This window comes from Nonomuraea basaltis (assembly GCF_005893125.1).
In the GTDB taxonomy this organism is placed as follows: domain Bacteria; phylum Actinomycetota; class Actinomycetes; order Streptosporangiales; family Streptosporangiaceae; genus Nonomuraea; species Nonomuraea basaltis.
The window spans coordinates 1-55,612 of the sequence record NZ_VCJS01000069.1; the positions used below are offsets into that span (position 1 = coordinate 1).

General features: G+C 69.5%; 54 protein-coding genes and 1 pseudogene (1 of these 55 cut by a window edge). 28 read left to right on the forward strand and 27 right to left on the reverse strand.

The window, feature by feature from the left end; genetic code table 11:
• Nucleotides 1-133: 133 nt before the first annotated feature.
• From EJK15_RS29620 to argG, 3 genes are all read left to right on the forward strand, one after another.
• Entirely contained in the window at nt 134-2,218 is a 2,085-nt protein-coding gene (locus tag EJK15_RS29620) for a beta-galactosidase (RefSeq protein ID WP_206061167.1), read from the forward strand.
• Nucleotides 2,215-3,366, forward strand: coding sequence for an NAD(P)H-dependent flavin oxidoreductase (locus EJK15_RS29625; RefSeq protein WP_240777292.1), 1,152 nt, complete (start codon nt 2,215-2,217; stop codon nt 3,364-3,366). Before EJK15_RS29620 ends, EJK15_RS29625 begins: the two co-directional genes overlap by 4 nt.
• Before the next feature lie 214 nt (nt 3,367-3,580).
• Nucleotides 3,581-5,065 carry an argininosuccinate synthase gene (gene argG, locus EJK15_RS29630; RefSeq protein ID WP_138713762.1) on the forward strand — a complete coding sequence of 495 codons (1,485 nt, stop codon included), beginning with the start codon at nt 3,581-3,583 and terminating at the stop codon, nt 5,063-5,065.
• A gap of 686 nt (nt 5,066-5,751) precedes the next feature.
• Here the strand turns inward: argG and EJK15_RS29635 are convergent.
• The 3 genes from EJK15_RS29635 to EJK15_RS29645 form a co-directional block, all read right to left on the reverse strand.
• Nucleotides 5,752-6,888, reverse strand: a complete 1,137-nt coding sequence (locus EJK15_RS29635) for an MFS transporter (protein WP_171074604.1) — start codon at nt 6,886-6,888, stop codon at nt 5,752-5,754.
• Between the two features lie 808 nt (nt 6,889-7,696).
• Nucleotides 7,697-8,455 (reverse strand): SDR family oxidoreductase, encoded by a 759-nt coding sequence (locus EJK15_RS29640; RefSeq protein ID WP_138713764.1) that lies wholly within the window; start codon nt 8,453-8,455, stop codon nt 7,697-7,699.
• A gap of 14 nt (nt 8,456-8,469) precedes the next feature.
• Complete coding sequence (locus EJK15_RS29645; RefSeq protein ID WP_138713765.1) at nt 8,470-8,967, reverse strand: carboxymuconolactone decarboxylase family protein; 498 nt, start codon at nt 8,965-8,967, stop codon at nt 8,470-8,472.
• A 213-nt stretch (nt 8,968-9,180) separates the two neighbouring features.
• Here EJK15_RS29645 and EJK15_RS29650 point away from each other — a divergent pair, with 213 nt between their 5' ends.
• Nucleotides 9,181-10,119: an RNA polymerase sigma-70 factor gene (locus EJK15_RS29650; RefSeq protein ID WP_138713766.1), complete on the forward strand. Its 939-nt coding sequence runs from the start codon at nt 9,181-9,183 to the stop codon at nt 10,117-10,119.
• A gap of 182 nt (nt 10,120-10,301) precedes the next feature.
• Here the strand turns inward: EJK15_RS29650 and EJK15_RS29655 are convergent, their stop codons facing one another.
• The gene (locus tag EJK15_RS29655) at nt 10,302-10,913 is read right to left on the reverse strand and encodes a TetR/AcrR family transcriptional regulator (protein WP_206061168.1); all 612 of its coding nucleotides are present in this window, start codon (nt 10,911-10,913) and stop codon (nt 10,302-10,304) included.
• Nucleotides 10,914-11,014: 101 nt separating this feature from the next.
• On the opposite strand from EJK15_RS29655, the gene EJK15_RS29660 reads away from it, so the two are divergent.
• Nucleotides 11,015-12,001: an oxidoreductase gene (locus EJK15_RS29660; RefSeq protein WP_138713767.1), complete on the forward strand. Its 987-nt coding sequence runs from the start codon at nt 11,015-11,017 to the stop codon at nt 11,999-12,001.
• 106 nt (nt 12,002-12,107) lie between these two features.
• On the opposite strand, the gene EJK15_RS29665 is transcribed toward EJK15_RS29660, so the two are convergent.
• Nucleotides 12,108-12,800: a GntR family transcriptional regulator gene (locus tag EJK15_RS29665; protein WP_138713768.1), complete on the reverse strand. Its 693-nt coding sequence runs from the start codon at nt 12,798-12,800 to the stop codon at nt 12,108-12,110.
• A gap of 94 nt (nt 12,801-12,894) precedes the next feature.
• On the opposite strand from EJK15_RS29665, the gene EJK15_RS29670 reads away from it, so the two are divergent.
• On the forward strand, nt 12,895-13,326 hold the full coding sequence (locus EJK15_RS29670; protein ID WP_138713769.1) for a VOC family protein: 432 nt from the start codon (nt 12,895-12,897) through the stop codon (nt 13,324-13,326).
• A 206-nt stretch (nt 13,327-13,532) separates the two neighbouring features.
• On the opposite strand, the gene EJK15_RS29675 is transcribed toward EJK15_RS29670, so the two are convergent.
• Nucleotides 13,533-14,081, reverse strand: a complete 549-nt coding sequence (locus tag EJK15_RS29675) for a GNAT family N-acetyltransferase (protein WP_138713770.1) — start codon at nt 14,079-14,081, stop codon at nt 13,533-13,535.
• 264 nt (nt 14,082-14,345) lie between these two features.
• Between EJK15_RS29675 and EJK15_RS73015 the strand changes: the two are divergent.
• Together EJK15_RS73015 and EJK15_RS29680 are read left to right on the forward strand one after the other, a co-directional pair.
• Nucleotides 14,346-14,519, forward strand: a pseudogene (locus EJK15_RS73015) (argininosuccinate synthase); the annotation flags it as partial.
• A 2-nt stretch (nt 14,520-14,521) separates the two neighbouring features.
• The gene (locus EJK15_RS29680) at nt 14,522-14,839 is read left to right on the forward strand and encodes a hypothetical protein (protein ID WP_138713771.1); all 318 of its coding nucleotides are present in this window, start codon (nt 14,522-14,524) and stop codon (nt 14,837-14,839) included.
• Here the strand turns inward: EJK15_RS29680 and EJK15_RS29685 are convergent.
• From EJK15_RS29685 to EJK15_RS29715, 7 genes are all read right to left on the reverse strand, one after another.
• Entirely contained in the window at nt 14,823-15,224 is a 402-nt protein-coding gene (locus EJK15_RS29685) for a hypothetical protein (RefSeq protein WP_138713772.1), read from the reverse strand. The genes EJK15_RS29680 and EJK15_RS29685 overlap by 17 nt on opposite strands.
• A gap of 171 nt (nt 15,225-15,395) precedes the next feature.
• Nucleotides 15,396-16,310, reverse strand: coding sequence for an RNA polymerase subunit sigma-70 (locus EJK15_RS29690; protein ID WP_138713773.1), 915 nt, complete (start codon nt 16,308-16,310; stop codon nt 15,396-15,398).
• Between the two features lie 489 nt (nt 16,311-16,799).
• Nucleotides 16,800-17,213: an SgcJ/EcaC family oxidoreductase gene (locus EJK15_RS29695; RefSeq protein WP_138713774.1), complete on the reverse strand. Its 414-nt coding sequence runs from the start codon at nt 17,211-17,213 to the stop codon at nt 16,800-16,802.
• A 270-nt stretch (nt 17,214-17,483) separates the two neighbouring features.
• Nucleotides 17,484-18,023 (reverse strand): DUF1062 domain-containing protein, encoded by a 540-nt coding sequence (locus EJK15_RS29700; protein ID WP_240777293.1) that lies wholly within the window; start codon nt 18,021-18,023, stop codon nt 17,484-17,486.
• 174 nt (nt 18,024-18,197) lie between these two features.
• Nucleotides 18,198-18,572 carry a VOC family protein gene (locus EJK15_RS29705; RefSeq protein WP_138713776.1) on the reverse strand — a complete coding sequence of 125 codons (375 nt, stop codon included), beginning with the start codon at nt 18,570-18,572 and terminating at the stop codon, nt 18,198-18,200.
• 154 nt (nt 18,573-18,726) lie between these two features.
• Nucleotides 18,727-18,948 (reverse strand): helix-turn-helix domain-containing protein, encoded by a 222-nt coding sequence (locus tag EJK15_RS29710; RefSeq protein WP_138713777.1) that lies wholly within the window; start codon nt 18,946-18,948, stop codon nt 18,727-18,729.
• Nucleotides 18,948-19,448 carry a DUF2975 domain-containing protein gene (locus EJK15_RS29715; RefSeq protein WP_206061169.1) on the reverse strand — a complete coding sequence of 167 codons (501 nt, stop codon included), beginning with the start codon at nt 19,446-19,448 and terminating at the stop codon, nt 18,948-18,950. The genes EJK15_RS29710 and EJK15_RS29715 overlap by 1 nt, the downstream gene beginning before the upstream one ends.
• A 292-nt stretch (nt 19,449-19,740) precedes the next feature.
• Here EJK15_RS29715 and EJK15_RS29720 point away from each other — a divergent pair, with 292 nt between their 5' ends.
• The gene (locus EJK15_RS29720) at nt 19,741-21,096 is read left to right on the forward strand and encodes an FAD-binding oxidoreductase (RefSeq protein WP_138713778.1); all 1,356 of its coding nucleotides are present in this window, start codon (nt 19,741-19,743) and stop codon (nt 21,094-21,096) included.
• A gap of 44 nt (nt 21,097-21,140) precedes the next feature.
• On the opposite strand, the gene pdxR is transcribed toward EJK15_RS29720, so the two are convergent.
• Nucleotides 21,141-22,595 (reverse strand): MocR-like pyridoxine biosynthesis transcription factor PdxR, encoded by a 1,455-nt coding sequence (gene pdxR / locus EJK15_RS29725; RefSeq protein ID WP_206061170.1) that lies wholly within the window; start codon nt 22,593-22,595, stop codon nt 21,141-21,143.
• Nucleotides 22,596-23,048: 453 nt separating this feature from the next.
• On the opposite strand from pdxR, the gene EJK15_RS29730 reads away from it, so the two are divergent.
• The 3 genes from EJK15_RS29730 (at nt 23,049) to EJK15_RS29740 (ending at nt 26,870) form a co-directional block, all read left to right on the forward strand.
• Nucleotides 23,049-23,897 (forward strand): phosphotransferase, encoded by an 849-nt coding sequence (locus tag EJK15_RS29730; RefSeq protein ID WP_138713780.1) that lies wholly within the window; start codon nt 23,049-23,051, stop codon nt 23,895-23,897.
• Between the two features lie 278 nt (nt 23,898-24,175).
• The gene (locus EJK15_RS29735) at nt 24,176-24,967 is read left to right on the forward strand and encodes an SDR family oxidoreductase (RefSeq protein WP_138713781.1); all 792 of its coding nucleotides are present in this window, start codon (nt 24,176-24,178) and stop codon (nt 24,965-24,967) included.
• Nucleotides 24,968-25,238: 271 nt separating this feature from the next.
• Nucleotides 25,239-26,870: an FAD-dependent oxidoreductase gene (locus tag EJK15_RS29740; protein ID WP_138713782.1), complete on the forward strand. Its 1,632-nt coding sequence runs from the start codon at nt 25,239-25,241 to the stop codon at nt 26,868-26,870.
• A 20-nt stretch (nt 26,871-26,890) separates the two neighbouring features.
• Here the strand turns inward: EJK15_RS29740 and EJK15_RS29745 are convergent, their stop codons facing one another.
• Nucleotides 26,891-27,580, reverse strand: a complete 690-nt coding sequence (locus EJK15_RS29745) for a phosphotransferase (protein ID WP_206061171.1) — start codon at nt 27,578-27,580, stop codon at nt 26,891-26,893.
• 374 nt (nt 27,581-27,954) lie between these two features.
• Entirely contained in the window at nt 27,955-28,350 is a 396-nt protein-coding gene (locus EJK15_RS29750; protein ID WP_138713784.1) for a nuclear transport factor 2 family protein, read from the reverse strand.
• An 87-nt stretch (nt 28,351-28,437) separates the two neighbouring features.
• Here EJK15_RS29750 and EJK15_RS29755 point away from each other — a divergent pair, with 87 nt between their 5' ends.
• Both EJK15_RS29755 and EJK15_RS29760 read left to right on the forward strand, forming a co-directional pair.
• Nucleotides 28,438-29,274 (forward strand): helix-turn-helix domain-containing protein, encoded by an 837-nt coding sequence (locus EJK15_RS29755; RefSeq protein WP_138713785.1) that lies wholly within the window; start codon nt 28,438-28,440, stop codon nt 29,272-29,274.
• A 146-nt stretch (nt 29,275-29,420) separates the two neighbouring features.
• Nucleotides 29,421-30,056 (forward strand): MerR family transcriptional regulator, encoded by a 636-nt coding sequence (locus EJK15_RS29760; RefSeq protein ID WP_138713786.1) that lies wholly within the window; start codon nt 29,421-29,423, stop codon nt 30,054-30,056.
• 126 nt (nt 30,057-30,182) lie between these two features.
• Here the strand turns inward: EJK15_RS29760 and EJK15_RS29765 are convergent, their stop codons facing one another.
• Nucleotides 30,183-31,511, reverse strand: coding sequence for an ammonium transporter (locus EJK15_RS29765; RefSeq protein WP_138713787.1), 1,329 nt, complete (start codon nt 31,509-31,511; stop codon nt 30,183-30,185).
• A gap of 218 nt (nt 31,512-31,729) precedes the next feature.
• Between EJK15_RS29765 and glnT the strand changes: the two genes are divergently transcribed.
• From glnT to EJK15_RS29790, 5 genes are read left to right on the forward strand one after another with little or no spacing between them, the layout of a single operon-like run.
• Entirely contained in the window at nt 31,730-33,130 is a 1,401-nt protein-coding gene (gene glnT / locus EJK15_RS29770) for a type III glutamate--ammonia ligase (protein ID WP_240777294.1), read from the forward strand.
• Between the two features lie 24 nt (nt 33,131-33,154).
• Nucleotides 33,155-34,042, forward strand: coding sequence for a class II glutamine amidotransferase domain-containing protein (locus EJK15_RS29775; RefSeq protein WP_138713788.1), 888 nt, complete (start codon nt 33,155-33,157; stop codon nt 34,040-34,042).
• Nucleotides 34,030-34,719 (forward strand): GltB/FmdC/FwdC-like GXGXG domain-containing protein, encoded by a 690-nt coding sequence (locus EJK15_RS29780; RefSeq protein WP_138713789.1) that lies wholly within the window; start codon nt 34,030-34,032, stop codon nt 34,717-34,719. Before EJK15_RS29775 ends, EJK15_RS29780 begins: the two co-directional genes overlap by 13 nt.
• A 41-nt stretch (nt 34,720-34,760) precedes the next feature.
• A complete protein-coding gene (locus EJK15_RS29785) occupies nt 34,761-36,086 on the forward strand; it encodes an FMN-binding glutamate synthase family protein (protein WP_138713790.1) in 1,326 nt (441 codons plus the stop codon).
• Nucleotides 36,083-37,216 (forward strand): FAD-dependent oxidoreductase, encoded by a 1,134-nt coding sequence (locus tag EJK15_RS29790; RefSeq protein WP_240777295.1) that lies wholly within the window; start codon nt 36,083-36,085, stop codon nt 37,214-37,216. The genes EJK15_RS29785 and EJK15_RS29790 overlap by 4 nt, the downstream gene beginning before the upstream one ends.
• Here the strand turns inward: EJK15_RS29790 and EJK15_RS29795 are convergent.
• On the reverse strand, nt 37,213-37,791 hold the full coding sequence (locus tag EJK15_RS29795) for a helix-turn-helix domain-containing protein (protein WP_138713791.1): 579 nt from the start codon (nt 37,789-37,791) through the stop codon (nt 37,213-37,215). The genes EJK15_RS29790 and EJK15_RS29795 overlap by 4 nt on opposite strands.
• Nucleotides 37,792-38,060: 269 nt before the next feature.
• Between EJK15_RS29795 and EJK15_RS29800 the strand changes: the two genes are divergently transcribed.
• Genes EJK15_RS29800 through EJK15_RS29810 form a run of 3 tightly spaced genes read left to right on the forward strand, consistent with a single transcriptional unit; the run spans nt 38,061 to nt 40,560 of the window.
• A complete protein-coding gene (locus EJK15_RS29800) occupies nt 38,061-38,621 on the forward strand; it encodes a dimethylamine monooxygenase subunit DmmA family protein (protein WP_138713792.1) in 561 nt (186 codons plus the stop codon).
• Complete coding sequence (locus EJK15_RS29805) at nt 38,618-39,559, forward strand: PDR/VanB family oxidoreductase (protein WP_171074605.1); 942 nt, start codon at nt 38,618-38,620, stop codon at nt 39,557-39,559. Before EJK15_RS29800 ends, EJK15_RS29805 begins: the two co-directional genes overlap by 4 nt.
• Nucleotides 39,556-40,560 carry a heme-dependent oxidative N-demethylase family protein gene (locus EJK15_RS29810; RefSeq protein ID WP_206061176.1) on the forward strand — a complete coding sequence of 335 codons (1,005 nt, stop codon included), beginning with the start codon at nt 39,556-39,558 and terminating at the stop codon, nt 40,558-40,560. The genes EJK15_RS29805 and EJK15_RS29810 overlap by 4 nt, the downstream gene beginning before the upstream one ends.
• Nucleotides 40,561-40,641: 81 nt before the next feature.
• On the opposite strand, the gene EJK15_RS29815 is transcribed toward EJK15_RS29810, so the two are convergent.
• Nucleotides 40,642-41,271 carry a TetR/AcrR family transcriptional regulator gene (locus EJK15_RS29815; protein WP_138713794.1) on the reverse strand — a complete coding sequence of 210 codons (630 nt, stop codon included), beginning with the start codon at nt 41,269-41,271 and terminating at the stop codon, nt 40,642-40,644.
• Nucleotides 41,272-41,428: 157 nt separating this feature from the next.
• On the opposite strand from EJK15_RS29815, the gene EJK15_RS29820 reads away from it, so the two are divergent.
• From EJK15_RS29820 to EJK15_RS29830, 3 genes are all read left to right on the forward strand, one after another.
• Complete coding sequence (locus EJK15_RS29820; RefSeq protein WP_171074606.1) at nt 41,429-42,070, forward strand: hemerythrin domain-containing protein; 642 nt, start codon at nt 41,429-41,431, stop codon at nt 42,068-42,070.
• A gap of 94 nt (nt 42,071-42,164) precedes the next feature.
• Nucleotides 42,165-43,241, forward strand: coding sequence for a DUF2855 family protein (locus EJK15_RS29825; RefSeq protein ID WP_138713796.1), 1,077 nt, complete (start codon nt 42,165-42,167; stop codon nt 43,239-43,241).
• A gap of 293 nt (nt 43,242-43,534) precedes the next feature.
• The gene (locus tag EJK15_RS29830; protein WP_138713797.1) at nt 43,535-44,497 is read left to right on the forward strand and encodes a DUF1838 family protein; all 963 of its coding nucleotides are present in this window, start codon (nt 43,535-43,537) and stop codon (nt 44,495-44,497) included.
• Between the two features lie 284 nt (nt 44,498-44,781).
• Here EJK15_RS29830 and EJK15_RS29835 read toward each other — a convergent pair whose 3' ends face one another.
• The 6 genes from EJK15_RS29835 to EJK15_RS29860 all read right to left on the reverse strand — a co-directional run bounded on the left by EJK15_RS29835 (nt 44,782) and on the right by EJK15_RS29860 (nt 50,246).
• A complete protein-coding gene (locus tag EJK15_RS29835) occupies nt 44,782-45,381 on the reverse strand; it encodes a GTP-binding protein (protein ID WP_138713798.1) in 600 nt (199 codons plus the stop codon).
• Nucleotides 45,362-45,760 carry a DUF742 domain-containing protein gene (locus tag EJK15_RS29840; protein WP_138713799.1) on the reverse strand — a complete coding sequence of 133 codons (399 nt, stop codon included), beginning with the start codon at nt 45,758-45,760 and terminating at the stop codon, nt 45,362-45,364. The genes EJK15_RS29835 and EJK15_RS29840 overlap by 20 nt, the downstream gene beginning before the upstream one ends.
• Nucleotides 45,757-46,188, reverse strand: coding sequence for a roadblock/LC7 domain-containing protein (locus EJK15_RS29845; RefSeq protein ID WP_138713813.1), 432 nt, complete (start codon nt 46,186-46,188; stop codon nt 45,757-45,759). The genes EJK15_RS29840 and EJK15_RS29845 overlap by 4 nt, the downstream gene beginning before the upstream one ends.
• Complete coding sequence (locus tag EJK15_RS29850; RefSeq protein WP_240777297.1) at nt 46,188-48,530, reverse strand: sensor histidine kinase; 2,343 nt, start codon at nt 48,528-48,530, stop codon at nt 46,188-46,190. The genes EJK15_RS29845 and EJK15_RS29850 overlap by 1 nt, the downstream gene beginning before the upstream one ends.
• Nucleotides 48,531-48,851: 321 nt before the next feature.
• Nucleotides 48,852-50,024: a serine hydrolase domain-containing protein gene (locus tag EJK15_RS29855; RefSeq protein WP_206061172.1), complete on the reverse strand. Its 1,173-nt coding sequence runs from the start codon at nt 50,022-50,024 to the stop codon at nt 48,852-48,854.
• A 33-nt stretch (nt 50,025-50,057) separates the two neighbouring features.
• Nucleotides 50,058-50,246 carry a hypothetical protein gene (locus tag EJK15_RS29860; protein ID WP_138713801.1) on the reverse strand — a complete coding sequence of 63 codons (189 nt, stop codon included), beginning with the start codon at nt 50,244-50,246 and terminating at the stop codon, nt 50,058-50,060.
• Between the two features lie 141 nt (nt 50,247-50,387).
• On the opposite strand from EJK15_RS29860, the gene EJK15_RS29865 reads away from it, so the two are divergent.
• Together EJK15_RS29865 and EJK15_RS29870 are read left to right on the forward strand one after the other, a co-directional pair.
• Nucleotides 50,388-51,047 carry a response regulator transcription factor gene (locus EJK15_RS29865; RefSeq protein ID WP_138713802.1) on the forward strand — a complete coding sequence of 220 codons (660 nt, stop codon included), beginning with the start codon at nt 50,388-50,390 and terminating at the stop codon, nt 51,045-51,047.
• Nucleotides 51,044-52,177, forward strand: a complete 1,134-nt coding sequence (locus EJK15_RS29870) for a sensor histidine kinase (RefSeq protein WP_138713803.1) — start codon at nt 51,044-51,046, stop codon at nt 52,175-52,177. Before EJK15_RS29865 ends, EJK15_RS29870 begins: the two co-directional genes overlap by 4 nt.
• Nucleotides 52,178-52,485: 308 nt before the next feature.
• On the opposite strand, the gene EJK15_RS29875 is transcribed toward EJK15_RS29870, so the two are convergent.
• Together EJK15_RS29875 and EJK15_RS29880 are read right to left on the reverse strand one after the other, a co-directional pair.
• Nucleotides 52,486-53,031: a dihydrofolate reductase family protein gene (locus tag EJK15_RS29875; RefSeq protein ID WP_138713804.1), complete on the reverse strand. Its 546-nt coding sequence runs from the start codon at nt 53,029-53,031 to the stop codon at nt 52,486-52,488.
• Nucleotides 53,028-53,618 (reverse strand): NADPH-dependent FMN reductase, encoded by a 591-nt coding sequence (locus EJK15_RS29880; protein ID WP_138713805.1) that lies wholly within the window; start codon nt 53,616-53,618, stop codon nt 53,028-53,030. The genes EJK15_RS29875 and EJK15_RS29880 overlap by 4 nt, the downstream gene beginning before the upstream one ends.
• Nucleotides 53,619-53,690: 72 nt before the next feature.
• Between EJK15_RS29880 and EJK15_RS29885 the strand changes: the two genes are divergently transcribed.
• Nucleotides 53,691-55,612, forward strand: partial view of an AfsR/SARP family transcriptional regulator gene (locus tag EJK15_RS29885; RefSeq protein WP_138713806.1) — the 5' portion only. It continues 1,165 nt past the right edge of the window; 1,922 of the gene's 3,087 nt are visible here — the first part of the coding sequence; the start codon lies at nt 53,691-53,693; its stop codon lies off the right edge, out of view.

Genomic DNA, 55,612 nt, shown 5'->3' on the forward strand with positions numbered 1-55,612 from the left:
CGACCAACCGGCAGGGGCACGGTCTTTCATCAGGACTCCACGTCCAGGAACCCCGAGTGCTCACCTGCCGGCAGCCACTATCCACCACGGAGTCTGCCGGATGGCTTGCTCCCAGAACTCATTAGGAACACACGTGCCGCGAGTGCTCTTCGGCGCCGCCTACTATCCCGAATACCATCCGAGCGACCTGCTGAAGACAGACCTGGACCTGATGGCCGAGGCGCGCTTCTCGGTGATCAGGGTCGGCGAGTCGGTGTGGTCCACCTGGGAGCCGGAGAACGGCCGGTTCGACCTGGACTGGCTCCAGCCGGCCCTGGACGGCGCGCACGAGCGCGGCATCGGGGTCATCCTGGGCACGCCGACGTACGCGGTGCCGCCGTGGCTGGCCCGGCAGTACCCGGAGATCGCCGGCGAGGGGGCCACCGGCGAGCGCATCCCCTGGGGCGCCCGCCAGGAGATGGACTTCACCCATCCGGCCTACCTCTTCCACTCCGAGCGGATCATCCGCAAGGTCGTCGAGCGGTACGCCGATCACCCGTCGGTCATCGGCTTCCAGGTCGACAACGAGCCGGGCCTTCACCTGCTGCACAACCACGGCGTCTTCCAGCGGTTCGTGGACTACCTGCGGAACAAGTACGGCGACGTGGAGACACTCAACCGGGAGTGGGGCCTGGTCTACTGGTCGCACCGGCTGTCGACCTGGGCTGACCTGTGGACGCCCGACGGCAACGCGCAACCCCAGTACGCGCAGGCGTGGCGGCGCTTCCAGGCTGACCAGGTCACCGAGTTCATCGCCTGGCAGGCCGGCATCGTGCGCGAATACGCCCGGCCGGAGCAGTTCGTCACCACCTGCATTTCCTACGAGCGGCCCGGGGTCGCCGACGACGACATGACCCGGCGGCTCGACGTCGCCGCGGGCAACCCCTACTACATGATGCAGGACGGGCTCGCCCTGCCCACCCCGCAGGACGCACCCCAGAGCTGGATGACCAGGGACACCTGGGCGCTCTATTACACCGCCGACCGGATGTTCTCCTCGCGGCAGGCGCCGTTCCTCGTCACCGAGACGAACGCGCAGGCCATCGGGCAGCCGTGGGTGAACCAGCCTGCTTACGACGGGCAGTGGCGGCAGGCCGCGTGGGCGCTGGTGTCCCGGGGCGCGTCGATGATCGAGTACTGGCAGTGGCGGACGCTGGTCTTCGGCACCGAGATGTACTGGGGCGGCGTGCTGCCGCACAGCGGGCGTCCCGGGCGCACGTACCGGGAGATCGCCCGGATCGGCGCCGAACTGGAGACCGCCGGCGAGCTGGTCGCCGACCTCACCCCCGACGCCGACGTCGCGATGCTCTACTCCGCGCCGAGCAAGTGGGCGCTGGCCGCCCAGCCCGCCCTGGCATCGCCGGACGGCGGGCCCGACCAGCGGTCCTACCAAGGCATCTTCGACCCGTTCTACCGTGCCGCGTTCGACGCGGGCCGTCAGGTGCGGGTGCTGCACGCCGGGCAGGCCGTGGCCGAGGAGCCGGATGCGCTGGCGGCGCGGCACCCGGTGCTGGTGGCCGCCGGGCTGTACGTGGCCGACGACGCCACCCTGGAGTGGCTGGCCGCGTACGCGGCGGCCGGCGGCCACCTGGTCCTGGGGCCGCGCACCTGCTATGCCGATGCGGAGGCGCGTGCCCGCAGGCAGGTCCAGCCGGCCGGGCTCGCCGAGGCCGCCGGGGCCTGGTACGACGAGTTCAGCAACCTGTCCGCCGACCTGCCCCTGCGGGCGTCTGAAGAGTCGCCGCTGGCGCTGCCTCCGGGCGCGGCGGGCACCCGGTGGGCGGACGGTCTGCAGGCGGAGGACGCGGAAGTACTGGCCGGCTACGAGCACCCGCACTTCGGCCGGTTCGCGGCGATCACGACCCGGGCGCACGGCCGGGGCCGGATCACGCACGTCGGCACCGTCCCGAACCCGACGCTGGGCGAGGCCCTGTTCCGGTGGCTCGTGCCGGACGCCGGGCCGTGGGCGGGCATGCCGGCCGGCGTCACCTCGACCGGCGCCACCGCGGCGGACGGGCGGCGGGTGCGGTTCCTGAACAACTGGACGTGGGAGCCGGCGGTGGTGCCGATGCCGGTCGCGGTGCGGGACGTGCTCGACGGCGCCGACCACGCGGCGGGGGCGGAGCTGCGGCTCGGCCCCTGGGACGTGCGCGTGCTGCTGGAGACACATCAGGGGTGACACGCGGGCCGGGCGGGGACCAGGGCGAGTTCCTGCTGGCCAACGACCTGCCGGAGTCCGGCTCTTCGTCCCCCACCAGCGCCCGTAGCTCGATCGCGCGCCGTGGCACGATGTTCCTGCCACTCTCTGGGAGTCGCAGGTATGAACACCCCGGCGACGCCCACCCGCTGCAGCGAAGGAGACGAGACGAGATGCCGCGCACCTGGCTGACCGACCGGTTCGAGCTCGACGTGCCGCTGGTCGGCGCCCCGATGGCGGGGGTGAGCGACGGCCGGCTGGCCGCGGCGGTCTCCGCGGCGGGCGGGCTCGGCATGTTCGGCGTGCCGCCCACCGCCTCGCCCTCCTGGATCGCCGAGCAGGCCGCTGTCGCCGCCGGGAGCGGCCGTCCGTACGGGATCGGGCTGATGGCCTGGGCGCTTCCGGACAATCCCGCCCATGTGGACGCGGTGCTCGCCGCCCGCCCCAGCCTGGTCTCCGTCAGCTACGGAGACTACGCCGGATACGTCAAGCCGCTGCGGGAGGCTGGCATCACCGTGGCTACCCAGGCCGGCACCACGGAGGAGGCGCTGGCGGCCGAGCGGGCCGGTGTGGACGTGGTCGTGGCCCGCGGCGGCGAGGGAGGCGGCCACGGCCGCGACGACGTGGCCACGCTCCCGTTGCTGCAGAGCGTGCTGGACGCCGTCGGCATCCCGGTGCTCGCCGCCGGCGGCATCGCCACCGCCCGCGGGCTGGCCGCCGTACTGGCCGCGGGCGCCGAGGGAGCGTGGGCCGGGACGGCGTTCCTGGGGTGCGCCGAGGCGACCGTCTCGGAGCCGGCCCGGCAGCGGATCCTGTCCACCGGCGAGACCGGCACCGCCTACGGCCGCGTCTTCGACGTCGCCCAGCGGCTCGCCTGGCCGCCCGAGTACGGCGGCCGCGCCCTGCGCAACGCCTTCTTCGACCGCTGGCACGGCAGGGAAACGGAGCTGGCCTCGGACGAGGCGGCATCCGCCGAGCTGGCGGCCGCCTTCCGCGAGCGTGACTTCGACACCGCCTGCATCTACGCCGGCCAGGCCGTGGGCCTGGTGCGCCGGCAGCGCACGGCCGCCGACGTGGTCGCCGGCTTCACCGACGCCGACCGGCTCCTCAGCCGCTTCAGCGCCACATAGACCCCGGCACCGGCCGTCTTGGGGCGGTCGCAGTGGGCCGGCCGGGGGTGCGGCGGCTCCCTGATCACGAGGGCGAGCGCGGCCAGGCACAGCAGTCCGGCCACGAGCGCCGCACTGCGTACGCCTATGCAGGTCAGCAGGGCGCTGCCCGAGAACGCGCCCGCGGCACGGATGCTTTGCATGGTCATGCATTGATGTGTATATACTTCTACTTGTGTCCAAGGTCCTCAACTCCCTGCCCGTCGGCGAACGCGTCGGGATCGCCTTCTCCGGCGGCCTCGATACCTCGGTAGCGGTCGCGTGGATGCGCGAGAAGGGTGCCATGCCGTGCACCTACACCGCTGACATCGGCCAGTACGACGAGCCCGACATCGCCTCGGTGCCCGGCCGCGCCACCGCGTACGGCGCGGAGATCGCCCGGCTGGTCGACTGCCGGGCGGCCCTCGTGGAGGAGGGGCTCGCAGCCCTGGCCTGCGGGGCGTTCCACATCCGCTCCGGTGGCCGCACCTACTTCAACACCACCCCGCTCGGCCGGGCCGTCACCGGCACCCTGCTGGTGCGCGCGATGCTCGAGGACGGTGTGCAGATCTGGGGCGACGGCTCCACCTTCAAGGGCAACGACATCGAGCGGTTCTACCGTTACGGCCTGCTCGCCAACCCCCACCTGCGGATCTACAAGCCGTGGCTGGACGCCGACTTCGTCAGCGAGCTCGGCGGTCGCAGGGAGATGTCCGAGTGGCTGCTCGCCCGCGGCCTGCCCTATCGGGACAGCACGGAGAAGGCCTACTCCACCGACGCGAACATCTGGGGCGCGACCCACGAGGCCAAGGCGCTCGAGCACCTCGACGCGGGCATCGAGATCGTCGAGCCGATCATGGGCGCGCGGTTCTGGAACCCCGCCGTCGAGATAGCCGCCGAGGACGTCACGATCGGCTTCGAGCAGGGACGACCGGTGACGATCAACGGCAAGGAGTTCGCCTCCGCCGTCGACCTCGTCCTGGAGGCCAACGCCATCGGCGGCCGGCACGGCATGGGCATGTCCGACCAGATCGAGAACCGGATCATCGAGGCCAAGAGCCGGGGCATCTACGAGGCACCGGGAATGGCGTTGCTGCACGCCTCGTACGAGCGGCTGGTCAACGCGATCCACAACGAGGACACCCTCGCCAGCTACCACAGCCAGGGACGGCGACTGGGCAGGCTGCTGTACGAAGGCCGCTGGCTGGACCCGCAGGCGCTGATGCTGCGCGAGTCGCTGCAGCGCTGGGTCGGGACGGCGGTCACCGGCGAGGTGACCCTGCGACTGCGGCGCGGTGAAGACTACTCCGTCCTGGACACCTCCGGACCGGCGTTCAGCTACCACCCGGACAAGCTCTCCATGGAACGGACCGAGGACGCCGCCTTCGGGCCGGTCGACCGCATCGGCCAGCTGACGATGCGCAACCTCGACATCGCCGACTCTCGCACCAAGCTCGAGCAGTACGCCGCATTCGGCTTGGTCGGCAGTCCGCACCCGACGTTGATCGCCGCCGCACAGGCGGCCTCGACCGGGCTGATCGGCGCGATGCCCGAGGGCGGGGCCGAAGCGATCGCCTCCAGTGGACCGGGAGGTCGGTCGGGGTCGGTCGGTTGGGGAACCACCGTCCCCGTCGACGACGAGCTGCTCGATCACGCTGCCATGGAGTCCGGCACCGACTGAGTCGGCTCATCTCCCAGTGTCTGGGAGCTTGTCGCCGATGAGGGCGAGATTCTGGCGGCCGCCACCGACAGCTCCAGCGGGTAGGACCACGTCTTGCCGCCCTTTGTGTCACTGTGATGATCCGGTACCCCTTGTCCCAACCGAGCTGGTCCACGTCGGCGTCCCCGGAAGGCGGGGCGACCTGGTCGCCGATCCGCAGCGGGCCTATCGTCTTGGCCGTTCGCTGCGAAAGGGCATCTTTCGGGCCGGTCTTGAGCTCGGGGACGTCCTTGTAGATGGTCGAGCGGCTCACGCCGAGCAGCCGGCGATGGAGGATGCGGAGTTCTCCGGGCGGGTGAGCAGGTCGCGGCCGTGCCGGATCTAACGGTGACCGCGTAGGACTCCGGGCGGGCCCGCCGGGCGAGCCCTGGCAGCCGCCCGGTCGCGGCACACCGCCCATCGACGTCCTGGCAGAAGTCTCCTACGAGAGCGACCTCTTCGGCGACGTGGCCGTGGAGCCACGAGGTTCGGGTGTGGCTGCCGTACGGCTGGCCGACGGGGCCGACAGCTGGGTGTACCAGCGTTTTTGGGCCGACGACTTCGTGGACTGGATCAGAGTTGACGATCGGCACATCGCCGTCGTCTGGCGCGATGGCCGGGTTACCCTGGCACGCCCTGTTATGGTCGGCGAATCCGAGCTGGCGTCCCTATCGGCGTGCTGAGCGCTCTGGACGGCGACGCCCACGCAGCAGCTGGCCGCCGAGTAGGACCGCGCAGGACCCGACGGTCAGCAGCCCGCCGGCGAGGAAGGTGCTCCGTACATCGGCGAGCGGCAGGACCAGTCCTCCAAGCGCGGCACCCGCCGCGATGCCGGCATTGTAAGCACCGGAGTTCGCCGCGAAGGCAATGTCTGTGCGGCCCGGCGCGCAGTGCAACATCGCGTTTTGCGTGGTCATAAACACCGGGCCGAGTGCGCCGCCCATCAGCGTAAGGAACATCACCGCCGCCACCGGATGAGCGCCGAACGCGTACAGGCCGAGCATGCCCACTGCCTGCGTGGCCACGGCGGTGGCCAGCGCGGACTGCGGAAAGCGGTCCAGGAACGCCCCGGTGATGCTCACCCCGGCCAGACACGCGACACCGAAAACCATGAACAGGACGCTGACCGCGCGGGGGGAGAACCCGCTCACGTCGCCCAGGAACGTCACGATGTAGGTGTATCCCGTGAACGCCCCGGCGGCGGACAAGGTCCCGGCCGCCAGCACCGTCCCGAAGCGCCGCACGTCGGGATCGGTCGCGTAGGCGGCGGGCTCTTCTTCCGGACGCGAAGTCGGCAGCAGAACGGCGATTGTCGCCAGAGAGACAAGCCCCAGAACCGCCAGCATGGCGATGGGCACCTGCCAGGTACTCTGCTGGCCCAGCCAGGTCCCAGCGGGAACACCAAACACGAGAGCGAACGAACCAGCCACGGACAGCGCCCCGACCACACGCCCCCGAACCTCGGGCGCGAACAGGCCCACCGCGACCGGTCCCATTACGGCCCAGAACAGCGCCTGGGCGAGCGCGGTCAGCAGTCGCGCCACGAGGAGCAGCCAGTAAGAGGGGGCCAGCGCGGCAACGAGACTGGACACCACGAGCGCGGCCAGCAGTCCCGTGAGCACATAACGTCGGGGCACGGCCCGCACGACGTGGGCAATCGGCACGGATGCGATGGCCACCGTAACGCCGTAGCCGGTGACCAGGAGACCCACCGCTGACAGGGACACCCGTAGGTCTTCGGACATGAGCCTCAGGAGGCCGACCGGCAGGTTCTCCGCGGTGTTGAAGGTGAGGGCGGCCAGCATCAGAGCCCCGAGCACCGCCAGCCTGTGCCATGGAGCCGGACGTTGCGTGATCGTACGGTCTCTTCCTGTCCTCGCCCGTTGCACCTGCTCAGTGGCACCATTCATGCAGATACCCCACCAAGCTCAGCAGTCCCAGTGCAACCGAATTCATCCACGGAATACTCGCTTCGCGCCTTCAGCCTCGACGGGTGGCCCGCCGGGCACAGCCCTTCATGCGAGGAGGGGGCCTGTGCGGCGGCGCAGCAGGGCCGTTTCAGGCCGCCGTATCCTCCTCGAGATCGAGATGGACCTCCATGCCCTCCAGCGGCGCGTCCAGGTCGTAGACGTAGTCGCCGAAGCGGCGCACGTTGTCTTCCTGATAGGGAGACATGCTGTTGGCCGAGGGCTGGGAAGCTGCGCGATTGTGTCGGTGTAGCGGGCTGAAACAGCCGCGTACTGGGACCAGCTGGCGTCGGCGAAAACATAGCGCCTCGGTAGAGCGGGCAACGCGGCGCAGCTCGATCCAGCCGACCGCGCCCGGCAGGTGAGCCCGCCTCGTTGATGAGCAGGCCGGGCTCTGAGTTCAGCCGGCGGTGCGGGCCGGGCGGGTCGACCATACCTGTGCCACCAGGACGGTGCCCGCGCCGAACAGCACCACGCCAAGGGGCACGTGGATGGCGACGTCGCCGCTGGCGATGCGGTGATGAGTCCAGGCGTCAAACTGAGCCCCGAACGCCGCTGGCGAGCGAGGTTCGGAGGAAGCCTTGCTCTCGGAGTTCCGGGCCGTGGAGCTCCGAGAACAAGGTCAGGCCGCGGTCATAGGGCCGGCTCAGGGTTGGGTGTCGAGCCACTCCTGGAAGGTGGGTCCTGCGAGTTTGGCGTGCGGGCTGGGCAGGAACCCGCCCTCGGCGGCAATCTCGGCATCGGGCATGCCCGAGCCGTCAGCGCCGACGACCTTGATGCCTCGGCGGGCGCCGAGGAGTGCGGCCGCCTCCGCCAAGGTCTCCTTTCGGGGTCCGGCGATCTCGGGGATCGGCGTTCCTGGAGTGGGCTCGCCGGGGTCGAGGGCCAGGTCGACCAGTTCCTCGGCCACGGTGCGGCAGGCCACGAGCTGGGTGGGCAGGGCCGGGATGTAGGCGACGTCGCCCTGCTGCCAGTCCAGAAGCTGACCGACGAACTCGTGGAACTGCGCGGCCCGCAGAATGCGGACAGGGAGCGGGCCGGGCAGGAGGAGTTCCTCGTGCACCTTCTTGGCGGCGAGGAAACCGGCGGTGGCCTTGTCGACGCCGATGATGGACGCCATGGTGATCCGGGCGACCTCGGCCTTCTGACCGTACTCGTGCAGATTGCGGGCCGACGTGCGGAAGAACTCCGTCGCCGCCTCCTGCTCGGAGGCGTGCCACGAGGCGACGTCGATGATGACATCCACCTCGGTGAGCGCCTCGGCCAGGCCCTCACCGGTGATGATGTCCACGCCGGTGGCTCGGGACATCGGCACGACCTGGCGCCCCCGTTCGGTGAGGACGTCGACGACGTGGCGTCCCAGCCGCCCGGTCGCTCCTGCCACCGCGAACTTGGTGATGCTCATGGTTTATCCCTTTCTTACTCGCTGTAGTTCTGGCCGGGGGGCATGCCCGGGATCGGCTTGGCGATGAGCGCGGCGGGGGTGAAGAAGCCGATGTGGGCGATCGCCATGATGAGCGTCCAGAGCGCCTTGTCGTCGTAGTGCGCGGACGCCTTGGCGTACAGCTCGTCGGGGACTCGCTCCCCGGACGGGTTCGGGGACAGGACTGCCTCCACCAGCTCCAGCGCGACCCGTTCGGCGTCGGTGAAGTAGGTGGCGTCCCGCCAGGTCGCCACGGCGGTGATGCGCTCCTCTGATTCCCCTGCCTGGCGGAGGTTGCCGGTTTCCCTGATGGTGACGTACGTGCTGCCGAGCATCTGCCCGGCGCGCAGCTGCAGCAGGTGGACGGTGACCTGCGGAATCGAACCGTTCTTGATGACCTTGTGCAAACCTCCGGCGACTTCTGCCATCTCGGGGACGAACGGGAGGGGGTTGGGCATGCGCGACCGGAGGTCGGTCGTCGTGGGTGCAGACATGGCGAGGGCTTCCCTTCTCAAACTCAACTCGTGGTGTCGCATGCCGTACGGATCGTTCGCACGGCGTCCTGACGAACACGAGACGCCGGCCACCCGCCCCCCGTAACAGCGCTGTCACGTGACGTGGATCATCGATCGCAGGTGTTACAAAACGGTCGGGAGCGGCGTCTTGTGCGTGTGGCAGAGCTGAGTGCGGACAGGCAGGGGCCAGGCATGAGTGAACGCAGCGAGCGAACGACGGACACACCCGGGCCGCTCGATCGTGCCGATCGCGTGGACTCCGCTACCGAGGCGTTCGTTGCCCATCGCAACCTGCTGTTCACCGTCGCCTACGAGATGCTCGGTTCGGCCGCCGACGCCGAAGACGTCCTGCAGGAGACCTGGCTGCGATGGGTGGGCGTCGACCTTGACAGCGTGCGGGAGGAGCGTGCCTACCTGGTGCGGATCGTCACCCGGCAGGCGCTGGACCGGCTGCGTGCGCTCGGTCGGCGTAAGGAGTCCTACGTCGGACCGTGGCTGCCCGAGCCGTTGCTGACCGCGCCTGATGTGGCCGAGGACGTGGAGTTGGCCGACAGTGTCTCGATGGCGATGCTGCTGGTGCTGGAGACGCTCCAGCCGATTGAGCGGGCGGTGTTCGTGCTGCGCGAGGTCTTCGATCTGGATTACGACGAGATCGCCGAGGCCGTCGACAAGAGCCCGGCCGCGGTCCGTCAGATCGCCTATCGGGCTCGGGCACACGTCGCCGCGCGCCGGCCACGCGGCACCGGCTCCCCGGCCGAGCACCGAGCCGCCCTCCAGGCTTTCCAGCGAGCGGTCGAAACCGGCGAGCTGCAGAGCCTGCTCGACATACTCGCGCCGGACGTCGTCGCCCTGAGCGACGGCGGCGGTGTCAAGCATGCCCTGCTGCGGCCCGTTGTGGGGGCTGACAACGTTGCTCGCTTGCTGGCCGTCAGCTGGTGGAAGCGCGACGCGGAAAGGTCGGTCGAGCTGGTGCAGATCAATGGCGGCCCGGGGCTGCTCGTCCGAGTCAACGGCGAGATCGACGGCGTGGTGGCGGTGCGAGTGGAGAACGGCTACGTCACCGGCGCCTACCACGTGCGCAATCCCGAGAAGCTGTCGCGTATTGAACAGCAGACCGCCGTGAGCCGCTGAGAACCGGTCAGTAGACCTGTCACCCGAGGAATCCTGGACGCGCAGATCTTCGCGCACGGTCGCGGCCGGTGTGGTCGCGGCCGCACGCATGACGTCTCGGGCGTCCTTTGCCCGGGCACCTGCGCCACAAGCCGAACACGAAATGCCGCTGGAAGGCGAAGAACACGATTACGCCGAGACCCTCACCCAGTAGCCGGTCGCAGAGCGCCGGCGCGCGCGGCGGCGAGCGCGACCCGTGCCGCCTGGTCGGCGGTCGCGTCGTCGATCGGATCGGCGGTGATGAGCAGGCGCAGGTAGATCGGCGCCGCCAGGGTCGTGAGGACTCCGGCGGGATCGGTGCCTGAGGGCAGCTCGCCCCGTTCGATGGCGCGCGTCACCACGGGTTCGGCCCTCGCGAGCCGGTCCTGGAAGACGTGACGCCTGGCCGCGGCGATCTCCGGGAGGTGCGCCGCGCCGGTGACCATGGCGGCCAGGATGGCCTGTCCGGTCTGGCTGGTGAACGACTGTACGAGAGCACGCGCCAGCGCCCGCAGGTCGGCCTCGATCGCTCCGGTGTCGGGAATGGGGATGTCCATCGCCATGTGCTCGGCGAGGGCGTCGGTGAGCAGGCTCTCGCGATCCTTCCACCGGCGATACACCGTCGTCTTGTGGACTCCGGCGCGCTGGGCGACGCTCTCGACGCTCAGCGCGGCGTAGCCCTTGTCCACGAGCTCGGCGAGCGTGGCTGCGTGGACCGCGGCGCGCACCTTGGGGCCGCGGCCGACCGGCCGGGCGGCGGAACGATCCGACTCCATTGCAACTCCAAGTTGCGATATTTGCGGGTAGTTGACAGGATGAGCCTATCGCAACTTAATGTTGCGATATTTCCCCGTCGCCGACCCTTGAGGTGGCAATCATGCGGAACTCTCCTCGTTGGACCCTCCGTTCCATCCCCGACCAGTCCGGGCGGGTCGTGGTGGTGACCGGAGCCAACAGCGGGATCGGCTACGTCACGGCCCGCGAACTGGCCCGCCATGGCGCGCATGTCGTGCTGGCCTGCCGTGATCCCGAGCGCGGTCAAGCCGCGCTCGCTCGCATGCGAGGCGAGGTGCCCGACGCTCGCCTGGAGTTGCGCCGGGTGGACCTGTCCAGCCTGGCCTCCATCCGGAAGTTCGCATCAGGGTGGGATCATGACCGGCTCGACCTGTTGGTCAATAACGCGGGCGTCGCGATGGTGCCGTTCGCCCTGACCGCCGACGGGTTCGAGTCGCAGTTCGGCATCAACCACCTGGGAACCTTCGCCTTGACCGGCCTGCTTCTGCCTCATCTGCTCGCCGCGCCCGATCCGCGCGTGGTCACCGTCAGCAGCGAGGGGCAGCGCTTCGCCCGCTTCGACCTGGACAACCTCAACGCCGAACGCGGCTACCGTACGGCGTTCGCCTATGTGCAGGCCAAACGGGCCAACCTCTACTTCGCCGTGGAGCTGCAGCGCCGGGCCGACGCCGCCGGGGTGCGGCTGCGCAGCATGGCCGTAGCTCCGGGACTCACCCGTACCAACGTGCTCACCGGTGGTGCCAACAGCGGCAGGGGGCGGCTGTATGTGACTGCTACACGGCTGCTCGTGCGCGTGGCCTTCCGCCCCGCCCCGGAAGGGGCGAAGACGTCCCTGTACGCGGCGACCGTCCCGGACCTGCTCGGAGGCGGCTACATCGTGCCCGACGGGCTGCTGCAACTGCGTGGTGAGCCCACTCGCCGCACCCGGGAGCGCGCCACCCGCGACACCGTCACAGCAGAACGGCTGTGGCAGCTCTCCGAACACCTGACCGGCGTCACCTACGAGTTGCCTGCCGCGGGGCCAACGGTGACGGTCCCCAGCCCGGGAGGCCGCGCCCGGGTTAGGTGATCTCGGGAGCGCACCGCATGCTGACGTACACGCACGGGGTGCCGCCGGCCCCGGCTGGGCTGAACCCGCAAGGAGCCGGACTCCGCCGGGACCGGCTCACCGGCCGTCATGGGTTGTCGACCTGCTCTCCGTCGTCCGCAGCACTGGTGCCGGCGAGCACGTCGAATGCGTGGTGGCGATGCGTGGCGAAGAGCTCGAGGGCGGCCTCGGCGTCGCGGGCGCGCAGGGCGGCGACGAGGTCGCGGTGCTCGCCCGGCATGTGCGCGAGGTAGCCCGCGGAGCTGAGGGCGATCCGGGTGAGCAGGAACAGGTGGACCTGGGAGCGGATCGCCTGCCACGCCTCCTGCAGGCGCCGGTGCCGGGCGGCGGCGTAGACGGCGTCGTGGAAGGCGATGTCGCAGCGCACCATCTCGTGCTCGTCCTCGGCGCGCACCATGCGGCCGGCCGCCTTCTCGACGGCCGCGATGTCATCGTCGGAGGCCTGGGCGACCACCCGCTGGACGGCCAGCCGCTCCAGCGCGCCGCGCAGACTGTGGAGTTCGGCGACATCCTGCGGGGACAGCGTCGTCACCGTGGCGCCGCGGTGCCATTCGCTGCGGACCAGGCCCTCACGCTCCAACCGGAACAGCGCCTCGCGCACCGGGCCGCGGCTGACCTCCAGCACCTCGGACAGCTCCACCTCGCGCAACTGCGCGCCGGGGGCGTACGCCCCGCTGAAGATGGCCTCCCGGATCCGGTCCGCCACCTCCTCGGCCAGCCCCCTGCGCCGGGCGGGGACCACTCTGCCCTGTTCACCCATGCCCTCGCCTCCCCTTAGTGTCCTAATGTTAACATCACTACATTGACTTCCCGGCGCCCTTGCCGGGGCCGCTCTCAGGAAGGCAGCCCGCCCCATGACCGTTCTCGACTCGCCAATTCCGCGATTCCACCTGGCCATGCCGGTCGACGACCTGGCCGCCGCGCGCCGCTTCTACGGCGAGGTGCTGGGCCTGGAGCAGGGCCGCAGCGCGGACACCTGGGTGGACTGGAACCTGCACGGCCACCAGTTCGTCACCCATCTGGCGCCGGCCCGGGCGCAGCGGATCCACAACCCTGTCGACGGCCACGACGTCCCGGTGCCGCACTTCGGCCTGATCCTGACGATCCCGGAGTTCCGCAAGCTCGCCGACCGGCTGCGAGCAGCAGGCACCGCGTTCGTGATCGAGCCCTATGTGCGCTTCGAGGGGCAGACCGGCGAGCAGTGGACGATGTTCCTGCTCGACCCGGCGGGCAACGCCCTGGAGTTCAAGGCGTTCGCCGACGACTCTCAAGTCTTCGCCGTCTGACGAGACGCTACGGGATGCTCGATCGCGACGCTGAGGGCGGTCAGCCGGACAATCGTGCCGCCGGGCCTACTCGGGGGGGAACCGCCGGGATACCGCCTGCGCACCCCGCACGCCGCCGATTGCCCGTGCGCCCAAACCCCGCCGCACCACCTGACCAGCTACACCCGGTCACAGCCCGGCATATCCACGAAGCCCCAACACGAAGATCAGAGGTAGGCCTTCGAAGCCGGCTTCCAATCCTGGACGAGGAGCCCGAGCAGCACCTCGTCCAGGAACTCGCCCATCACCCAGGCCGAGGAGCGCAGCACGCCCTCGCGGACGAAGCCGTTGCGCTCGGCGGAGCGCAGCATCGCGGCGTTGTCCGAAAGCGTCTCGATCTGCAGTCGCTGCAGGCCGCGCACGACGAAACCGTAGTGGCACAGCGCCGCGACCACGTCGGTGCCGTAGCCCTTGCCGCGGGCCGACGGCAGCAGCCCTAGCCCAATGTGCGCGGACCGGTTGTGGTTGTCGATGCCCCACAGCGTCGCGGTGCCGACCAGCGTGCCGCCGTCCAGCTCCACGACCGAGAACGGGACGTGCCCTTGCTCCTTGTCGTCCACCACGAGCCGCGGATCCTTCGAGCCGGGTGTGATCGGCCGCCACGGCCGGCCTTCGGCCCGCGAGGAGTTGACCACGTCGTCGTAGAGCTCGGCCCGCAGGATCGGAATGTCGTCCTCGTACCGGGCTCTGAGCCCGACCTTGTTACCTCTTAGCATGCAAGCTTCCTATCCGACCGGGCTGTCCGGCGGCAAACCAAGCCCATCGTGACCGGTGCTCTCTACCGAGTTCGCAGACAACACGCCGTGCCTCATTCGCCACAATCCGCTATGTGGTGATACATCACCCGAGCCATTGGATGCGGCATTCGCGAAGATCGGAGGTTAAAAGACAAGCTCACAGCTTGTCTTTTAACCTCTTATCTTCACATTTGCCCTGGCTGGCGCTGATGGTGATCTATCGCGCGTAGTCGAAGACCGGCGGCGGGACTCGGCGTGGTCGGCACCCCGCATCCGGCCTTGATCGGTGCCGCCAGGACGACTAGCCTGATCGCCGTGCTGCCGGAAGGTGGGGCCGAGGCGATCGCGTCACGCGGGAAGAGCCTCGACCACGACGAGCTGCCAGACCACGCCGCCATGGAGTTTGGGACCGACTGACGATGAGCGCGGAAGAGGATTTCAAGCAGGTCGGCGCCGAGCTGGCCGACCTGGGTGTACGGATCTCCAGGATGATGGGGAGTCCCGCGCTCAAAGATCAGGCGGGAAAGGTGTTCGCGAGCCTGCAGCGCGACGGCGCGATGGTGTTCCGGCTGGTCAGGGACACCCCCGAACACACAGCTGCGCTCCAGCTGGCCGGGGCGTCCCTGTTCGACCCCTCGGAGCAGGGCAGGGCGATAAAGGACTGGGTGGTCGTGCCCCACTCCTCGGCCGAGAAATGGACGGATCTGGCCGAGGCCGCCCTCAGCCGCCCGCGCTGATCAGTAGGCCACGTCGACGGTCACTCATCGTGCCATCCCCATTCGCCGAAAACGCGAGGTCCTGGCGCGGGTCGGTCCACGCCTCTGTGACGCGGCCGCCCGGCAGTGCGATATCCAACTGTCGGCACCAAGATCGCGTCGGCGTCCATCCCTCGGCCGGCGTGAAGTTCACACGAAGTCGGCGGGCCGAGCGGGGAACCGGCCCGCCCAGGTAGCGAGTTCCATGCGCGGCCGTCTCGCCGTCTGAATCGAAAGCACCGCCATTGTCGTCGCGGTAAGGGGTGCCAAGGTCATCCTCAGTGGACAGCGTCCAATACCAGAAGAACGGTCCCTTGGTTTCCATCTCGTGTTGCCGCAGTCCGGGAACGAACTCATAGTGCAGCACGTGCGAAGATCAGAGGTTAAATGACAAGGCTTAGACCGTATTCCACAAAATGCAGACGTTGGCCACTGGGCGCCCAACGCCACGAACGCGGCCGTATCCGGAGCGAACGCGGACACCGCTGGGGCCGACCAGCCCCAGCGGCATAACACGCGAAAGCGAACGGTCACCGCATTAGGCCTCGGCGATGGCAAGTCCCTGGTCGTCGAGCCTGACCGCCAGGCCGAAAGTCGCGTAGACGTTGGAATCCTGGAACACCGAATTCCGGCTGATGCCCTCGTCGGTGACGGTGAAGATCTGGAGCGTGTGCAGGTCGTACCCGTCGCCGACGCGCTGATAGGCGGCGAATCCGGGCTGGCCACCGTTGGCCGCGACCTCCTTGAGAAGCCAGTCCTTCCCGGCCACCCCGAAGACCCATTCCATGAACAGGCCGTAGTTGCTGCGGCCGGAGAACCAGTTGAGCATCGGCGGCATCTCCATGAGCACGTCCTCGGTGAGCAGCCGCTTGAGGCCCTCGACGTCGGCGAGCTCGAACGCCTTCATGTAGCGCTCGACCCAGGCGCGCTGCTCGGCCGCGGACGGCTCGCTGACCTGTTCCTGCCGGACCCCGACGTCCTTCATGCGGGTACGCGCCCGCTGCAGGGAACTGTTCACCGACACGACGGTGGTGCCGAGGATTTCCGCCGTCTCGGACCCGGAGAAGCTGAGCACGTCACGCAGGATCAGCGCACCGCGCTGACGCGCCGACAGGTGCTGCAGGGCGGCGGCGAACGCCAAGCGCAGGCTGCTGCGGTCGATCACGGCCCCAGCCGGATCGCCCGCGTCCAGCAACGAGTCCGGCAAGGGCTGGAGCCAGGCGGCGTGCTCTCCCTGGACGAGCGGCCCGAGCGGATCCGACGCGGCCACCAGCCCCGACGGCAGCGGTCGGCGACCGTGAACATCCAGGGCGGTCAGGCAGGCGTTCGTCGCGATCCGGTAGAGCCAGGTGCGCAGTGAGCTGCGAGTATCGTCGTACTGCTCCCGCGCCCGCCACGCCCTCAGGTACGTGTCCTGGACCAAGTCCTCTGCGTCGTGCGCCGAGCCGAGCATCCGGCAGCTCCGTCCGGAACGGTTCGATCCGACGATCGAAGCCTTCTTCCCTCGACATCACGCCACGCCCCATCTCCGCTGCCGCCACGACCACCCTTCCTGGCGACGTGCAGTGACCTATCCGGCTATGGGCGGATAGGTCACCACGCGGTCATCAACGGCCTGGCCACGGTATAAGTCCAGATTTGGATAAAGAACAAGCTTAGTTCCTGTTTCTGACCTCACTCGTAAGTAGGGGCATGACGAATATCGGAACGAAAAGTCCCGCCAAGGCGGCCGGGATCAAGGCCCTTGGCGGGACTTTTCGTTCGGATGCGTCTCAGGGGTCGTCCGGGTTGCATCTGATGCAAGGTCCGAGGCGCCTACGGGAGGCCTCTGGCTATCGGGAAGTGAAGTTCCCGCAGCTCAGAGCGATGCAGGGCTTACCGGGACTTTCCGGTCCGATGTTCGTCATGGCACTACACGGTCCTGCCGGTAACAGGGAAGGGTTCACTGCCCAGGCGCCAGCACCGGGCTGTTGTGATACGCGGCGATCAGCCACTGGCCGTCCCGCTTCTCGAAGACCCACGTCGCGTTCACCTTACGCGGGTCGTCCGGAACCTCGGTCTCGCCGGGGAACAGAATGGCGGATTCACTGATGACGATCGCACCGTCCCTGCCGACGAACCGGATGCTGAGCTGCTTGTTGTAGGTCGAGCTGCCCTTGAGCGGCCCCTCGAAGCCCAGGGCCATGTTCTGACGGATCACGTCACGGCTGTCGCGGAGCGAGCCGGTCATAATGGCGGTCGCGTCCGCGGTGTAGTTGGCGACCATGCCGTCGGCGTTGCCAGCCTCCCACGCCTTGTAGGACTCAACCAGCACGGCCTGGATAGCGGCCTCGTCTTCCGCACGACTGTCTGACATCGGATTCTCCCTTGTGATCGGTTCGCCCGGGGTATTCCGGCGAGCTCGTCATACATACCGGCGGTGGGGTCGGAACTCATCGCGGCGGACGAGAACTTTCTCTTGCGTCTTCAAGGGCGGCCTGACGGCCGCCGTCCCGCCGGGCGTGCGGCCTCATCAGGGCCGCCTTCGCGCTATGGCAGTCGTCTGGATCCGCGTCGACCCGACCAAGGCAGAACACGGCACAGCCGTGTTCTGCCTTGGCGGAGAGCGTCGCACCGACACCTGGACCTATTGAACCGACCACACCAGGACGAATGAGAAATCCAGTTTCGTCCTGCGGTTCAGCGGGATATCGATCTTGACTCTGTGCGTGATCTCATTACGGCTGATGCCTAATCCATGAGCGATGAGCCGTTCGGGACGGACTGGCACGGGATCGTCGAAGGTGACCGTGATCTGAAGGGGCCACGGATCCTCGGGAACGGGAGGTGCGTGGAGTTCCCAGCACCCGTCCCAATCGAGCGCGAACCGGTTGCGCCGGGCGATCAACGGGTCGAGAAGGGTATCCACGACGAGGGAAGGCGAGTTGGCCGAGTAACCGGCCAGAAGGTCAGCGGGCAGTGAGCGGACCGGGACGCGATCGTGGACGGTGAGCTTGCTGGTCCGGCCACAGGAAACGCAGTTGACCAGGAGCCAGACGTCGAGAAGTTTGCCGTTGGCGTTGACGCGGAAACTGCCGTTGCCGATGGTGGCGCGGCCGGAGGGGCAGGCCACGCACCGGAGGGCGAGCAGAGGCAGGTGGGTGCGCCGCACCGCCCAGGGCAGCACGATATGAGGATGTGAAGACATGATCTCTCTGAAGACCTGACGAAGAGCACGGAAAACAGAGCCGACGGCGTCGTCGGCGACCGATGCGCAGGGAAGATGTCAGGTCTAAAGAGCAGGCGGCGTCATGCGCGCGAAGTCCTCACATAGGGGTCGTTAGCCGGTGCGGGCCGATGCTCAGCTCAGGCGGGCTCGCAGGAGGCAGAATTCGTTGCCTTCGGGGTCGGCCAGGACGTGCCAGGGCTCCTCGCCGGTCTGGCCGACGTCGGCCGGGCGCGCCCCGAGCTTCAGGAGGCGTTCGAGTTCGGCGTCCTGATCGCGGTCGGTGGCGTTGACGTCGAAGTGCATCCGCAGCCTGCCCGTCTTGGGCTCGGTAGTGGGGCAGAAGACCAGAGTCGGCTGCAATCCGCCGAACCCTTCCCGTGGTCCGATCTCCACCGCGCCGGCGTCCTCGGTATCGAGCACGATGAAGCCCAGCACCTCGCACCAGAACGCCGCCAGCCGTTGCGGGTCCAGGCAAGGGATGATCAGTTCTGAAATGCGACAAGCCATGATCGGCACCCTACCGGGCATCAACCGCACGCAGCCAATCCTTAAACGGCCCAGGGCCGCGACGCAGTGGGCACCCGGGAGCGGCGGGCCGGCCCCATCCGCGCCCGGGCTGCCTTGCCGCCCCGGACCTTGATCAGTTGGCCGTGGAAGCGAGTCACCCGTCCGCGGCGTCCTCGGCCTCCCAGCGCAGCAGGTCTCCCGGCTGGCACTCGAGCGCCTCGCAGAGCGCGTCGAGCGTCGTGAAGCGCACCGCCTTGGCACGGCCGTTCTTGAGCACCGCCAGGTTGGCGGGCGTGATCCCGACGCGGTCCGCGAGCTCGCCCACGGACATCTTCCGCTTGGCCAGCACCACGTCGATGTCGACGACGATCGGCATCAGATCACCTCGTCCAGCTCGGCCTGCATCTGCGCCGCCTCGACGTCGCGCGCGACAGCCTGGGCCAGCAGCATCCGCAGCACGAGCACGATGAGCGCGACCCCCAGGATCGCCACGCCGGCCCCGCCTATCAGGAGGACCATGCCCGGGGGGACGGGGTCGCCCGGCGCCAGGATGACCCCGAGTGCGAACATCAGGAAGGCGGCCGCCACGATCGCGCCGATCACGACGTCCACGTACCGGAAGGCGGCGTGGGAGAACACCGTTCCGCGTCGCACCATCGTCGCCAACCGCCACACGCAGACCAGGACGACCTGGACCGTCACGACGCCCAAGACCGTGATCACGAGGAACGGGGTGCGCAGGTGCGCGAGGTCCGCGTTGAGCGCCTCCAGGTCAATGGCCAGCAGCGGCACCATCGCTGTCTGCACGAACACCGAGCCGGCGAGCAGCGCCACGAGCATGGCGCGCAGCGTGAGCACTGTCAGCTTCCCCATCATCTCTCCCTCGATCGATCTACGATGGAAATCTATCGATATTCGATAGATTTAGCAAGAGATCGGACATGACGACAGCTCTGCCCGGCCTCAGAACCGCATCGGCGCCTGCAGGTCGGGGTGGTCCAGAGCGTTGCCGAGGGCGGTCAGCGTGCCGTGTTCTCCTGCACAGGCTCACGCTCGCCACTCGTACCGAACTCGATGAGCAGATCCTCGGCCGGTCCTGAATTGGTCCTCAATTGGCCTACTGGATCGGACCATGACGCGTGTACCGATTCCTGCCAGGCTGAGTGGCATGACAACGACAGCGACCCGCTTCGACGGCCGGCTCCTCACGCCTGGCGACGCCGGCTACGACACCGCCCGTACCGTCTGGAACGCCATGGTCGACCGGCGCCCACGCATGATCGTCCGTGCGGCGGGCGTCGCCGACGTGGTCGCCGCCGTGCGGATGGCCCGGGAACTGGACCTCGAGATCGGCGTGCGCTGCGGCGGCCACAACGTCGCCGGCTTCGCCGTGCCTGACGGTGGTCTCATGATCGACCTGACGCCCATGGGCGGCGTGCGGATCGACCCGGCCCGTCGCCGGGCCCGGGTGCAGGGCGGCGCGCTGCTCGGCGCGCTGGACCGGACGTCCCAGGCGTACGGCCTGGCCACCACCGCCGGCAACGTCTCGCACACCGGCGTCGGCGGGCTCACGCTCGGCGGCGGCATGGGCTGGCTGGCCCGCCAGTACGGCCTGGCCTGCGACAACGTCGTCTCCTACACGATGGTAACCGCCGAGGGGGACGTGGTGACCGCGAGCCGCACCGAGAACCCCGACCTGTTCTGGGGCCTGCGCGGCGGTGGTGGCAACTTCGGCATCGTCACCGAGTTCGAGTTCCAGTTGCATCGCACCGGCACGCGGACGCTGGTCGCCGAGTTCGACTTCCGCGCCGAGGACGCCGTGCCGGTCATCGAGGGCTGGCGCGACCTGAACGCCGTCGCGCCCCGGCAGGCGACGTTCACCGCCAGTGTCGGCAGCGGTCCCGCCGGCCCGATAGCCACGCTGGGGTTCGTGTGGGTCGGCGACCCGGCCGAGGGCCGCCGGCTGCTCCCCGCGATGCGGGCGCTCGGGCGTCCGGTCGCGTCGCGCGTCACCACACCGTCGTACCTCGAACTTCAGCAACGCGACGACTCCACCGGCGGCCACGCCTACCGCCGCTATTCCAAGGGGCACTACCTGCGGCGATTCCCCACCGCGGCGATCGAGGCGTTCCTGCTGCGCGGCGGCACCGACCTGAGCGGGAGCCCGTACCTGCCGGGCGTCGGCCTGCAGGCGCACGGCGGCGCGATCGCCGATGTCCCGGAAGCAGACGCGGCGTTCAGCCACCGCGGCACGATGTTCGAGTTCGGTGCCGGCTCCCGCTGGACCGACCCGGCCGAGGACGACGCCAGGATGGGTGCCGCCCGCGCCGCCGGTGCGTCGCTCGAGCCGTACGCGAGCGGGGTGTACGTCAACTCGTTGACGGCCGACGAGCTGGCCGATGGGCAGCGCGGCGTGCGGCGGGCGTACTCGGCCGTGAAGCTGGCCCGGCTGACCGCGGTGAAGACCGCGTACGACCCGGCCAACGTGTTCCACCTGAACCAGAACATCCGCCCGGCACACTGATGCGCATGTCCTGGATGTGCCACCGGCGGAGCGCCTGCGCGGGATCAGGGTCCCCGTACCTCCCGGATGGCCGTCGCCAGCAGCGCGACCCCCTCGGCGATGGCGGCCTCGCCGAGAATGGCGTAGCCGAAGATGAGGCCACCCGGTCCGGTGCCGGCGATCCGGTACGGGCCGACGCCGTGGATGCCAAGCCCGTGCCGGGCGGCGGCCGTCACCACCGCCGCCTCGTCGAGGTCGGGCGGGAGCCAGGCGACCACATGCTGCCCGGCGGCGACCCCGGCCGGTTCCAGATCGGGCAGGCGAGTGCGCAGGGCGTTCAGCAGCGCGTCGCGGCGGCGGCGGTACACCGGACGCATCCGGCGCAGGTGGCGGTCGAACTCGCCGCGCACGAGGAAGTCGGCGAACGTCAACTGGTCGATGACCGGCGAACCGCGGTCGGCGAGCACCTTTGCCGCGGCGACGTCGGCGACCAGCTGGGGAGGCACTACCAGCCAGCCGAGCCGCAACCCCGGCGCGAGCGTCTTGCTGGCCGTACCGCAGTAGACGACATGATCGGGCGCCAGGCCCTGCATGGCGCCCACCGGCGACCGGTCGTAGCGGTACTCCGCGTCGTAATCGTCCTCGACCACGATCGCGCCGCGGCGCTTCGCCCAGCGGATCACCTCGGCCCTCGCCGCAGCCGACAGTAATCCCCCGGTGGGCCACTGGTGCGACGGCGTGAGCACGACCGCATCGGCGTCGGCCCGGTGGAGCGCCTCGACCTGAACGCCGTCCGGACCCACCGGGATGCCGACCACGTCCAGACCGGCGGCGCCGGCCAGCACCCGGGCGTCGTCGTTGGGCGACGGGTCTTCCAGGGCGATCCGCCTGGCGCCGTGCCGGACGAGCACCTGGATCAGCAGCGAGATGCCCTGCCCATAGCCGTTGCAGATCACCACGTTGTCCGGGACGGACGATGTGCCGCGCACCCGGTTGAGGTAGTCGCACAGGGCACCGTGCAGTTCCGGCACGCCACGGCCGTCGAGGTAGGCGAACCGGTCGTTGGGCGCGGTGGTGAGCACGGTACGAACCGAGCGCAGCCAGGCGGCCCGCGGGAACTGCGACACGTCGGTGCGCCCGTACCCGAAGTCGACCCTGAAGCCGGCCCTGAAACCGGCCCTGAAACCGGCACTGCGCGCGGCCGGCTGCGTCATCGAAGCCGCGGAGCCCCCGCCGGCGGCGGCTGGCGGCATCGACGCGGCGACCTGGGTGTAACCGCCCGATCGGCTGGCGAGGTAGCCCTCGGCCACGAGCTGCTGGTAGGCCTCCACGACCACCCCGCGGGAAACCCCGAGGCCGGCCGCGAGGGTGCGGGTGGGTGGCAGCGACGCGCCCGCGCGCAGCCGACCGGCCCGGATGCTGGCGCGGATGGACCCCTCGATCTGCCGGTGCAGTGGCACCCCGGCGTCGCGGTTCAGCTCGATGAGCAGGTCCTCGGCCGGCCCTGAATTGGTCCTCAATCGGCCCACAGGATGGGACCTTATAGGCCTGTTCCGATTCCTGCCAGGCTGAGCGACCTGCCGGGTCCCTCGGTGGCGAGAGCGCCTGGCTGGCGGGGGTGGTGGCCGCCCGATGGCAGCAGGCCCGGTGAACAGTCGGTGGCTACGCCGCTGGCTGCGCGCGGTCGAGGCTCCCACACTGGTCCTCGGTCGGCGTCTGCGGCTGCGTCCCCGGCGTCGATCAGCCGCTCCGGCGACAGGCGGGCGCTGCCCGCAGTGGGGCCGGGCCCAGCTCACCGGCTAGGGCGGCGGCCGGCTCAGCGGAGAAGAACAGGCAGGTGCTGTCGGTAGGGCGTCCGGGGCCGGCTTGGCTGGGTTGTGGTGGGTTGGCGGGTGTGCCGAGTGATCTTCGCGTAGACATTGGGGACGTCGTTGTTGTCCCCAGACGTGTACTCAAGATTGAGGGAGGACGGTATGGACGCATCGGAAGTCCGTCGCGCAGTTGAGGCCGGGAGGGCGACTGCCTCTGCGCTGGGCCTTCAGGTCGACGATGTGGTCGTCATCAACAACTCGGACCGCATCGCGTTGCGCCTGGTCCCTTGCGATGTTCTTGCTCGGGTCGCACCCTCAGCGCATCGAGCTGGTTCCCAGTTCGAAGTAGAGGTTGCTCGCCGTCTCGCCGAAGTCGATGGTCCGGTGGCTGAGCTTGAGCCTCGGGTCGAACCCCGAGTCTATTTGCGTGATGCCTTCGCTATCTCGCTCTGGACCTACTACGAACCTGTGGGATCAGAGATCGCGCCGGCCGACTACGCAGGCGCGCTTATGCGGCACCATGCCGCCCTGCGCCAGGTCGATCTGGGGGCACCGCACTTCACCGATCGAGTCGCCGGTGCACTGAGTGAGGTGGGCGACCGAGAGCAGACTCCAGCGCTGCTCGGTCCCGACCGGGAACTCCTCAGCAACACACTCAGTAGCCTGAGCACCGCGATCAGCGGCGGCGAAGCCGACGAGCAGCTGTTGCACGGTGAGCCGCATCCGGGCAACCTGCTCAAGACGAGGAGAGGGCCGCTCTTCGTAGACCTCGCGACGTGTTGCCGTGGGCCGATCGAGTTCGACCTCGCCCATGCCCCCGAAGAAGTTGGAGAGCACTATCCGGGGGCTGACCACGACCTGATTCACCAGTGCCGCATCCTCATGTGGGCGTTGTTCACGACCTGGCGCTGGCGCCGAGACGACCAGCTGCCCAACGGGCACTACTGGAGAGTGGAGGGGCTCAACCAGGTTCGAGCTGCACTCGATCGCTACGGACTGGACCGGGCTTGACGGGACTGTACGAAGTTGATGTGTTCCCACTGCAGTGGGCTGAGGTGAGCCCGGACCTCCGGGCTTCCCCCAGATGGGCCACGTGCAGCAGGTGCATCGACTTGGAGATCCGCCCGTAGTGCGCGAACGCGCGGCCCAGGTCGATCCACCGCTGCTGGGCATCGGAGATGTCAGCACCCGTGACCGTGGGCGCGGCACGATCATGGCGCGAGCTCAACCTGCCGAACAAGCCGGCTGCGGTATTGAAACAGGTTGCAGTTCATCCCTAGGGTGAGGGCATGATCCTGGACCGCTTCCAGATCCCCGGCGCCGCCGCGGTCGTCACCGGCGCGGGCCGGGGCATCGGCGCGGCCACCGCCGTCGCGCTCGCCCAGGCCGGAGCGGACGTCGCGATCTGCGCCCGCACCGAGGGCCAGTTGCGTGCGGTCGCCGAACAGGTGGAGAAGGCCGGCAGGCGGGCTCTGGTTGTGCCCGCCGACCTGGCTCTCCCTGGCGCTGCCGAGGCGCTCGCGGAGCGGGTCGCGGCCGCCTTCGGGCGGCTGGACGTGGTCGTCAACAACGTAGGCGGCGCGTTGCCCCGCGCCTTCCTCGACACGAGACGAAAGCATCTTGAGAACGCGTTCCAGTTCAACGTCGGCGTGGCGCACGAGCTCACCGCGGCCGCCGTCCCCCATCTGCTGGAGAGCGGTGGCGGCGCGGTCGTGAACATCTCGTCCGCCGTGGGCCGCGTGGCGGGCCGCGGCTACCTGGCCTACGGCACCGCGAAGGCGGCCCTCGCGCACTACACCCGGCTGGCCGCCCTTGACCTGGCCCCCGCCGTACGGGTCAACGCGGTCGCCGTCGGCGCGGTCGCCACCTCCGCGCTCGACATCGTCATGAACGACGAGGACCTGCGCGCGCAGATGGAGCAGGCCACGCCGCTGCGGCGGATAGGCGAGCCGGAGGACGTGGCAGCCGCCGTGCTCTATCTGGTCTCCCCCGCCGCCCGGTACGTGACGGGCAAGGTGCTCGAGGTCGACGGCGGGATCGACCGGCCCAACCTCGACCTCGGGCTGCCCGACCTGTCATGACTTGGTGAGCACGTACGCCCGGCTGGGTCGATCGCGACGGTCACGTCTCCACCTCGTAGTCCACGCTGTGCCCGTGGAACGTGGCCCGCAGCACCGAGCCGGCCCTGCCCTCCGCCGCCGCCGGGGAGAGCGAGCGCACTGCTTGCGCTCGGCGCATCCTGTTGACTCGGCGAGCACTTATCACAGAGACTACGACCCCAACCGGACGAAACTGTCCGGTTAGGTGGGGTTCGCCTTCAGAGCCGTCGCTTGTGATCCGAAGGAAGCCGCGATGACCGATCAATGGGACAACCTCGTCGACGTCCTCATCGCGGGCTCGGGTGCGGCAGGCCTGTCCGCGGCCATCGCCGCGGCCGACCGCGGGCTGGACGTCATGGTGGTGGAGAGCACCCCGCAATGGGGTGGCACCACCTCGGTCTCCGGTGGCGGACTGTGGATGCCGGCCAACCCGCTCATGCTCCGGGCCGGTGTCCAGGACTCCGCCGAGGAGGCTCTTCGGTACATGGACGACGTCATCGGCGACGCCGGACCGGCCTCCTCCCCCGAACGCAGGACGGCTTTCCTGCAGACCGTCCCCGAGGTCGTGACCTTCCTCGGCCGGCGTGGCGTCAGGTGGCGGAGATGCCCCGACTACCCCGACTACTACCCGGACCGGCCGGGTGGCAAGGTGGGACGCTCGATCGAGGTGGCTCCCTTCAACACCAAACTGCTCGGCGACTGGTACGCCACGGCACGCGCCAAAGACAGCGGCATCCCGCTACCGCTGACGACCGATGACGTGTGGCTGCTCGGCCGGGCCTGGTCCACCCCCAGCGGTTTCATCCGCGGCGCACAATTCGTCTTCCGCTCGCTCGGCGAGTACGCCAGTGGCAAGCGCCCGGTCGGCATCGGTGGCGCACTCGCCTGCTCGCTCATGCACATCGCCCGCAGCCGGCAGATCCCGGTCTGGCTCTCCGCGCCGATCGTCGACCTGGTCATGGACGGCGACAGCGTAGTAGGCGCGGTGGTCGAAAAGGACGGCCGGCAGCGGAGAATCCGTGCCCGGCACGGCGTCGTCCTGGCCGCCGGCGGTTTCGCGAACAACACCGAGTGGCGCCGGAAGTACCACGGCGTCCCCGGGTACTCCTCCGCCCCCGAAGGCGACCTGGGCACCGCCATTGAGGTGGGCGCCCGGGCGGGCGGCGCGCTGGCGCTCATGGACGACGCCTGGTGGGGCGCGGCCTTGGTCGGCCCCGATGGCAAGAGCAGCTTCCTCGTCTCCGAGCGGTCCTTCCCGTTCTCCATCGCGGTGGACGCAAACGGCGAGCGCTTCACCAACGAATCCGAGTCCTACATCGACTTCGGGCACGCCATGCTCCAGCATGACGTGCCCGGAGCGATGTGGCTGATCAGCGATGTCCGGCACGCGCGGCGCTACCTCAACACCGCCTACCTCGGCCGCAAGAAGGAGTGGATTCGGGCGGGTCTCCTCCTCGAGGCACCCTCCCTGCAAGCCCTGGCGGCGAAGATCGGCATCGATCCCGGACGGCTGACCGCGACCGTCGAGCGGTTCAACGGCTTCGCCCGTACCGGCGTCGACGTGGACTTCGGCCGCGGCCGCACCGTCTACGACAACTACTACGGTGATCCGCGGGTCAAACCCAACCCCAATCTGGGTCCTCTGGAGCGGGCTCCTTTCCGCGCTGTCCGCGTCTACCCGGGCGATCTTGGCACCAAGGGGGGACTGCTCACCGACGAGCACGCCCGTGTCCTGCGCGAGGACGGCTCACCCATCCCCGGCCTGTACGCGGCGGGCAACACGACCGCCTCCGTCATGGGCCGCACCTATCCCGGCCCCGGCTCCACCATCGCTCCCGCCGTCGTCTTCGGCTACCGTGCCGCGCAACATGCGGCATCCCGATGACGTGAACACCGCGACGCCGCTCACCCACGGGGACGGGCGTCCACCGTTCCGCCCGGTGCGGTCTGCTCACCCAGCAAGGCGCGCGCCCACAGCTCCTGGCGATGCTCGATGTAGTGGGTGTCGTTCAGCCAGGCGTTGCCGTGCCCCTCGCTCCAAAGCCTCGCCCACGGCTGGACATCGCGAACGGCTTGCTCTCGCAGGAAGTCGTGCATGGAGCGGGTACGGCGGGCCAGCAGGGGAACCAGGCGACGACGTTCGGCCTCATCGAGGCCGTAGGCGTCGACGAAGGCTCGGAGCCGTGCATCGGCGTCGCCGCGCTGCCAGTCCGGATGCGCTGACAAGGGGATGAAACCGTGGATGGCGTACGCGAGGTCCCACAAGCGTGAGCCGGGCGCGGCGGCGTCCCAGTCGATGAACACCCATTCGCCGGCGTCACCGGCCACCAGATTCCAGGGCGCGAGGTCATGGTGGGCGATGATGTCGTCCCCTTCGGCGGGGATGAGCGCTCGCCAGTGGGCGTCGGGCGGTGGGGTGAAGTCTTCGACCGCATCATGGAAGTCCCTGATGAGCCGCGCCACGTGCGCGAGCTGCCGTATGGGCTCCACCAGGGCGAACCAGTCGGGCCAGACGACCCTGCCGGGTGTGAAGGTGAGCACCTCACGGCCTTGGTCGTCGATGCCGAGCGGGCGAGGGGCCGCTCGGTATCCCACCTCGTGCAAGTGAGTGAGGAGCGCATGGACTGCGGGAGTCCACGGCCCTGCTGGACGGCGGACGGTGTCTCCCACGCGGACGACCCCGTCGCTCACGTTTCCTCCGGACAACGGCTGCTCTTCATGCTGCACGGTTCCAGTTTCGTATATGACCATGACGGCCGGAACGGCTGGGCCGCGAACGCGTGTGGATCGTGCGGGTTCGCTGGACCGGCCGACCACATCGCCGCGCTCAACGTCTGCCGACGGGCGAGCGCGGTGTGGGCATTCGTCAACATGCCCAACGAGCCCGCCGTGGAAAGCGGGGTCAGTGCGTCCCGAGCCGGTCAGCCAGACCGGAACGCGAGACGCAAGCCCAGGGCTTCAGCCCGGCTTCAGCCCTGGGTCGTTGACAGCATCCCGTTGGGGATTTCCGCAGAGTCCGGTACGGGTTGGACGACGTCCCAGTGCTCGGCGATCAGGCCTTCCTCCAGTCGCCAGATGTCGACGACAGCGGTGTCCCGCTCATCGCCCGATGGAGTCATGAGGTAGTGCATGACCACGTACTGTCCGTCGGCGATGACGCGCTTGAGCTCCAACCTCGCACCCGCGACCGGGGCGTGCACGATGAAGTCGACGAACGCGTCCCGGCCGGAGGGGTTGCCTGGGCTGTGCTCGATGAAGTCCTCCCGCAGCAGGGTGCGCAGAATGTCCACGTTGCCCTTGGCGAACTCTGTGAAGCCTTCGAGAACGAGCTTTCTGTTGCGTTCCGTCTCATTGGTGTCTGTCATGTCGCGACCGTCGCAGTTCCGGGATGCCGCCGTCGATTACGTGCCTTGTAATGGCGACGGGGCTCCGGGACGGGATAGAACCGATCCATGTCAGCAGACCAGCCCGTCGGTGAGCTCCTACGCGAATGGCGCCATCGACGGCAGCTGAGCCAGCTCGATCTGGCCATCCAGGCGGGGGTCTCCAGCCGGCACGTCAGCTTCGTCGAGACCGGACGCACGATTCCCAGCCGTCCCATGGTCCTGCACCTGGCGGAACAGCTGCAGGTTCCGCTGCGAGAGCGTAACCGGCTCCTGGTCGCCGCGGGACACGCGCCGGTCTTCCAGACGCGCCCGCTGGACGCCCCGGATATGACCGCGGCGCGCGAAGCCCTCCAACAGATCTTGCGGGGGCATGAGCCGAATCCAGCGCTGGTGGTGGATCACTGTTGGAACTTGATACTCGCCAACTCCGCCGCCGAAGTGTTCCTGGACGGTGTCGCCCCCGCACTGCTCGAACCACCGGTCAACATGATGCGCCTGGGCTTGCATCCCGACGGGTTCGCGTCCCGTCTGCTCAACTTGGAACAGGTGCGAGGATTCCTCCTGCCACGGCTGGCGCGACAGGTGCAACGGACCGGGCATCCCCAGCTGAGCGATCTCTATGCGGAACTGGTCGCCTACGGCGTTCCTCACAAGCTCGAGCCGCCGGATCCGGCTGACATCGCCCTGCCCATCCGGATCCGGCATCGAGGGGCCGAGCTGAGCTTCTTCAATACGATCACCACGTTCGGTGCCGCCTTCGACATCACGCTCGAAGAGATCGCGGTCGAGGCGTACTTCCCCGCGGACCGGCCCACCGCCCTCGCACTGCGTGAACGGTACCCGATCAGTGACGCCGAGTACCGCAGCCCCCGAATAAGTGCACCGCCTCTGGGCCGGTCGTGATCTTCCGTGTTCGTGGTCGCGCCGGTTTGCGTTCGAGCGCGCTCGAAGCCATAGCGTCACCGCCATGACGACACAGACCTGGATCATCACCGGCGCGTCCCGCGGTTTCGGGCGCGAGCGCCGGCCCAGCGTCGCCAGGAGCCGTCTTGACTGACCGCAAGAGGGGAATCGCGAGCGTGCGGATGGCTGATCTGAGCGTGCAGACCGGGGTCTCGCTCCCCACGATCAAGTACTACCTGCGGGAAGGGCTGCTGTCTCCAGGACGGCCCGTAGGGCGCAACGAGGCCGAATACGACGCGGCGCACGTCCGCAGGCTCAAGCTCGTACGCACGCTCGTCGAGTACGGCGGTCTCAGCATCGCGGTCATCCGGGAGCTGATCGCGCACCTGGACGACCCGGACGTCAGCGGCGGGGACCTGCTGGGCGTCGCCCTGCTCACCGTGACCGCGCAGGACGACCCGCCGCCGGGCCCCGACCGGGACGCAGCCGAGCGCATCGTGGACGACCTGCTGCGGCGCAGGGGGTGGAAGGACCTCGACCAGCACCCGATGCGGCGCACCCTCATCGGGCTGGTGACCAGCCTCACGGAGCTGGGCCGCGAGGACATGCTGGAGGTGTTCGACGACTACTCCGTGGCCGCCGAGCGGGTGGCCGAGGCCGACCTGCGGGTCGTGGGCGACCCGGCCGACCGGGAGCGTGCGCTGGAGATCGTGGTGCTCGGTGACACCGTCCTGACCGCGTTGCGCCGGCTCGCCCAGGCGCACGGGGCGCCGAGGAAATGAGCATGGAAGGTGGCGGCGCCCGCCCCCGGAGAGTCCCCGCTTGAACACCATCGTCACGCGTGCGATGGCTAGGGACGCGTGGAACCCCGGCCCCCCACGGCCGGGGTTCCACGCATCCCGGCGCCGTCAGCCCACGACGTCGCTGACCTTGACCGGCTTGGCCGCGGTCCGGACCGCGGGTTGCGAGATCGCCGGCCCGAACGACTCCCCCGACATGTCGTAGGCGTTCTCGGCATGCACGGCCAGGTCGGCGCCGCTCGCCTCCTGCTCGTCGGAGAGCCGCAGGCCGATCACCTTCTTGAGCGCGAGAGCGAGCACGAGCGTCACCACGAACGAATAGGCCAGCACCGCCAGCGCGGCCACCGCTTGAGCGCCGAGGAGTCCCCAGCCGCCGCCGTAGAACAGGCCCGCGCGGCCGTTCGGGGCGTCCTCCGTGGCCAGGAAGCCGATCAGCAAGGTGCCGGCGACACCGCCGACGAGGTGCACGCCGACGACGTCCAGCGCGTCGTCGTAGCCCAGCTTGTACTTCAGCCCGATGGCGAGCGGGCAGATCACCCCGGCGACCGCGCCGACGGCGAGCGCGCCCATCGGGGAGACCGCCCCGCAGGCGGGAGTGATGGCGACCAGCCCGGCGATCGCGCCCGAGGCGGCGCCGAGGCTGGTGGCGTGCTTGTCGCGGATGCGCTCCACGAGCAGCCAGGCCAGCATCGCGGCGCAGGTCGCGTTGAACGTGGTCAGCAGCACCACGGAGGCGGCGTTTCCGGCCGCGAGGGCGGACCCGCCGTTGAATCCCATCCAGCCGAACCACAGGATGCCGGCGCCCAGCATGACCAGGGGCAGGTTGTGCGGGCGCGTGACACGGGGCCAGCTTCTCCGCCTGCCGATCACGAGCACCGCGGCCAGTGCGGCGACGCCCGCGTTGATGTGCACCGCCGTCCCTCCGGCGAAGTCGACCGCGCCGAGTTTGTTGACGATCCAGCCTCCGATGAGGCCGCCGTCGGCGGAGTCGAAGGCGAACACCCAGTGGGCGACCGGGAAGTACACCAGCACGGCCCACAGACCGGCGAAGACCAGCCAGCCGCCGAACGTGATCCGGTCGGCCAGCGCGCCCGAGATCAGTGCCACCGTGATGGCGGCGAACAGCGCCTGGAAGACCGCCACCAACGCGGGTGGCAGCGTCGCCTGTGGATCTTCCTTGAGCAGGTCGCCGAGCCCCAGGTGTTCGGTCACGTTCCCGAGCAACCCCAGCCCGCCGTACGAGTCGCCGAACACGGCCGAGTACCCGAACAGGGTCCAGAGCACCCCGACCACGGCGACCGCGCCGAACGTCATCATGATCATGTTGAGCACGCCACGCACACCGACCATGCCGCCGTAGAACAGCGCAAGGCCCGGCACCATGAGCAGGACCGCGGCGGTGCTCGCCAGGATCCACGCAGTACTTCCTGTATCCATCCCGGTCTCCTGAGGGTGGTCTGTGTTGCACCGCAGTAGACGGAGTGCTTGTTGCGCTCATCCGCCGCGCCAGTGAACTTCCTGTTACGCCCATCCAGCTCAGGCCCTCGGCGCCGCACGCTTTACGGGGTCGTAACGCCGCGGACACGCTCGCGCCGTTAACCCTCATGACACTGAGCGTAATGCCAGTGAACACGCCTTCTTGAGGGAGTAATCCCGTGACCGTCCCGCTCATCCCCGCTCCCACCGACGACGTCCCCGCCCCCGCAACGGGTCCCTGGAACCTTCCTGCCGTCACCGGCACCCAGTCCCTGGCCTCGATGGCCAAGGCGGACGGGGTGCGGTTCCTGCTGGCGACCTTCACCACGCTCACCGGCAAGCCGTGCGCCAAGCTGGTTCCGGTCGAGGCGGCCGACGCGCTGGAGAGCGAGGGCGTCGGCTTCGCCGGGTACGCGGCCGGCGCGATGGGCCAGCAGCCCCGCGACCCCGACGTGATCGCGATCCCGGACCTGCGGTCGTACACCCCGCTCACCTTCGTCCGGCCGGGTCTCGGCATGGTGCACTGCGACCCCTACGTCGAGGGCCGGCCGTACGCCTTCGCGCCGCGGGTCATCCTGCGCACACTGACGGAGCGGGCAGCGGCCGAGGGCATGTCCCTGGTGAGCGGCGCCGAGGTGGAGTACTTCCTGGTGCGGCGTGCCGAGGACGGCACGCTGCGCCCGGCCGACCCCCATGACGACGCCGTCCAGCCGTGTTACGACGCGCGGGGGCTGACCCGCATGTACGACCACCTCACGTCCGTCTCCGACGCGATGGTGCGGCTCGGCTGGGGCCCGTACGCCAGCGATCACGAGGACGGCAACGGGCAGTTCGAGCAGAACTTCCACCACGCCGACGCCCTCACCACGGCCGACCGGGTCGTCACCCTGCGCTATATCGTCCAGGTGCTGGCCGAGCAGCGCGGCATGACGGCGACGTTCATGCCCAAGCCGTTCACCGAACGCACCGGTAACGGGCTCCACATGCACCTGTCCCTTTGGGACGGCGACCGCCCGCTGTTCCCGGCTCCGGACCCGGCCGCCGACCCGTACGGCATGGGGCTGAGCCCCACCGCGTACGCCTTCGCCGGGGGGTTGATCGCCCACGCGCCGGCGATGCACGCCCTCTTCGCGCCGACCGTCAACTCCTACAAGCGCACCGGCGCCACGACCACCTCCTCCGGCGCCACCTGGGCGCCGCGCCAGGCGACCTGGGGCGGCAACGACCGTACCCACCTGGTACGAGTGCCCGACGGCGACCGGATCGAGCTGCGCGGCGGCGACGGATCGGCCAACTCCTACCTCGCCGCCGCCGCGACCCTCGGCGCCGGCCTGGACGGCGTGCGCCGCGGTCTCGATCCGGGCGCGCCGGGTGCGGCGGGCGGGCCCGCGCTGCCCCGAACGCTGCTCGACGCGGTGTACGCCCTGGAGGCCGACGAGGTGGTCCGCGGCGTCCTGGACGCCGTCGATCCCGCGGCCGGGGTCAGCGGCTACTACGCCGACCTGAAGCGTGAGGAGTTCTACGGCTGGCACAACACGGTGACCTCCTGGGAGATCGACCGCTACCTGACCGCCGTCTGAACGCCGCCGGAAAAGAGGAACGCCATGTGCGGTATCGCAGGGATCCAAGTCCGTGACCCCTCGCTGGAGCCCCGGCTCGGCGCATTGCTCGCCGGGATGGTCCACCAGGCGGCCGAGCGCGGCCCCGACTCCGCCGGAGTCGCCCTGTACGGCGACCACCGGCTCACTCCGCCCGGCCACGCCGCGATCAGCCTGACCGGCCTCGGCCTGCCCGCCGCCGAGGCGGCCGCCCGCGTGGGCCGCGGCGCCGACGCCATCGCCGCCGGTCAGGCGGTCGTCGTCCGCAGCGCCGAGCTGAGCGCCATGGAGCTGGAGCGGGCCGTACGCGACGCCTTTCCCGAAGCCGTCGTCACCGGGCGCGGTTCCGGCCTGGCCGTGCTGAAGGGCGTCGGCCACCCGGACGCCCTGGTGGAGGAGTTCGGGCTCGGCGAGGCGGCCGGCTGGCAGGGGATCGCCCACACCCGGATGGCCACCGAGTCCGCCGTCACCCCGCAGGGCGCCCATCCCTTCTCCGTCGGCGAGAACGTCTGCCTGGTGCACAACGGCTCCTTCGCCAACCACGCCACCATCCGCCGGGAGCTGATGGCCGAGGGCGCCGTCTTCGACAGCGACAACGACTCCGAGGTCGGCGCCCGCTTCGTCGCCCACCAACTGGCGCGGGGCGTGGACCTGGAGAAGGCGCTGCTGATGCTGTGCGAACGCTTCGACGGCTTCTACACCCTTCTGGTCACCAGCGGCGACACGTTCGCCGTCGTCCGTGACGCCATCGCCTGCAAGCCCGCCGTCGTCGCCGAAACCGACGCCTGGGTCGCCATGGCGTCGGAGTACCGCTGCCTGGCCGGGCTGCCCGGCATCGAGTCCGCCCGCATCTTCGAACCCGAGCCCGAGGAGGTCTACACATGGCGGCGTTGAAGGCGACGGAGATCGACCTGCGGACCGCGTCCGTACGCGACCTGAACCGCGCGCTGCACGCTGCCGAATCCGGCACCGCCTGGCGGGCCCGCCACCCCGACGGCGCCCACAACCTCGCCGTGGGCCTGAACGCCGCCGTCGACGTGGTCGTCGACGGGCACGCCGGATACTACTGCGCCGGCATGAACCAGTACGCCACCGTCACCGTCAACGGCAACGCGGGTGTCGGCGTGGCGGAGAACATGATGTCCGGCACGGTGCGGGTGCGCGGCAGCGCCTCGCAGTCCGCGGGCGCCACCGCGCACGGCGGCCTGCTCGTGATCGACGGCGATGCCTCGGCCCGGTGCGGGATCTCCATGAAGGGCGTGGACATCGTCGTCGGCGGCAGCGTCGGCCACATGAGCGCCTTCATGGGGCAGGCCGGACGGCTCGTGGTGTGCGGCGACGCCGGCGACGCCCTCGGCGACTCGCTCTACGAGGCCCGCCTCTACGTCAAGGGCCGGGTCAGGTCCCTCGGCGCCGACTGCGTCGAGAAGGAGATGGGGCCCGAGCACCTCGCCGAGTTGGCCGGACTGCTCAAGGCGGCCGAACGCGACGACGACGCGGCCGAGTTCCGCCGCTTCGGCTCGGCCCGGCGGCTCTACCACTTCAACGTGGACAACTCCGCGGCCTACTGACCTCGCCACCGGCCCGTCACCGATCCCCTTCGGAGGACCCCATGCACGACGACCCAGCGGCCTTCGGCCTGCGCGAGTCGGCGACGTTCGACCGCGCCACCATCCACGCCATCCAGCGCGCCGCCGAGACCGGCGTTTACGACATCCGCGGCTGGGGCGCCAAGCGCAGGCTGCCACACTTCGACGACCTGCTCTTTCTCGGCGCGAGCATGTCCCGCTACCCCCTGGAGGGCTACCGCGAGCGCTGCGACACCGACGTCGTCCTCGGCGACCGGCATGCCACGCACCCGCTGCACCTGAGCACCCCGGTGACCATCGCGGGCATGAGCTTCGGCGCGCTGTCCGCTCCGGCCAAGGAGTCCCTCGGCCGGGGCGCGAGCGAGGCCGGCACCTCCACCACCACCGGCGACGGCGGCATGACCCCTGAGGAGCGCGGCCACTCCAAGCACCTGGTGTACCAGTACCTGCCGTCCCGCTACGGCATGAACCCCGACGACCTGCGCAGGGCCGACGCCATCGAGGTGGTGCTCGGGCAGGGCGCCAAGCCCGGCGGCGGCGGCATGCTGCTCGGCCAGAAGATCACCGACCGGGTCGCGGCCATGCGTACTCTGCCCCCCGGTATCGACCAGCGCAGCGCCTGCCGGCACCCCGACTGGACCGGACCGGACGACCTGGAGATCAAGATCCGGGAGCTGCGGGAGATCACGGACTGGGAGAAGCCGATCTACGTCAAGGTCGGCGCCACCCGCACGTACTACGACGTCAAGCTGGCCGCCAAGGCCGGAGCGGACGTCGTCGTGGTCGACGGCATGCAGGGCGGCACCGCCGCCACCCAGGAGGTGTTCATCGAGCACGTGGGCATCCCCACTCTCGCCGCGCTCCCCCAGGCCGTGCGCGCACTGCAGGAGGAGGGCCTGCACCGCAAGGTGAGGCTCGTCATCTCCGGTGGCATCCGCAACGGCGCCGACGTCGCCAAGTGCATGGCCCTGGGGGCCGACGCCGTCGCCATCGGCACCGCCGCCCTGATCGCGCTGGGCGACAACCATCCCAAGTGGGACGCCGAGTACCGGAAGCTGGGCTCGGCAGCCGGGTACTACGACGACTACCAGGACGGCCGCGACCCGGCCGGCATCTCCACCCAGGACGAGGAGCTCGCCGCCCGCCTGGACCCGGTCGAGGGCGGCCGGAGGGTCGCCAACCTCATCCGGGTGATGACGATGGAGGCCCAGACCATCGCCCGCGCCTGCGGCAAGGCTCACCTGCACCATCTGGAGCCCGAGGACCTGGTGGCGCTGACCATCGAGTCCGCCGCGATGGCCCGGGTGCCGCTGGCCGGCACGGACTGGATTCCCGGGATCGTACGGTGAGCGGGGACGATCTCCCCCGCGAGGTGGAGCTCGCGGTGGTCGGCGCCGGGCTGATGGGCGCGGCCACCGCGTGGGCCGCCACCCGGCGCGGCCGTTCGGTCGCCCTGCTGGAGCGGTTCGCTCCCGGCCACGACCGCGGCAGCTCACATGGCAGCGCCCGCATCGTCCGCCGCGCTTACCCTGACCCGCTCTACGTGCGCATGACCGGGACGGCGATGAGGCTCTGGCGAGAGCTGGAGCAGGATGCCGGCGAGGGGCTGATCAGGGTCGTCGGCGGCCTCGACCACGGCCGCCGGCGCAACCCGGAGCGCCTCGCCGCGGTGCTGGCCGAGGCCCGGGTGGAGCACGAGCTGCTGCCCGCCGCCGAGGCCGCGCGCCGCTGGCCGGGGCTGCGCTTCGACGGGCCGGTGCTGTACCACCCCGAGGCGGGCACCGTGGACTCGGCGGCCGCCGTGACGGCCTTCGTCCGGCGGGCAAGAGCTCGGGGGGCGTCGTTCCATCCCGAGACCCCGGTACGGCGCATCGTTCCCCAGGACGATGGTGTGCGCCTGGAGACCGAGCGCGGCACGCTGACCGCCCGGCGCGCCGTGATCGCGGCCGGCCCGTGGCTGGCGGACCTGCTCGGCGGCCTGGTCGCGCTGCCCCCGCTGACCGTGTCCCAGCAGCAGGTGTTCCATTTCCCGCGCCGTGACCCCGAGGTGCTCTGGCCGGTCGTGGTGCACAAGGACACGCTGTCCTCCTACAGCCTGCCAGGCGGCAGGGACGGCGGCCCGGCGGACGGACGCAAGATCGCCGAGCACGACGCGGGCGGCGCCACCACCCCGGACACCCGCAGCGGTGTCATCGATCCCGTGGCGCGCGAGCGCATCACCGCCTACGTCCGCGAGTGGCTGCCCGGCCTCGATCCCGAGCCCTTCAACGAGACCACCTGCCTGTACACCTCCACCGCCACCGACGACTTCGTCCTCGACCGCGCGGGACCGCTGGTGATCTGCTCCCCGTGCTCCGGGCACGGGGCCAAGTTCGCCCCGCTGATCGGCGAGTACGCCGCCGACCTGGCGGCCGGCCTGCCTTCATCCGACGCGCGGTTCACCCTGGCCGCCCACCTGGCCGCGGCCGGACTCCCCTAGTGAGCGGCTTCCATCGTGCCGTACGCGGTGACGGTGAGGAACCGGATGGGCAGCTCACGCAGCTCCACCGGCCCGTGCGGCCCTTCCCCGTCGAACTGCAGCGCATCCCCCGGGTGCATCTCGTATCGGGAGTCGCCATGCCCGTAGACCATGACGCCCTCCAGCATGTAGAGGAACTCGGTGCCGGCATGCTGGAACAGCGGGAACACCTCGCTGGCCTCGGTGAGCGTGACCAGCAACGGCTCGATCCGCTTGTGCTCCCCGCGCAGCGAGCCGAGCTGCTCGTACAGGTGACCGACGTTGCTGCCGCGGCGGACGATCTGCGCCCCGTGACCGGCGGGGACGAACACCGCCTCCCGTTCGGCGTCCACGCCCCGGAACAGCGCGGTCACCGGCACACTGAGCGCGTCGGCGAGCTTGGCCAGCGTCGACAGGCTGCACGAGGTCTGCGCATTCTCGATCTTGGAGATCATCGCCTTGGACATCCCGGTGCGCTGGGCGAGCGCGGCCACCGAGATCCGCTTGGCCAGCCGGTGCTCCCGCACCCGTATCGCGATGACCTCCTCGAGAGACATCCCGCCAGCATAAACGGAGTCCACCAACAGGAACCAACTCGTAACGGTATTTAACGCCGCGGCAACCCATCACGGTCTACTGACATTTATCTTCGTTTCTTATAAGTAGACACCTGGCATGAGGGATCTCCAGACCAGCGAAGGACACCATCATGAGCGAAGGCTCCATCCGCAAAGCCGAGTACGGCTTCAAGGATCTCCCCAGTATGAACGTCCTGGGCGGCCTCGGCTTCTACACCGGCCACCGGTCGTTCGCTCCCTGAACCGCCATGTCGTTCTCTGCAGCGGAGCCCGGCCAGGCGGCGCGAACCGGCGTCCACCCCGATCGCACCAGTGTGCCCCGCCAGGCCGAGGCGGCGCCGGAGGTGGATCTCACCGGACGGGACTTCACGGTGCTCGCCCTCGGCTCCCCGGCTCGCTCGGTGGCCGCCGCCTGGGCGATGCGGATCGAACAGGCCGGTGCCACGTCATGGGTGTCGTACGCGAACGAACTGAACGAGACGGTGCTGCACGCCTTCCGGGAACGGCTGACCGCGGCGAGCGTCGGCTGGCGGCTGATGTTGTGCGGCCCCGAAACGGACGTGCTGCGCCTGCGGACCGAGGCGGTGCGCGCCGGCGCCGTCCCCGCGGAGATCCGGACGTACGTCACCCTGACCGACAGGCGCGACGTCTACTGCGCGCACTGCCGCCACGTGACCAGGGCGGACATCGCGATCGGCGGGCAGCTCACCTGCGGCGGGTGCGGCCTGACCCTGGTCTGCTACCACCACTTCTCCCGCCGGCTGGCCGCCTATCTGGGATACCAGGCCGACGCGGAGGAAGCCGCATGACCCTCGACATGACCTTGGTGGTCCAGGACGCCGACCTGGTCGCGAACGGGATCCGATCGCTGAGGCTGGGCCGGCCCGACGGCGGCCCTCTCCCCCGCTACGTGCCCGGCAGCCACCTCGTGGTGGAGTGCGGCGACGGACGGCGCAACGCCTACTCGCTCACCGGCTCTGGAACGGCGTCCACCGAATACCGCATCTCGGTGCTCCACAAGCCCGACGGGCGCGGCGGGTCGAGCTGGATGCACCGAGTCCCGGTCGGAGACACCGTTCGCGTCACGGCCCCGCGCAGCGCGTTCGCGCCCGTGGCCACCGCCCGCCGTCACCTGCTCATCGCGGGCGGGATCGGCGTGACACCGCTGCTCTCTCACACCCGCGCGGCCGCCGAATGGGGCCGCCCGTTCACGCTGCTGTACGGCTACCGGCCCGGGGCGGGCGCGCATCTGGACGAACTGCGCGAACTGTGCGGGACCCGGCTGCGCGAGTTCCCGGAGCAGGCTCCTTTCATCGGCGCCCTCCGCCAGGAACTGCGCCGCCAGCCGCTCGGGACGCACGTCTACGTCTGCGGTCCCGGCGGCCTCATCGACGCCGTGTGCGAGATGGCCCGCGATGCCGGCTGGCCGGACGAGCGGGTGCACGCCGAGCGGTTCTCAGCCGACGATCTCGACCCGGGCGTCCCCTTCACCGCCCGGCTGGCGCGCTCCGGCCGCGCGGTCGGCGTACCGACCGGGGTGAGCCTGCTGGACGCGCTCGAGAAGGCCGGGATCGCCGTCCCGAACATGTGCCGCCAAGGCGTCTGCGGCGAATGCCGCGTCGGCGTCCGAACCGGACGCGCCGAGCATCGCGACCTCTTCCTGTCCGCCGCGGAACGGGCGGCGGGCGACTCGGTGATGTGCTGCGTCTCGCGCAGCCTGGACGAGGAACTGGAGCTGGACCTGTGACACGGATCGACCATGCGACCCTCCGCAGCGCGGAGACCGCCGACCAGATCACGCGCTTCCCCTTTCCCTTTCCTGCCGACACCTATCGCTACAGCACCAACGTCGAACCCGCCCGCCGCTTCGTCACGACCGCCGCCGGCGCATGGGGTGACCGGATCATCGAGGTCGACCGGCACTACCGTGCGGAACTGTCCGAGCGCGACCGCGTTCTGGCCGCGGATCCCACCCGATGCACGGTCCTGCCGCACATGCGTCCAGCGGCGTGGGACGCACTGCTGATGGTGCTGGGAGAGCTCGCCGCGGACCACCCGGACGTCATGGAGCTGAGCGACGAAGGCGGCGGCCGCCTGCGCTGGCGCAACGACCTGCTGGGCGTCGAGCAGTCGTTCACGGTCGGGGACGACGACTCGATACCGGGCGGTCCGCTGCGCTTCGCCGGAACTCAGGCACAGGAAGATCTCGTCCTGCTCGACCAGCGCGAGGGCGCGCTGTGGGCCGACGCCGGGCTGGTCACCTTCGCCGCCGACTGGTCCCTGGCGTTCGACGTCGGGATGCCGTTTCTGGAGGTGCACGGTCCTGTGCCGCGGGTGCACGCCAACGGCGTCATCACCCGGGCGCAGCAATTCCTGATGCGCCTGGGCACAGGGCAGGAGTACCGGCGCACCAACTGGACCATGACCGTCGACCGCCGGCTCGACACCTCGACGGAGACCTACCCCGAATGGGGGCGCGACCGGCGGCTCGTCACCGCGGGCGATCCCGGCGAACTCGGTGACCGGCTCCACCTCCGCGTGGAAGTGCAGCACCTCATCCGGCTGGCCCCCTCGGGTGCGATCCTCTTCCTCATCCGCACCTACCTGCTCTCCTTGGCGGACCTGGCCACCGTGCCGGAGTGGAGACGCCGATTCGCCGCCGTCCTCGCCGAGCTCCCCGACGACCTCGTCGACTACAAGGGCCTGACGCGCTTCCGGTCCGCCACCATCCGCTGGCTGCGTTCCTGACCTGTCGGGAAGAACCTTCCGTATGACGGCAGTGCCGGGGGCAGAGGCATTGCGCCGACAGAGCAGCGGCGGTCCGTCGCGTCAGCGCAGCAGGAGGCGGTCCACCGCGTCGGCCAGCCAGTCGGCGTAGTCGCCCAGTTCCCACTTGCGGCCGACCATGAACGCCTCCGCCGTCTGAGTCGTGAAAGTCGCCCAATAGATGTCAGTGGCACGCTCGACGGTAAGCCCCGGGCGCAACATGCCGGAGAAGGATTCGACGATGACCCGCATGTCGGTGTAGCGGCGCCGTTCGTACTCCTCCCATGCCTCGCCGATCTCCGGATCGACTGCCGCCGCCTCCCGGAATACCCGCATGACCGGCCCGATCCGGGGCACCCAGTCCTGCGCGATTCCCCTCAGCAGGCGCAGCTTCCTCTCCTTGTCGCACTCGGCGAGCAACCGCTGGAACGGGTCACGCTGTATCAGCGGCTCAGGCGCGGCGTCGCCCGCCGTGGTCTCGTCGACCACGGTCAAGAGCAGCGCCGCCTTACTGCCCTGCGCGTACACGGTCGGCGCGGAGACGCCCGCCCGCTCGGCGATGTCCTTCATGGTCGTCTCGGCGTAGCCCTGCCCGAGGAAGCACTCCGTTGCAGCGGCGATCACGGCCGCCCTCGTCCGCTCCGCCTGCTCAGCGCGCAGCGCCGAGCGGTACGCACGCCTTCGCTCCGTCATGTATTGACTTTATCGTACTAAATTCATATTATCGCAACTAAAGCGAAAGTGAGTGATCATGACAGCTCCCTCCCCTCCCAGCACCGCCCCCCAAGTCGAACAGTTACTCCTGCGCGGTCAGGCCGCAGCGCCGCCGGGTCCCGTTGATGTCGCGGGCATGTACCTCATGCATCACGCGTTCCGGCGGGACCTCGGCCTGTTCGCCGCCGCCACCGCCGCCACCCCGATCGAGGACCGGGAGTGCTGGACCCGGCTCAGCCGCCGGTGGAGGCTGTTCTCCAGCACGCTGCACAAGCACCACCAGGGTGAGGACGCCGGGCTCTGGCCCCTGCTGTTAGAGCGTGCCCGCAGTGGCGAGGCCGCCGCCGTGCTGGCCGCCATGTCCGCCGAACACCAGCACATCGACCCGCTGCTCCATGCGTGCGGCTCCGGGTTCACCGTAATCGCCCACACCAGCGACGCACAGGTGCGCAGCGATCTCGCCGGGCACATCGCCGAGCTGCGCGACCTGCTGCAGGCGCATCTCGCCCACGAAGAGCGCGACGCGATGGCGCTCGTCCAAGGCCACCTGACCCAGCACGACTGGGCGCGCCTCGACAAGGAGCACTTCGGCGCCCAATACAGTCCGCGCGACATCCCCTCGGTGCTCGGCTGGATCCTGCACGGGCTTCCCCCGCACGCCGTGCGCCTGCTGCCAGGCGGTCCGGTCCTGCGCGCCGCAGGGAAGCTGCTCGCCCGGCGCTTCGCCCGCGCGGAGCGCCGTACCTTCCGTCATGTGCCGCGGGCGGACCGATCGTGACCGTCGGTACGAGCCTGCATCGAGATGGCAACCGACAGCCGCCCACTGATACCAGACGCTATTGCGGCACCCATCGAGTCAAGGAGAAGTCACCATGTGGGATCTGCTCACCAACCGAGATGATCTGCGGAAGACCGAGGTACGACCGGTGCCGGCACTGGAGCCGGCGGACGGTGAGGTTCTGCTGGAGGTCGAACGATTCGCCCTGACCAGCAACAACATCACCTACGGAAAGGTCGGCGACAGCTTCGGCTACTGGCGGTTCTTCCCGGCCCCGCACGGCTGGGGCCGGCTCCCCTGCTGGGGATTCGCGCGGGTTGTACGCTCGCGGGCGCCAGGCGTCGCAGAGGGTCTCCGGGTGTACGGCTACCTGCCGATGTCCACCCACGTCACGATGCGGCTGGCGCCCACCGGCGACCGCGCCGAATTACCTGCCCGCGCCTACGCCGACACCGCGGCACACCGCGCTGAAGGGTCGGCGACCTACAACACCTACGTCGCGATGCCGGCCGATCCCTTCGACAATCACCGAGTCGTGTGGCGGTCGCTGTTCTCCACCTCCTACCTGCTCGACCACGAACTATCCCAGGCCGAACCGGCTCAGGCGGCGGCACCCACCACGGTCGTGCTCTCCAGCGCCTCCAGTAAGACCGCGATGGGACTGGCCTGGCTGCTGCGCCGCCGCCAGGTCACCGTGGTCGGCCTGACCTCGACCGACAAGGTCGCGGCACTGACCCGGCATGGGCTCTATGACCAACTCGTCTCCTACGACGAGATCGCCGGCCAGAACCTCCAAGGCCCCATGGCCTTCGTCGACTTCGCCGGCGATCCCGGTGTGGTCGGCGCGGTGCATCAGCGATTCGCTCACCATCTCACTCGCAGCATCATCGTCGGAGTCACCCACTGGGACGCAGCCGCACGCGGCGGCGACCTGCCCGGCCCCACGCCCACACTGTTCTTCGCACCCGAGCGGGTCCGCAGCCTGACCGCCGACGTCGGCGGCACCGAGCTGCTGCAACGCATGGACACCGCAATGCGCGACTTCATCGCCGCGTGCCCGTGGCTGCGCATCGTCGAACACACCGGGCCAGAGGCCCTGCAAAAGATCTACAACACGGTCATCGACGGCCACGCGAAGCCCGAAGACATCCACATCATCAAACCCGCGTGAGCCGACTCTCATCGCGGTAGAAGGGCAGGTCGCGGTCGACTACGTCGAGCCTTGCGTCCCACCCTCTCGCCTGGGTCACGCGAGTGACTCGCGGAAGCCGTCGGAGCGGGGGCAGATGACGCCAACCACCGTTCCGATGTGCCCTGCGCCGGACGCCATTGTGCGGGGCGTCGCGCTGCCCTGGCCAGGCGGCTAATCGGCGAGGTGGACAATCCCCCGCCCGACATGATCACAATGAGAGGCTGCTCGCTTCCTTTTCCATACGGAGGGCCTAAGTGGTCAAACGAGGCATTATGGGGTTCTTGGCCTCTATTGTCCTATTCATCGGCGTCGGCATTCCGGGCGCGGCGGCGGACGACACATCCGCCGGCCCCACGCATCCCGGGCCGGTCTACGCGACGGTCACCGACAAGAGCGGCAAGCTCTCCCTCCAGACGTTCGGGCGTCCAGACGGGAAGGACATGGTGTTCCGGATCTCCGGCTCGGTGTACGCGAACATCGAAGGCAACAGTCTGGACCCGGCGATGCGGCACGGCCAGAAACTCTTCAACATCGAGGGCTACAACATCCGGCGGCTCTACCGGGTCCCCGACACGAACCAGCTCTATCAGCTCTCCAGGGAGATCGTCTTCTACACCGACCCCGCGGACCCGCAGCGAATCTTGCGCGAGTGGAAGAACCCGATCGACGGCAAGACCTACCCGGTCGTCCCCATCAACAACGACTCGGTGAACTTCGGCCCGTTCACCATCACCTCCTCCTTCACGGGCCCGCCGCTGCAGCAGTTGCACGACGAGACCGTATGGACCAGCGACATCGGCGTGCGCGCGAACTTCGGCACCACGCTCGGCGAGGGGTTCGGCCTCGCGGGCGGCGTGTACGCCGCGCAGGAGATGTTCGACTTCTCCGTCGACGACCGCGAGGTGGCGACCCGCACCGGCCCTGGCGTCCCGGCCGGCGCGATGAAGACGAAGATCAGCTGGGCACGGACCAGCCCGTGGACGCCGTTCATGTGCCTGGCGGAGAGGGACGTGCGGGGCCAGCTCACCTATCACGCCCGCAGCTGGTCGCTGGGTTCCTACGCCGGCATCGAGCCGTGGCTGCGGGCCGAGGTCGAGGCGAACCACCCGCTGTTCACGGCCGCTCCCACCGCGCCGGGGCCGAGCGAGAACTCCTGGACGTCCTTCTACAACAAACAGCTCGGCAAGGGCGCCACCACCTGGGCAGGCTGGTGCACCGCCAACGGCCGCCCATGAACGCCCGCAACCCGGTCACCGGCCGGACCGTCGGCCCAGAGAAAACCGGGCATGCCGCCACGCGGCCATCGCCGACCAGGTAGCGCATCGGGGGTGGCGCCGGGCGGCAGCGGTTCCAGAGAGCCGTCCACCAGGTAGCGCGGGCATTGGGCACGCCGAGGCCGGGTTTCCGCTCCGGCGTGACCGTCGTCCTCTCCCCGAGAGTCGCCGCCCGCCCTAGACCGATCCCTGGGAAGCCGATCGCGAAGCGGCGCCACAGGCGCCCCGGTGCTGGGGACGCCCGGTCAGGCTACAGGGTGCGGTGTGGTGCGGGACTGGGCAGCCATCAGGTGGTCGATGAGGGCCAGCAGCACATCGCGCCCTGCCGTTCGGTCGCGGGCGTCACAGAGCACCAGTGGCACCTGCGGATCGAGATCGAGTGCCCTTCGGATCTCCTCCTGTGTCCGGTCCCTGACACCATGGAAGCAGTTGACGCCGACGACGAAGGGGATACCGCGGCTCTCGAAGAAGTCGATCGACGCGAAGCTCACATCGAGTCGGCGGGTGTCGACCAGGACGACCGCGCCCATCGCTCCGCTGACAAGGTCGTTCCACATGAACCAGAAGCGTTCCTGCCCGGGGGTGCCGAACAGGTAAAGCACGAGTTCGCTGTTGATGGTGATGCGCCCGAAGTCCAGTGCGACGGTAGTGGTGGACTTGCCGCTCACCCCCTTCAGATCGTCGACGCCGACGCTGGCATGGGTCAGGTACTCCTCCGTACGCAGTGGGGCGACTTCGCTCACCGCGCCGACCAGGGTCGTCTTCCCGACGCCGAAACCACCGGCGATAAGGATCTTCACTGCCAAGGGAGCAGCGTCCCCGTGGTCAGAGTTTGCGTAACCCATCCCTCACCGCCTCAAGGATTGCCATATCGGGAAAGCCGCCTGCCTGTGCGAAAGCCAGCGGTGGCCGGGCCCGCATCTGACCGGTCTCGAGCAGATCGCCGATGAGGATCTTGGTCACTGACACCGGGAGATTCAGCGCGGAGGCGACTTCGGCCACCGCCAGGGGTCGCTCGCACAGAGCGAAGATGGTGCGGTGCTCCGGCTGCATTCTCCTCAGGCCGCGTCCGGTTTCCGGCGAGACCTCGGAAATCGCGGTCACCAGGGTGATCAGCGTCAAGTCGTCCCGCTCGGGAGCGGTTCGTCCGCCGGTGATCGTATAGGGACGGACAAGGGGCTCGTCGGCGTCATCGTCCTCGAAGCCCTCCGTCCAGTGTTTCATCCGTGTCTTCCCGCGTCATCGGCCTGCGGGGTACGCGCGTCGGTTCCCAGCTTCTGGCCGACCTGCTGGATCAGGGTGTGCATCGCGACGCTCATCAGTTCGGCGTCGACCTCCTGGGACGCGACTACGGCCAGATGGGTTCCCTGGCCCGCGGCTGTGACGAACAGCCACAGGTCGGCCATCTCGATGATGACCTGATGGACCGGCCCGCCACTGAAGAGCTGCCCGACACCGCGAGCCAGGCTCTGCTGGCCGGTGGCGATCGCGGCGAGGCGTTCGGCATCCGAGCGTTCGATGGTCCGGGACCGGCTGATCACCAGGCCGTCGTTGGACAGCACGATGGCGTGCCGGGTGCCCGCGACCTGATCGACCAGGCTGTCCAGGAGCCAGTCCAGGTCAATGTTGGTGGCGGTAGTGCGCTGCGTCATCATCGATCTTCCGTCGTAGAGGAGCTGGGCTCGGGGGATCCGCTCGGCCGGGACTGGGAGGCGTCGTCACCGGTCCGGCGCCTGCGAGACTGCCTCTGGAACGCGCCGATCGTGGCACTGGATCGGCTGGGCTGGTCGCGTGCGGCCCAGGTCTCCTGGTCGGTCTGTTCATCCCTGTCCGCCGGGGCTTTGAGCTCGGCGGCCAGGCTGGCCTGGCGCACCCGCTGGGGCAGCGGCCCGCGGTCGGACGATGGCGGTGCTTCGTCCTGATCCGGCGATCCGGCGGGTGCTGTCATGTACGCCATCGCGCGTCCTCTGGAGCGAGTCGGCAACTGACCGTCCTTGTGAGGCGGGCGGGGACCGACCGTAGCTTCCTGCGGATGGGGCTGTGAACCGGTGGCGTCCTGGGGGACCTCCTCGGGGAGCGCGGCCGGCCCGGGTACCGCATGGGGGCGCTCCACCACCAGGGGTTCCGGGAGCAGCACGATGACACGGGTGCCGCCGAAGGCCGACGACCGCAGTTCCACCTGGATACCCAGGTTCGCGGAGAGCCGAGCGACCACGTACAGGCCGAGACGCACATCGTCGGCGTGGGTCATCACATCGAGCTGCGGCGGCGACTGCAGCAGGGCGTTGGCGGCGGCGTACTCCTCGGGTTCCATGCCCAGGCCGCGGTCCTCGATCTCCACGGCGACGCCCCGGCTGACCGGTGCGGCCCGCACCTCGACGGGGGTCAGCGGCTTGGAGAAGGTGGTGGCGTTCTCCATGAGCTCCGCCAGGACATGGACCAGCGGTCCCACCGCTCGCTCGGCTATCCAGGGTTCGCCCTCGACGTCGATCAAGATCCGGCGGTAGTCCTGGACCTCGCCTTGTGCGGCGCGCAGTACATCGAGCAGGTGCACTGGCTTGCGCCAGCGGCGCTGCGGCTGCCCGCCGCCGAGGATCACCAGGTTCTCCTCGTAGCGGCGCAGCCGGGCGGTGAGGTGGTCCAGGTCGAACAGGCCCTCCAGCACATCGGGGTCCTCGTGCTGACGCTCCAGTTCGTCCAGCTTCTTCAGCTGTAGGCCGATGAGGATCTGCGTACGGCGGGCGATGCGCTGGAGCATGCGCTGGAAGCCACGGTGTTGTTCGGCCTGCCGCACGGCGGTGAAGACAGCGCTGCGGCTGGCCATATTGAGGGCCTGCTCCAGCTCGCCGAGCTCGTCGGGGGTGGGCTCGACCATGTGCACTTCCGCGTCCACGTCGACGTCCTCGCCGCGCTCCAGCCGGGCGACCACGTTGGGCAGCCGCTCCTGGAGTTCCTGGGCGTCCTGGCGCAGGCGGAGGATGCGCCGGCGAAGAATGGCGGTGAGGCGCCAGCTGGTGAAGATCACCAGGCCCAGGGCGAGCAGGCCCACGGTGGAGACACTGATGAAGACCGTGAAGAGCATGTCGGCGTGGCCGTAGCCGATCCTGCCGACATTTTCGAATCGGAGGCCGAGGAGTCGCAGCAGTTGCGCGGTGACCGTGTCCACCGAGGAGCGCCACTCGGCGCTGTCGACGCGGAGTGTCACCTGGTTGCCCTCGGAGCTGCTCCCGGAGGTGATCAACCGCCCTTCCAGAGCGGTCATGGTCTCCCACGCCTTGCCGGCCGTCAGCGTTCCGTACTGGGTCTCGTTGCCTGTGAGACCAGGAACCACCCGGGACTGCATGAGGTGCTTCCTGGTGCCGATGGCGTCGGCGACAACGCCGTACTCGTCCCTCGTCAGGCGCCCCGTCTGCCAGCCACGAGCCAGAATGGCGTCTTCGCGGCCGATCATGTCGACGACCCAGAAAAGGTCGACCAGTGTCTGCGCCTTACTGTTCACCTGGCCCTCGTCGGTGTTGCTGAGGGCTGTCAATACGCTGAGGCCTGACTCAAGGACACCGCTGTAGTAGTCGAATGCATGCTGCGCGCTGGACCAACCGGCGTCCACCGCCCGGCGCTGCTGATCGAGGAGGCCGAGGTTGCGTTCGGTCCGGGCGATGGCGTCGGTGAGCCCCTCCTGTGCGTTGGTGGCGTCCAGGGCTGCCAAGGGGCGGAAGACGCTCACGGCCTGGTCGGTCGCCGCGCGCTGCTTGGCAAGCTTGTCGCGGGCGGTGCTAAGGGGATCGGCCTGCACCTCCGCGGTGAGCCGTCGCTCCTGATCAAGGCTGAAGAACAGGTTGGCCGTAGGCCTGCCGACGGTCTTGGTGGCCAGATCCATCTGGGCCTTCTCCGCCCGCCACTGAGTGGACAGTTGGTACATGCCCGACGCCAACAGCGGGGTAAAAGTCACGCTCGGCACGAACACGACGATGAGCAGCACGGTACGCAACGGCATTCGGCGGGCACCGGCCAGTCGCCGCGGCCCGCCGCTGGTCGACCCCGCTAACCCATTCCCGTCGCCCATGGTCCCCGTCCGTCGTCGCCCGACCCTGCCCAATTTAGCCACGTGCAGGACACTCTCCTCCGCCGATCGGTGAGTCCATGACGAAAATCGCCAAGTAGGCGATTGGTGCCCGATCGTAGCCATACGGCAGTTGAGTAGAAAGCCCCGCTTTGCCCGTCCGGCTGCGAGGCGCCTTCCGACGTCGCGATCCAGCGGGCGGCCCTGGCGGAGTTCTTGCGCATCGCCACCTGCCGATCTCGCAGTCCCAGCGCCTCAGCCGGTAGCACACAGGGCGTGGTCCACCAGGGTGGCCATCGCCCGGTCGGCGCGCTGCTCGGCCTTGAAGTCGGCGAGTGAGCGGGAGGTGGCCGAGACCACGACGACACGGCTGCCATCCGGTGTAGCGCCCAGCCTGGTGCGGTAACCGTCGCCGTCGCCGCCGTGGCTCCAGTAGCCGCCGCCGCAGCTCAGTGGGCGGTAGAGGAGCCCGAGGCCGTAGCGGGCGCCCGGCACCCCCATGGCCTGCAGTTCTTTGGCCGGGACGGTCTTCTCCATCTCCGCCAGTTGCGCGGGGGCCAGCAGCCTGCCGTCCATCAGCGCGCGGAAGAACGCGTTCAGGTCGCCCGTGGTGCTGATCATCCCGCCGGCCGCATCGCCCAACGTCTGGTTCTTGACGGTGACGTCCACCAGCGGCCCGCCCCGCTGGAACCGCATGTACGCCCTGGCATGCGGCTCGGGCATGTGCGGATCGGCACCGGGCGCGCTGGTGTGACGCAGGCCCAGCGGCTTGAGGATGCGGTCGTGGACCTCTCGCTGCCAGGTGTGCCCGGTGACCTTCCGTATGATCATTCCGGCGAGGACGTAGTTGGTGTTGGAATAACGCCAGTTCGTCCCCGGTGCGAAGTCGGGCCGGTGCCGTACGGCCCGCGCAACGAGCTGCTCGGCGCGGTAGGACCGCAACCGCTCCCGCCGCCACGCCCCCGCCGAGCCGGGCGGCTTCGGCAGGTAGTTGTGCAGGCCGCTGGTGTGCTGCAGGAGCTGACGTACGGTGATCTTACGGCCGTCGTTGCCGCTGCCCCAGACCACGCCGGGCAGCCATTTCTCCACGGTGTCATCGAGCGACAGCCTGCCCTCGCCGACCAGCCGCAGCACCACGGTGGACACGAACGTCTTGGTGACGCTGCCGATCCTGAAGCAGGCGTCGGCAGGAACGGGGTCGCGGGACGTCAGCTCTCTCACCCCGGCCCGTGCCCGCAGGCGGCCCGACGGGGTCACCACCTCGCCGAGCGTCCCCACCACGCCGGCGGCGCTTACGACGTTGAGGTCCCGCTGCAACTGCGCCCGGTCATAGCCCTGGGCGCGCGCGGTGGAAGGGAACGCGGTCATCCCTGTCGCGAGCGCGGCGGCCACGATCGCCACCCGTCGTCCAATCGTGCAAACGGTCACAGATTCTCCTCATAGGTCGCGTGGGTCGTCTTCTCAGGGTCGCGGCAGCTGCGGGGCGGAGGGCGCCCGCGGCGGTTCCGGTGGTGCACAGAGGGGCGCGCAGGTGACCGATCGCGCCCAGTCCGCGGCGGGCAGCCAGTCCAGGACGCCGGTGAAGGCGGTCAGGGCCACGGTGACAACGCAGGTCGCGGCGATCGCCAGGCGCGTTGGTCGTGCGGGCATGAGATGCCTCCTCGTTGGGTCGGTGTCGAGAAGCACTCAATCGCGCCCCTGGTTACCGGGACGGAACAGCCGCTGTTACGCCGCTGTAACCCCTCCTTGCGAGATGCTGAGGCCGACGCCGACCGTAGGGAGCGATGAGGGATGCGGGTGCTGGTGGTCGAGGATCACCGCGAGCTCGCCGAGACGCTGGCGACCGGGCTGCGCCGTGAGGGCATGGCGGTCGACCTCGCGTGGGACGGAGCGGAGGCACTGGAGCGCACATCGGTCAACCGCTATGACGTGGTCGTGCTCGACCGCGACCTGCCCGTGCTGCACGGCGACGAGGTGTGCCGGGCCCTGGTGGCGGAGCGCTATCGGGCGCGCGTGCTCATGCTGACCGCGGCCACGACGATCGAGGACCGGGTGGACGGGCTGAGCTTGGGGGCCGACGACTACCTCCCGAAACCGTTCGCCTTCGCCGAGCTCGTGGCGCGGATCCGGGCACTGGCCAGGCGCTCGCAACCGGCCCTGCCCCCGGTGCTGGCCCACGGCGAGCTGCGGCTGGACCCCGGCCTGCGGGTGGCCAGCCGGGCAGGGCGCAGGCTGGAGCTCAGCCCCAAGGAGTTCGCCGTGCTGGAGCTGCTGCTGGCCGCCCAGGGCAGGGTCGTCTCGGCCGAGGAGTTGCTGGAGCGCGCGTGGGACGAGGCCGCCGATCCGTTCACCGCCACCGTCAAGGTCACGATCAGCCGGCTGCGCCGCAAGCTCGGAGACCCGCCGCTGGTCGAGACGGTGCCCCAGGCCGGTTACAGGATCTGGGCATGAGAGTGGCCAGTCGTGCCCGCGGCCGTCGCCGGACCATCCGGCTGCGGCTCACCCTGCTGTACGGAGGCCTCTTCCTGGCGGCGGGCGCACTACTGCTGGCCGTCACATATGTGCTGGTGGCGTATGCCCTGCCGCTCCAGCCGGTGGAGGCCCCGCCGGCCCCCGAGCTGGGCGGTCCCTTCATGCCACCCCCGACGCCGAGCGTTCCTGACCTGTCTGACCAGCTCGGCCGCCAGCGGGCCCACGACCTGCGACAGTTCCTGGCGGCGTCAGGAATCGCCCTGGTGATCATGGCCTTCGTCTCGGCCTGGCTCGGCTGGCTGGTGAGCGGGCGTGTGCTGCGTCCCCTGCGTTCGATGACGGGCGCCGTACGGGAGATCTCCGCACGGAACCTGCACCAGCGCCTCGACCGCCGCGGCCCCAACGACGAGATCAAGGACCTGGCCGACACCTTCGACGGGTTGCTCGGCCGCCTGGAGGCCGCCTTCGAGGCGCAGCGCGGGTTCGTCGCCAACGCATCCCACGAGCTGCGCACCCCGCTGACCTTCGAACGGAGCCTGCTCGAGATCGCCCTGGCCGACCCGGATGCGAGTGCCGCGGAGCTACGCGCCACCTGCCAGCGGGTTCTGGCGGGCAACCAGCACCAGGAGCGGCTCATCGAGGCGCTCCTCACCCTGGCCCGCAGCCAGCGCGGCCTGGACCGCCGCGAGCCCCTGGACCTGTCCGAGATCGCCGCCGCCCTCCTCGACCCCGCTCAGGAGCCACCCGTCGAGGCGGACCTGAACCCCGCCCCCGCGACAGGCGACCCCCGCCTGGTCGAGCGCCTGGTGGCCAACCTCCTGGACAACGCCGTACGCCACAACATCCCCGGCGGCCACGTGAAGGCCTGGACCGGCACCGATGCAGGACGCCCCACCGTGCGCGTGACCAACACCGGCCCGATCATCCCTCCGGACCAGGTGGACGCCCTCTTCGAGCCCTTCCGGCGGCTGGACGCCACCCGAACCAGCGGGCGCGACGGCCTGGGCCTCGGCCTGTCGATCGTCGCCGCCGTCGCCGCCGCCCACGACGCTGAGCTCACCGCCCACCCCCTGCCCCAGGGCGGCCTCGACGTGAAGGTCGCCTTCTAAGGCCGCCGAGCAGCCGCACGGTCGTCATGATGACCTGAGTAATCGTGTCGAGCGCCGATCTCCCCCGCGCATCAAGACCCACATCCTAGGACCTCAGCACCGCCGCGGAGCAGGTGCGGGCCGCGATCCTGGCGTCCGGCCGCGAGTACGAGGCCTCCCCCGCCATCGAGGGCCGATGGCGAGCTCGCCCTAGCGTCAGCACCGTCGCCAGCCCGGCGATCCCAGCCCACCAGCCCATGACAAGCTCGACGGACCCCAGATAACGGCGGATTCCGCTAACCGAGGCGGGTTCGCAACGTCATCCTGGTCTACTGCTCGGGCTGGTAGACCAGGATGACCAGGCCGGAGCTGAACGTCTTGTTCTCCAGCAGCTTCAGCTTCGCCTTCGACTCACGCCTGAACAGCGGCTCACCCTCACCGAGGATGAGGGGGTGCACCCACAGGTGGTACTCGTCGAGCAGCCCGGCCCGCGACATCGCGTCGGTCAGCTGCCCGTTGCCGTAGATGATGATGTCGCCGCCCGGCTGCTGCTTGAGCTTGGTGACCTCCTCGACGAGGTTCTCGCCCCTGATGATGGTGGAGGTGCCCCAGATGTCGGCCTTCTCAAGGGTGTCGCTGACCACGTAATGGTGCATGCCGTTGATCCGGTCGGAGAACTCGTCGCTGGGCCTGGTCGGCCAGACCGACGCGAACCCCTCGTAGGTGAGCCGCCCCGCCAGCAGGGCATCCGACCTGCGCATCAGGTCCAGGGCGTACTGCATGGCATCGTCCGTCCGGTAGTCGAACGACCAGTTCTGCGGCTCGTCGATGTAGCCGTCGAGCGTGGTGTAGGTCGAAGCGATCAGTTTCCTCATTGTTCTCTCCATTGGTGATCGTTTCTGGCGTCCCGCAGCGTACGGGCCCACCATGACAGCTGGTCAAGCGTGATTCCGGCCGCCGCATGGCAGCTCGCGCCCCGTTTGGGCCAGGAGCCGTCGGCGTCGAAGAGATCCCAGTAGCAGGGCAGGCTGACCGCCTCGGTGACGGCCACCGCCCGCAGCACGGCGAAGATCTCACGGAGCTGGGCGACCGCGTGCAGGCCGCCCGACTCTCTGCCGTACGACACGAAGGCGACCGGCTTGGCCTGCCACTCCGCGTAGTACCAGTCGATGGCGGTCTTGAGCGGTGCGGGGAAGCTGTGGTTGTACTCGGGGGTCACCACCACGAAGCCGTCTGCCGCGGCCAGCCGCGGAGCCAGCGCCCGCACCTCGGCAGGGAGCTCCTCGTCCTCGTCGGTGAGGACCTCGGGCAGCCGCGCCTCGGCCAGATCGACGACGTCGACCTCCAGCTCCCTTCGCCTGCGGGCCTGGGCGGCGAACCACTCGGCCACCGTCGGGCCGAACCTGCCGCTCCTGGTGCTACCGATGATCACCGCCACCCGCAGCCGTTCGTTGCTTGCCATGTGACTACTGTGCTGGGCGGCCCTTACCGTTTCCTTCCACCGCACTTACCGCTCCGGCATAGGGTGACGGTCATGCGGTTTGGGGTGCTTGGCCCGCTGATGGTGTGGGATGCGGATGGCGTGCCCGTCACGATCCGTGGGCTGAAGGTCCGCGCGCTCCTGGCCGACCTGCTCCTGCACGAGGGCCGCCCGGTGTCGGCCGACCGGCTGGTCGACGACCTGTGGGGAGACGACGCCCCCGCCAATCCATCGGCCACGCTGCAGGTCAGGGTCTCGCAGCTGCGCAAGGCGCTGGGCGATCGGAGCCTGGTGGCGCACCGGCCCGCGGGCTACCTGCTGCAGGTGGAGGCGGACGCCGTGGACGCGCGCCGGTTCACCGAGCTCACCAAGCAGGCCCAAGCGGCGAAAGACCCGGGAACGCGGGCCGCGCTGCTGGCCGACGCGCTGGCCCTGTGGCGGGGCCCGGCGTTCGCCGATTTCGCCGACGAGGAGTTCGCCAGGGCGGCGATCGCCCGGCTGGAGGAGCAGCGCCTGACCGCCGTGGAAGCGCACGCCGAGGCCCGGCTGCAGCTGGGAGAACACGCCCTGCTCGCCGGGGAGCTGGCCGACCTGGTGGCGCGGCATCCGCTGCGTGAGCGGCTGCGTGCCGTACACCTGAAGTCCCTGTATCGGGCCGGACGGCAGAGCGAGGCGCTGGACAGCTACGCCGACCTGCGCGAACGGCTCGGCGAGGAGCTCGGCCTGGACCCCAGCCCCGAGCTGGCCGAGTTGCAGCGGGCCATCCTCGCCCAGGACCCTGACCTCGCTCCAGCGGTACGGCACGCCACCAACCTGCCCGCTCCGCTCACCGAGCTGATCGGACGGGACGAGTTATTGGCCGCGGTATCCGCACAGCTCGGGACGAATCGGCTGGTGACGCTCTGCGGGTCCGGCGGGGTGGGCAAGACGCGCCTGGCCGTGGAGACGGCGGGCCGGCTGGTCTCCGCCCACGCCGACGGTGTCTGGCTGGTTGAGCTGGCCTCCATGCCCCGGTCCGGCGAGGTGGCCGAGCTCGTGATGGCGGTCATGGAGATCCGCGACCCGGGCGGCGAGCCGCTCTCGGCACGCGACCGGCTGGCGCGTGCGCTGCGCAACCGGCGGGTGCTGCTGGTGCTGGACAACTGCGAGCACGTCGTGGAACAGGTGGCGGACCTGGCGGAGGCGTTGCTGCGGGCCGCGCCGGAACTCCGAATCCTGGCGACGAGCAGGGAGCCGCTGGCGCTGCCTGGCGAGGTGGTGTGGAACGTGCCGCCGCTGGAGCAGGACAGCGCGGTCCGGTTGTTCGCGGCCAGGGCGGCGGCCGCGCAGAGCGATTTCCGGCTCGACGACTCGACCGCCCCCGCCGTCTCGTTGCTGTGCAGGCGGCTGGACGGGATCCCGCTGGCGCTGGAGCTGGCCGCCACCAGGGTGCGGGCGCTGGGCGTGGACGGCCTGGTGGACCGGCTGGACGACCGCTTCAGGCTGCTGGCGACCGGGCATCGGGGTGCGCCTCCCCGCCAGAAGACGCTGACCGCCATGATCGACTGGAGCTGGGAGCTGCTGACCGAGCAGGAGCGGCTCGTGCTGCGCCGCCTGGCCGTACACGCCGACGGGTGCATCCTGGAGGCGGCCGAGGCCGTGTGCCCCGGCGACGGCGTGGCCGCCGATGACGTCCTCGACCTGCTCGCCCGCCTCGTCGACAGGTCGCTGGTGGCCAGGGCGGGAAACCGCTTCCGCCTGCTGGAGTCCGTCGCCGCCTACTGCGTGGAACGCATGCGAGAGGCGGGCGACCTGAATGAGGTACGGCACCGCCACCATGCTTATTACACCGATCTCGCTGAACGAGCCGCCCCCCACCTCTACGGCCCCAACCAGCGCCAGTGGCTTGGCCTGCTCGGCGCGGAGGCCGCCAACCTCCGCGCCGTCGTGGACGGCGCTCACCCGGAGCTGACCCTCCGTCTCGCCAATGCCCTCAC

Bases quoted from the DNA above. Each gene is read 5' to 3' on its own strand.
- EJK15_RS29875 (WP_138713804.1), bottom strand. From the start codon at position 53,031: ATGAGGAAACTGATCGCTTCGACCTACACCACGCTCGACGGCTACATC.
- EJK15_RS29730 (WP_138713780.1), top strand. From the start codon at position 23,049: ATGGACGCATCGGAAGTCCGTCGCGCAGTTGAGGCCGGGAGGGCGACT.
- EJK15_RS29640 (WP_138713764.1), bottom strand. From the start codon at position 8,455: ATGAGCATCACCAAGTTCGCGGTGGCAGGAGCGACCGGGCGGCTGGGA.
- EJK15_RS29870 (WP_138713803.1), top strand. From the start codon at position 51,044: ATGAGAGTGGCCAGTCGTGCCCGCGGCCGTCGCCGGACCATCCGGCTG.
- EJK15_RS29660 (WP_138713767.1), top strand. From the start codon at position 11,015: ATGCGGAACTCTCCTCGTTGGACCCTCCGTTCCATCCCCGACCAGTCC.
- EJK15_RS29665 (WP_138713768.1), bottom strand. From the start codon at position 12,800: ATGGGTGAACAGGGCAGAGTGGTCCCCGCCCGGCGCAGGGGGCTGGCC.
- EJK15_RS29825 (WP_138713796.1), top strand. From the start codon at position 42,165: ATGTGGGATCTGCTCACCAACCGAGATGATCTGCGGAAGACCGAGGTA.
- EJK15_RS29655 (WP_206061168.1), bottom strand. From the start codon at position 10,913: ATGGAGTCGGATCGTTCCGCCGCCCGGCCGGTCGGCCGCGGCCCCAAG.
- EJK15_RS29850 (WP_240777297.1), bottom strand. From the start codon at position 48,530: ATGCCGTTGCGTACCGTGCTGCTCATCGTCGTGTTCGTGCCGAGCGTG.
- EJK15_RS29720 (WP_138713778.1), top strand. From the start codon at position 19,741: ATGACAACGACAGCGACCCGCTTCGACGGCCGGCTCCTCACGCCTGGC.
- EJK15_RS29880 (WP_138713805.1), bottom strand. From the start codon at position 53,618: ATGGCAAGCAACGAACGGCTGCGGGTGGCGGTGATCATCGGTAGCACC.
- EJK15_RS29835 (WP_138713798.1), bottom strand. From the start codon at position 45,381: ATGGGTTACGCAAACTCTGACCACGGGGACGCTGCTCCCTTGGCAGTG.
- EJK15_RS29775 (WP_138713788.1), top strand. From the start codon at position 33,155: ATGTGCGGTATCGCAGGGATCCAAGTCCGTGACCCCTCGCTGGAGCCC.
- EJK15_RS29650 (WP_138713766.1), top strand. From the start codon at position 9,181: ATGAGTGAACGCAGCGAGCGAACGACGGACACACCCGGGCCGCTCGAT.
- EJK15_RS29710 (WP_138713777.1), bottom strand. From the start codon at position 18,948: ATGCCGATCGTCGTCGACATCGACGTGGTGCTGGCCAAGCGGAAGATG.
- EJK15_RS29785 (WP_138713790.1), top strand. From the start codon at position 34,761: ATGCACGACGACCCAGCGGCCTTCGGCCTGCGCGAGTCGGCGACGTTC.
- EJK15_RS29815 (WP_138713794.1), bottom strand. From the start codon at position 41,271: ATGACGGAGCGAAGGCGTGCGTACCGCTCGGCGCTGCGCGCTGAGCAG.
- EJK15_RS29845 (WP_138713813.1), bottom strand. From the start codon at position 46,188: ATGACGCAGCGCACTACCGCCACCAACATTGACCTGGACTGGCTCCTG.
- EJK15_RS29820 (WP_171074606.1), top strand. From the start codon at position 41,429: ATGTACCTCATGCATCACGCGTTCCGGCGGGACCTCGGCCTGTTCGCC.
- EJK15_RS29735 (WP_138713781.1), top strand. From the start codon at position 24,176: ATGATCCTGGACCGCTTCCAGATCCCCGGCGCCGCCGCGGTCGTCACC.
- EJK15_RS29800 (WP_138713792.1), top strand. From the start codon at position 38,061: ATGTCGTTCTCTGCAGCGGAGCCCGGCCAGGCGGCGCGAACCGGCGTC.
- EJK15_RS29750 (WP_138713784.1), bottom strand. From the start codon at position 28,350: ATGACAGACACCAATGAGACGGAACGCAACAGAAAGCTCGTTCTCGAA.
- EJK15_RS29715 (WP_206061169.1), bottom strand. From the start codon at position 19,448: ATGATGGGGAAGCTGACAGTGCTCACGCTGCGCGCCATGCTCGTGGCG.
- EJK15_RS29670 (WP_138713769.1), top strand. From the start codon at position 12,895: ATGACCGTTCTCGACTCGCCAATTCCGCGATTCCACCTGGCCATGCCG.
- EJK15_RS29860 (WP_138713801.1), bottom strand. From the start codon at position 50,246: ATGCCCGCACGACCAACGCGCCTGGCGATCGCCGCGACCTGCGTTGTC.
- EJK15_RS29795 (WP_138713791.1), bottom strand. From the start codon at position 37,791: ATGTCTCTCGAGGAGGTCATCGCGATACGGGTGCGGGAGCACCGGCTG.
- EJK15_RS29645 (WP_138713765.1), bottom strand. From the start codon at position 8,967: ATGTCTGCACCCACGACGACCGACCTCCGGTCGCGCATGCCCAACCCC.
- EJK15_RS29705 (WP_138713776.1), bottom strand. From the start codon at position 18,572: ATGGCTTGTCGCATTTCAGAACTGATCATCCCTTGCCTGGACCCGCAA.
- EJK15_RS29740 (WP_138713782.1), top strand. From the start codon at position 25,239: ATGACCGATCAATGGGACAACCTCGTCGACGTCCTCATCGCGGGCTCG.
- EJK15_RS29765 (WP_138713787.1), bottom strand. From the start codon at position 31,511: ATGGATACAGGAAGTACTGCGTGGATCCTGGCGAGCACCGCCGCGGTC.
- EJK15_RS29695 (WP_138713774.1), bottom strand. From the start codon at position 17,213: ATGTCAGACAGTCGTGCGGAAGACGAGGCCGCTATCCAGGCCGTGCTG.
- EJK15_RS29840 (WP_138713799.1), bottom strand. From the start codon at position 45,760: ATGAAACACTGGACGGAGGGCTTCGAGGACGATGACGCCGACGAGCCC.
- EJK15_RS29805 (WP_171074605.1), top strand. From the start codon at position 38,618: ATGACCCTCGACATGACCTTGGTGGTCCAGGACGCCGACCTGGTCGCG.
- EJK15_RS29690 (WP_138713773.1), bottom strand. From the start codon at position 16,310: ATGCTCGGCTCGGCGCACGACGCAGAGGACTTGGTCCAGGACACGTAC.
- EJK15_RS29635 (WP_171074604.1), bottom strand. From the start codon at position 6,888: ATGCTGGCCGCCCTCACCTTCAACACCGCGGAGAACCTGCCGGTCGGC.
- EJK15_RS29680 (WP_138713771.1), top strand. From the start codon at position 14,522: ATGAGCGCGGAAGAGGATTTCAAGCAGGTCGGCGCCGAGCTGGCCGAC.
- EJK15_RS29865 (WP_138713802.1), top strand. From the start codon at position 50,388: ATGCGGGTGCTGGTGGTCGAGGATCACCGCGAGCTCGCCGAGACGCTG.
- EJK15_RS29780 (WP_138713789.1), top strand. From the start codon at position 34,030: ATGGCGGCGTTGAAGGCGACGGAGATCGACCTGCGGACCGCGTCCGTA.
- EJK15_RS29830 (WP_138713797.1), top strand. From the start codon at position 43,535: ATGGGGTTCTTGGCCTCTATTGTCCTATTCATCGGCGTCGGCATTCCG.
- EJK15_RS29675 (WP_138713770.1), bottom strand. From the start codon at position 14,081: ATGCTAAGAGGTAACAAGGTCGGGCTCAGAGCCCGGTACGAGGACGAC.
- EJK15_RS29755 (WP_138713785.1), top strand. From the start codon at position 28,438: ATGTCAGCAGACCAGCCCGTCGGTGAGCTCCTACGCGAATGGCGCCAT.